A 55361-nucleotide genomic window follows, 5' to 3' on the forward strand; every position below is an offset into this window, starting at 1 on the left:
GTTGATCGAAAAAGGGCCGGCTTGAAACAAGAAATTATCCGGGGTTGTCGGAACCTTTCCAAAAACAGCGGCTGTCCATACGCATCCGAATGCCAAAATCAAAAACGGAATCGTAAACAAAAACCATTTTTTCAATGGGATTCTGGCTGCTAATAGGACACTCGCCACGATGATGATATAAAAACACGCAGGGGTGTAGGGATTGTAAATAAACGACAGCATGACAACACAGCAAAAAACCGCCGCTGCTTTCACTGTCGGATTAATGAGATGTAACGGCTGCATCATCACGCACCTCCTCTTGATATGCCATCCATTCATATAGAAGGGGAAGGGTAAGCTTTGCGTTTTTGACAAGCCTTGTTTCCTGAGAAAATAACTGCGCTGGAGATCCGTCAAAGGCCAGGCCCGTATCGTGAAGCACAAGCACGCTGTCGGCATACGAAGAGACTAGCTCCATATCGTGTGTAATCATAAGGACAGCGGTTCCTTCTGCCTTGATACGCTGAATCATATCCATGCATTCAGCCGCCGTGCGGGCGTCCTGGCCAAAGGTTGGTTCGTCTAATAATAAAACCTTTACGTCATGCATGAGCATGGTAGCGACGCTCAGGCGCCGTTTTTGTCCTTGGCTGATTGCAAACGGATGATGATCAGCTAAATGTGCAAGACCGAAACGATGCAGCAGGTGCTGCGCTTTTTTCTCGGTTTCAGCATCTGCTTTCTGGCCGAACAGCAGCTCGTCATATACTGTATCGGTGACAAACTGATGCTCCGGGTTTTGAAAAACAAATCCCATTCGTTTTCGCAGTTCATTTTCTTTATACGATTGCAGCGGCTTATCATATAGAAGAATCTTTCCGCTTTTCGGCTTCATCAGACGGGCGAGGACGGATAAGAGCGTCGATTTTCCGGTGCCGTTCGGGCCGACAAGCGCCGTTAAAGAGCCTTCGCGCAATGAAAAGCTGATGTCTTTGAAAATCGTCTGCTGCCCTCTTGCGAATGAAAGGCTGCTGACTTCCAGCACACTTTCCCCAGAAGGAGCTTTCTTCTTTTCAGCATGCCCGGCAGGAAAAGGTTCTTTAAACAGCGTTTCTTTTGATAGAGTAAACGGCATACTGAGTTTTTCCTGCAGGCCGCACACTTTTGGAATCGCGATGCCTAGTTCCTTTAGGGTCTCCGCTTCGTGCTGAAATAGATCTTCTGTCCGGCCGTCCAGCGCTTTTTTTCCTGCTTTGTCCAGCACAATTGTCCTCTCAATCCAAGGCGCCCATTCATCAAGCTGGTGCTCAATGACGAGGAGGCTGAAGCCTTTTTCCCTCTGAAGGTCTTTCATCATGTGAACGAATTCCCGCGCTGAATAAGGATCTAACAGAGAAGTTGGCTCATCCAACATAATAAGCTCAGGCTCCATCGCCAAAATACAGGCGAGAGCGACTTTCTGCTTTTGTCCTCCTGACAGAGTGGATATCGTTTTTTCTTTTAAAGAAGTAATGCGTAATTTTTCTAAAACCGCATCAATTTTTTCTGTCATCTCTTTTTTCGGAATCTGCAGATTTTCCAGCCCGAAAGCGATTTCGTCCTCCACCGTCAGCATGCAAAACTGCTGATCAGGATCTTGAAAAACGACTCCGACATGCTGAGCAATCGTTTCGGAGGTTTCAGGGTCTGTGACCGGCTTCTGACATAAAAAAACATGTCCGGACTGTATGCCGTCGCAAGCCTCCGGGTAAAGACCGTTTAAACATAGGGCGAGCGAGCTTTTTCCGCACCCGCTCGGCCCTAGTAATAAAGCGCATTCTCCTTTTTGAAGCTCAAACGAAATGTTTTGAAAAACCGGTTTCTCGTCTTCTTCATAAGTGAAGCTGAGCTGGTCAACCGTTAGGAGCTCATCAAAGGCTTGCATTGTCTGATACCTGTTTTCGTTTCTTTTTCAGTTCCTTTCCGAGTGCCATTCCGTTTAACACACCCGTATAAGCGAGAGAGTCGCTGACAGCTTTTCCGAGGAGCCCCGCAAGAAGCGCGCCGGAAATCAGACGGATGACAAGCGAAATGAGAAGATAACCAGGTGAATACGCTGCATAGCCAGAAACAAAGAGATCATAGATAAAGCTGGCTACTGAAGATCCCATTCCTGCCAGCAAAAGTACAGGCAGAGAGTATGCTTTCCAGCGTGTCGCGAGAAATACAGCTTCAGCCCCGAGACCTTGAACAATGCCGATGACGATGACCATTGGGCCAGATGGATTTCCCAGCAGGCATTCAACGAGAGCGGCAATGATTTCAGAAACAAGCGCCGCACCCGGTTTTCGAATAATGTACGCGGCGATGACAGAAACGATAAACCAAATGCCGTAAATCGGTTCATAAGCGATTGGACCGAACATACCGGCAAGTACGTTTCCAAAATGCGTGAATAATAAATAAACAACGGCAAAAACGATACTGATAACGGACATGATGACAATTTCTTTTACTTTCCAGCTTTTCATTTTATCCCTGCTTTCTGTTTTTTCTTGATGGACTGTTAGCCGAGACATTCACAGTCATGGTTACGTGGTTTGTTTGCTGTTCAGCCATGCGGAAAACGGCTTCCAGTGTTCTGAATACGTCATGCGCGTCCCCGTCAAGCTCGCTCGCGTAATGGGCTCCCTGTACGAAGGTGCCTTCTGCTTTCGCAATGTCGACAGCTTCGATGATCAAACCCATATAATCCGGCTCATTCATCGGGTAAAGCGCAAATTGGCATGGTGCTTCCGCGTTCAGGCTTCCGACAGCATCTTCATTGACACGCTTGCCGTCTGCGGAAAGATATGTATCTCCTTGGGTATCGCCCGGGCACCCGATGGAAAACGTGCCGTTCATGACGATGTGTTTTTCGCTGTTCGCCGCATAAAGATAAATGGCTTTGGCAGCATCGAATACATGATCAATCGATCCGCGCAAGACTGTGCTGATATGGTCGGTTTTCGTCCAAACCTTAGATGTGTCGGTTTTTTTCAGCGCAGACTTGATCACACTGATAAAATCATCTGTCATCGGGTATAAAGAGAAGCGAAAACCAGCGATTCTGCTTGTACCGCAAATATGATCCATTTCTCCGACCTCCTGTTTTTTTGGTAAAATAAAAAACTGCATATCCTAAGGGAATATGCAGTCATAGATCGATTAAGCGCACAAAAAAATACACCATTCGGTCAACCTGCACTTCCCCACGCTGGTATTATCCAGATCGGGTCATAAGGGATCAAAGCGCGTTTTTGCGCGCTTTATCTCAGCCAAAACAGCACCCCTAGTGCTTTCCGTATACAATTTTTTATTTTGACATCATAATAGATGATAAGAATCATTTTGTAAACAATGAAATCATTTTTTTCATATTTGGACAGGAGAGGATGATCGATTTTGGAAAAAGGGCACATATTAATTGTGGAAGATGAAGAAAAAATCGCCAGGGTGCTTCAGCTTGAATTGGAATATGAAGGATACAGCGTCATCATCAAACAAGATGGCACAGAAGGGCTGAATGCGGCCGCGGAAGGCGGGTATTCTTTGGTGCTTCTTGATGTCATGCTTCCGGGGCTTAGCGGCCTGGAGGTACTCCGCCGCTTGAGAAAAACGGATCAGCAGACACCTGTCATTTTATTAACGGCGCGCGACAGTATTCCTGATAAGGTAACAGGGCTGGACATCGGTGCGAACGACTATGTCACAAAGCCGTTTGAAATTGAGGAATTGCTTGCGAGAATCAGGGCGGCGCTGCGCCAAAATGGACCAAAAACAGAAGATATCGGCACCTTTCTTACATATGACGACTTGCGGGTGAACGAAAAAACCCGTGAAGTGAGACGGGGAAACAAAGAGGTGGAATTAACGCCGCGGGAATTTGATTTGCTCGTCTATATGCTGAAACATCCGCAGCAAGTGCTGACACGGGAGCAGATTTTAAACTCGGTATGGGGATTTGATTACATTGGTGATACAAATGTCGTGGACGTGTACATAAGATACATCAGAAAAAAACTGGACTATCCTTACGAAAAACAGCTGATCCATACTGTTCGCGGGGTCGGCTATGCCATTAAGGGGTAAACGATGAAGCTGAAGACCAAGATTCATCTGTACACATCAATATCGCTGCTGGTTTTATTAATTTTGGTCCATACCGCAGTCTATCTCATTTTTTCATCCGCGCTGACATCAAAGGATGCAGCCCGGCTTGCAGATGAGACGGATAACATTGCTGAAGCGCTGCATGCTGCTGAAACAGAAGGAGTGGCTTTGCAGGACATGCTGCAGGCCTATCTTCCGGCAAACGGCATGGTCCGTGTAGTGAATGGTGATCAAAAAGCCGTCATGACCATTACAAAAGAAAAAGAGTTTAAAGATTTTCCTCTTTCATTTCACAGCGGGGAAACGGCAGATGTAAGGAAACATGACGGCAAACTGTTTGCTGAAGCCGCTGTTCCGGTTATTTGGACCGATGGGCAAGTGGTATCTCTTCAGCTGGTTGAAAGGCTCGAGAACACAGAGGAGAGTCTGTTTCTTTTGAAAATCATCTTAATCGCTGCAAGTGCTGCTGTCTGTATCGCTTCTTTTTTTGCCGGCAGCTTGCTCGCCCGCCGTATCATTAATCCGATCAGACGATTAATGATGACAATGAAAGATATACAGCGGGAGAAAGCATTCAAAACGATTTCCTTGGAAGGACAGTCGCACGACGAGTTATATCAGATGGGGCTGACATTTAATGAGATGGCGATGATGCTGAAAGAGCACTACGATAAACAGCAGCAATTCGTTCAAGACGCTTCACATGAATTGAAAACCCCGCTCACGATTATAGAAAGCTACAGCAGCCTAATGAAGCGGTGGGGGGCAAAAAAGCCGGAAGTGCTTGAGGAATCGATTGAAGCCATTCATTCAGAAGCGGTGCATATGAAAAAACTGACCAACCAGCTGCTGGCGCTTGCCAAAAGCCATAAAGGACTTGAGCTTGACGTGAAAACAATCGATCTGATTGAAGTGTCACGCGCCGTTATGCAAACGCTCCAGCCCGTCTATCACCGTGAGATTTTGCTTGTAACAGATAGGGAGAGCCTGCTTGTAACAGCTGATGAAGAACGCATCAAGCAGCTGCTGACCATTTTGCTCGATAATGCCATAAAGTATAGTGAAAAAGCCATTGTAATGACAGCCGGAACGAGGAATGGACGGCCGTTTCTGTCAGTAAGGGATGAAGGCATCGGAATACCTGAGGAGCATATCCCGCACTTGTTCGAACGGTTCTACCGGGCGGATGAGGCACGAAACAGAAAAACAGGCGGGACGGGTTTAGGCCTTTCCATTGCCAAGCAAATCGCCGATGAGCACGGCATTGAGCTGTCTGTCAAAAGCAAGCCGGACCAAGGAACAGCTGTCACCATGCAATTCAGAGAACAGAATGGGGGAGGCCGATGAACAAAACAATAAAAGCAGTATCTGCTGCGGCAGCAGCGGTTTTAGCCGTCATCATCTGTGCGGTTCTCATCATTCGGCAAACCCACGAGGACGTCCTGTCAAAGGAGGCTGTCGTAAAAAAAATCGAAGCCTCCTATGAAGGCGAGGTCACGAAAGTAACGCAATCAAAGAATAAAAGAACATATGATATGACCCTTGAAAATCCAAAGGGAACTTATTTTATAAAAGCTGACGCAAAATCGGCTGATATTCTTTCGATAAACAGAGTAAAAGCGATGAATCCATCTGCCATGACAGAAAAAGAAGCCGAGCATCTCGCGCTTGAGCGGGTGCCGGGAACCGTCAAAAAACAAACACAACAGAATCGTGTTGCCACATATACCATACAAAAAGAAGACGGAAAAACATACGAAGTGAAGGTAGATATGCAGGCAAAAGCAGTCGTGTCGGCTGATCAGATCAGCAGTGAAGATCAACAAAAAACACCGATTACGAAAAAAGAAGCCAAAACCATTGCAGAGCGAGAAACGGGCGGTACAGCGGATGACGCAGATCTCGAAGAAAATGAGGGCACTCTCATCTTTGAAGTGGATGTTGATCTTCCGGATGATAAGGAAGCGACAGTGAAAATCAATGCCTACACCGGAAAAGTTGCAAACATTGTGTATGAAGACTGACGGTTTCTCATCAAATTCTCATCTTTCTCTCGTTTTCCTTTCATGTTGAGTGTGTAAACTGTACTCATACAAAACAAAGGAGGAATCACATATGCTAAAGAAAAGATGGATGGTTGGCCTATTAGCAGGCTGTTTAGCGGCCGGCGGATTCAGCTACAACGCGTTTGCGAAAGAAAACAATGAAAACACACAGACTGCTTCGTCCAAGACTGGTGCACTCACTGAACAGGAAGCAGAATCGATTGCCAAAACGGTTGTTGACGGCACGGTGGATGATATCGACAGAGACATTTACAACGGCAAAGAAGTCTATGAAGTCGAGATCCAAAAAGACGGTGAAGACTACGACGTTTATGTAGATATCAATACAAAACAAGCGCTCAATGACCCGTTAAAAGAGAAAGCAGAACAAGTTGCCATAACAAAAGAAGAGGCTGAAGAGATTGCCTTAAAGCAAACAGATGGAACCGTAACAGAAAGCAAGCTTGACGAAGACGACGGTGCTTACAACTATGAAATTGAGATCAAAACGAAACAAGGAACTGAGGCGGAATTTGAGATTTCCGCAAAGGATGGACATATCATTAAGCAGGAGATAGACGACTAATCAAAACCCCGCAGCAGCGGGGTTTTTTCATGATAAGAAACCTTCTTTTGGACAATCTAAATAGAAAAGGAGGCGAACGCATGGAAAAGAAAGAGGAGCAATACATCAATCAGGCTGAATATGTCCCTCATCCGACGAAGGAAGGAGAGTACGCCTTATTTCTTCATGAAACGTATCATTTGCTCTCAGAAGATGATGAGACGCAAACAACAGAATAAGGGCTTAGGCCCTTGTTTTGTTCCGTATTTGTGATGAAAGCGCATTTATTACTTTTTTGAGTTGACACAGCTTGTTTTTTTCTGTAATCTCAGTGTGTCAATTCAATTAGGAACTTCGTTAGGTGAGGCTCCTGTATGGAGATACGCTGCTGCCCAAAAATGTCCAAAGACGCCAATGGGTCAACAGAAATCATCGACATAAGGTGATTTTTAACGCAGCTGGATGATTGATCCTATGCCATACAGTGCTAAAGCTCTACGATTGAAGGCGCCCGCACGCTTTTTTGCCGTGCTTCTTTCTCCTTCAATCCCGAAGGCTTTTTTTATGCCTTTAAAACGAATTTTACCAAAGGAGGTGCGGAGTATGGATTCTCCCCATTCGAGTCAATCTGAAGAAGTACCCATATACTATGACAGCAAGGCAACTGATTACACGATGAGGAGACGATCTGCCGCACCTTCAGGCGAGGCCGGCACGTCTCCGTAGAGGAGGTACGAGTCCCGATGGTTCAAAACATGACCTATGACGAACTCATTTTACGCATCATTATTTTATTGCGAGACGGGAAAATCAGGGATTTCAGAAGCGTTATTGATGAGCTTCAGCCCTATGATATGGCATTTATTTTTAAAGAAATGCCGGAAAAACACCGCGCCCGCTATTTATCTTATTTAACTGTAGATGATATCACTGATATGATCGGGGAGCTGGAACGTGAATTTCAGCTTGCCGTCTTAAATAAAGTCGGAAAAACTAGAGCAACACTAGCGATGAACAAAATGGACAACGATGACCTCGCTCAATTGCTTGAAGAAATGGACGAAGAACTGAAGGAACAGCTATTGTCCAGCATGGAAGCATCAGAGTCTAAGGCTGTACAGCTTTTGATGAATTATCCGGCTGACTCAGCGGGGCGCATGATGACAAATCGCTATGTGTGGATTCCTCAGCATTATACGGTAAAAGACGCAGTCGTCAAACTGAAAAGCTTTGCTGAAATAGCTGAATCGATCAACTACTTATATGTCATCAATGAAAGCAAACAGCTGGTGGGCGTACTTTCCTACCGCGATTTGATTCTAGGCGAACCTGAAGAAAAGGTGCAGGATTTAATGTTTACCCGCGTCATCTCAGCAGGCGCTCTCCAAGATCAGGAAGAAGTTGCCCGCCTGATTGAACGTTACGATTTCTTGGCGATTCCGGTAGTTGAGGAAAACAACGTGCTTGTCGGCATTGTAACGGTCGATGATATTATCGATGTCGTCATTCGGGAAGCTGATGAGGATTACGAAAAATTTGCCGCTTCCGGTAAAGACATCACCTTTGACACAAAGGCTTACGTGGCGGCATACCGGCGTCTGCCATGGCTGATTTTACTCTTGTTTATCGGACTGATTTCAGGAAGCATTATCAGTTATTTTGAAGATGCGCTGCAGCAGGTTGTCGCGCTGGCGTTTTTCATGCCGATGGTGTCAGGGATGACAGGAAATACGGGAACACAATCTCTCGCGGTTGTCATCAGAGGTTTGTCTAAAGAAGAAATGAACAAAAAAACGATTGTACGCCTGATCCTCAGGGAGTTCAGAACAAGTATTTATATCGGAGCGGTTTGTTCTGTTCTGATTGCGATTATCGCCATCTTATGGCAGGGGAACGCGCTTCTGGGATTTGTTGTCGCCTCTTCACTGCTCTTTACTTTAATTATCGGCACGATGTCAGGAACAATTATCCCTATTATTTTGCACAAGCTGAAAGTAGACCCGGCGATCGCTTCAGGACCGCTGATTACAACGTTAAACGATATTTTGTCTTTATTAATTTACTTTGGCATTGCCACTGCATTCATACACTCATTATAAAAGTAAAAAGTCCGTCTCAATTGCGAGTCGGACTTTTATCATTTAACGGTTTTTGTACCGAAAGTGAGCATTAAGCTGCCCCTCCAGCATTTTTTTTCGCACTTGCGGATCGTTTTTTACCATCTGCTCTTTTTTGCGCATATCCTTTAAAATCTCTGCCGTCTGTACGCCGTCTTCACGCTTATTGGCGATATCCATCAGCCGCTCCACATCGGCGAAAGAATATTTTCTCGTTCCCCTTGAAGACCGCTGCGGATAAATGAGCTTCCGTTCCTCATAGTACCTGATCTGTCTTACGGACAATCCTGTCAATTCACTGACAATCCCGATTGAAATCACTTTTTTGTCTTTATAAGAATGATCTTCTGTGGTCATTTTTCCACCCCTGGATGTCTTTTGATAATAGTATATAAAAAACAAAGAGAAAAAACCTGACGCTTGTCATATTTTCTAACATGAAATAGAAGATTATTGAAAAAATACGGAAGAAAAATTAACAAGAATAATGCGTAACATCCAAGCGCGTTTTATCCTTTATGTAACGAATAAATGAGGAGGAAGGATAATCATGGAGGAAGAAAAAGCGGTCTCACTGGCAAAAGAAATTATAGAGTTGGATATCAAACGTGATGAAATGCTGGAGACGTTTATGCAGCTTGCCGGAGAACATGCTTTTCAGCTATTAAGATCGGTTCAAAACGGACTGTACCGAAAATCTTCGTAAACATAAATTCTTTACATTAGATTCATACCACGTTCATTTAAATAGAGTATCTTGTGTATAGGATACCTCAAAATGAAGGAGGACGCTATGAGTAATTTATTGAAATCCGCTTTAGAAAAAGAACGAAGCCATTATTCTGAAAAACTCTTTCAAATCGGAGTTTATAATAAAGAAATAATGAACAAAATGACGATTTCCGAACTGCGAAAGGAATACGCATATTTCTTCCGCAACATTGCAAATCACAAAAAATATCCTTATACAAGATAATGTATAAGGATTTTTTTGCTTTCAGAAGGAATTTCTCGAATTATAGCGAATACATATAGTAAGGGACTGAACTCTTATTATATGTAAGGGTTTTCATTATTTTTTTATAAAAATCCTATATACGAGGTAGATATGATGAGATTATCGTTTAACGAAGAAGAAGTTGAGCGTGCGATGAATTTGTACAGAGTTTTTGCAAGGGCTTTCAAAAGTGTGTCTGAACATAGTATCCGTGACAGTAAAGAGCACGGCTTTAATCCGACTGAATTTGCTGTACTGGAGCTCCTGTACACAAGAGGCCCGCAAAAATTACAGCAAATTGGGTCGAGACTTCTGCTTGTGAGCGGAAACGTCACATATGTCATTGACAAATTAGAAAGAAACGGGTTTTTAGTAAGGGAGCAGGACCCGAAAGATAAACGCTCCGTTTACGCGCATTTAACTGACAAGGGAAATGAGTATTTGGATAAAATTTATCCGATTCATGCGCTGCGTATTGCGAGAGCATTTTCAGGCCTTTCGCCTGATGAACAGGACCAGCTGATCGTCCTGCTGAAGAAAGCAGGCATTCACAGCCAGCATTTGCTGTTTCGTTAACATGTTACACTCTCTGTTTCAGGAGAGTGTTTTTTTGTTTTATATGATCCTTTTTAAGATATCTTCAATCTTCCGATCAGATATTTCACCAAGATATTGATTGACTTGTTTTTCGTATTCGTTCACCTGTTCATTCGATTGGAAAAATGCCGCAATCTGTTCTTCTGCCTTTTGCATGTCCCAGTTTCTCATATCTGTGACAAGCTTTCGTTCCTTTAGAAGGTTTAAATTCATCTCCTCCTGGCCCGGCAGCGCATGATAAATAAATACCGGAAGCCGTTTCTGTAAGCATTCGCTGATGGTCACGCCTCCGGGTTTTGTCATAATGCCTGACGCCTGTTCGTATAAACGGTTCATCTCTGCTTTGCTGTGAAGGTAGGGTATCGCCTCAATAAAAGGGTGGCCTAAACTTTTGACATAGCAGTAGAGCTTTTCGTTCCTGCCGCATAATATTTTGTATAAGATGTTTCCGCCTGGCGACAGCTCCTGAACCCATTTTAAAATACCCCCGACCCCCATACTGCCGCCTGTGATAATGATGGTATATGGCGGATGATGCTGACAGGTGTCTGCAGATCCCATTTCAAACATCCGGTGAACGGGAATGCCGGTCAAGTATATGTTTTTCTGATTGATTCCTTCAGACACGAGCTGCTTCTTGACATCCATGATCGGAACAAAATGGTAATCAATGTTTTCCCGCCCCCATAATTGATTCACAAAAAAATCAGTGTATACATTCACAACCGTCAGATTCGGAAATTCCGGCTTTAGCCGGTTCAGCAGATAAGAAGGCAGCGCATGCGTACAGAAGGCGATATCAGGCTGTTTTTCTTTGAGAATGTGCCTCATTTGTTGTGTGAACAGCCATTCGTACATGGTATAGCGTTTGTCATTCTGATATTCTCCGCAGGCAAGGAGCCTGTAAATGCCGCTGTACGTTTTCGGGAAATATTGAATCCATTTTAAATACGTCTCAGAGGATAGTTTTTCTAACCGTCTATACGCATGTGAAAAGATATCAATTTTTTCAGATGCCAGTCCTTGTGACTCCAGTTCAGCCTGCAGGGCATCGGCGACATGATGATGTCCGGTGGAAATGCTTAAAAAAGGAAAAATGAGAATGTTTTTCATGACGGTCCTCCTTAAAAAATATGGCAACTATATTTTGGGGAGAACGATGACAAAATATAAGGGTATTTTTGATCATAAGGAAGGTGAAGAGATGAAAACCTGTTTCCTTTCCATTTGGAGAGTGATTGACCCGTTTTATTTCTTTTTTTCAAGGCTGACCTTGATTGACAAAGATCGAAAAAGTGTCTTTCGAGTCAGGCTGACGAAGTACAAAGGGCATCATGTCGTGCTGAGCGACGGAACGCATATAAGAAAAAATGATGTGCTCGTTAAAATCCATCTGCACAATATTAAGCTGATCAGGGAGCTGCAAGGCATAGAGAGTGCAGTCAGAAAGGGGATCATTATCTATCAAAAAGTATATCAATCGATGCCGATATTATTGGAATACATTAACAATCATAAAAAAAGTGAAAAAATTAAAGGAATCGTGGGAATTACAATGCTTGACAAAGGTGTGGAAAGGCTAGGCTTTGATGTGGTCACCCCTGTCAATCCTTTCTACAAATGCTTTAAAAAGATAACCCATATGCCCATTTTATATTTAACGTCAAAGCAAGTGGGCCTGCGGCATTTACCGAATACATCCTATTTGTTTATTTCAAAAGAAAAGCTTCAGAAAACCTATCAAAAAAAAGACTGATGCCTTGGTCAGCACAGTCTTTTTTGATTATATCTGATGAAATGTCACTTCAGGGCGGCTTCCGACACGGATATTCACACCGGTTTGTCCTAAGCCTTCGCTGATATAAAACGGCTTATCGTGGTGATAATGAAGCCCTTTAATCATGTTCATGCGCACGAGCTTGCCCATTTTTACCAAATGATACGGTTTTGGCCAGTGGATTTGGCCGCCGTGAAAATGGCCTGACAGCAGGTAGTCAAAATGAACATCTTTCATATCTAGAATAATGTTAGGGTCATGTGTTAATACAAGATGATAGCCGTTGTCTAGATTTTGATAAGAGCCGGTAATATTACTGCGATTCGTGCTGTAATCATCAATGCCGATAATATTGACAGGCCCTGCAGCTGTCTCGATTTGAACATGTTCATTTTGCAGCGTGATACAGCCGTTTTCCTCTAAAACACGCTTCAATCTCTGAAAGTCCTTTTCTTTCAATACATAATCATGGTTACCGAACACCGCGTACATTCCATATGCAGGCTTCAGCTTTTGCAATGCGTTTAAATAACCTGCCAGCTTCGGAATATTACGTTTCCGATCTAGAAAATCCCCGGTAAGCGCAATAATGTCCACAGGCTGATTTTTTGTTAAATGATACAGCTCTTCAGGTGAAACAGAAATGTTTTCTAAGTGAAGATCTGATAAATGAAGGATATTTAATTTTTTTCTGGCTGGAAGACCGTCTTTTTGATCAATTGAAATGGTGTTGACCTTCACGTCTTTTGTATTGCGTTTCGCTTTATATATAAATGGCACACATACGAGTATGGCCAATGAAAGTAAGATTGTAAACAAAATATATCCCCTCCCTCCTATCAGTATAGTAAGTGATCGGGCCTTTTGGATAGCGGGAATTAATGGGTAAGAGACAGGTTGAAAAACGGATTGTCATCTGATGAATGTTTTAGAAGGGAAAAGGGATAATAAATTTTGACACATGAGGCAGAACATGCCGGATATGGAGTCAGAATAACAGATGGATGTGTAAGCGATGTTACGATTGATGAGACAACACAAAAAAGAAACATATTATCTCTGGATCGCATTATTTCTTCTTTTGCTGTATGTATCCCCGCTTTTTATTTTAAAGGAGGATGCCCATATTCGTGTCCACGATAATTTAGATTCCAATATCGCTTGGTACAAGGTGCTGGCAGATAGCGGAGAAATCGTCGGCAAGGTTGACGCGGCCATTCCGCAAATCATTAACGGCCTGCCGCGGGATGCCTTTGGCACCGAGTTGAGCGGAATTGTTTGGCTGCATGCTTTCTTTTCTTCCATGACTGCCTATGCAATAAGCCAGACAATTACAAGGGTTGTCGCTTTTTTTGGAATGTATGTGCTGCTGAAGAAGCATGTGATCCCAGAGCCAAAGGCGGCTTTCATCCGAATTGGCGTATCGCTGGCATTTGCCTTAACACCTTTCTGGCCTTCGGGAATGCTGAGTACGCTTGGATATCCTTTGGCATTGTGGGCTTTTTTGAATATCCGAAAAGGGGATATCTCATGGAGAGAGTGGCTGACGCTCGGTTTGCTTCCTTTATATTCAAGCTTTGTCTTAGGCTTCTTCTTTTTCTTGGCAGGAATGGTGTGCTTTTGGCTGTATGATGCTATCACAAAAAGAAGATGGAATTTGATGTTCTTAGGCAGTATTGCTTTTATGACCAGTATTTATCTTTTCGTAGAGTACCGGCTCGTTTATTCGATGCTGTTCTCGCACGCACCGATGCATCGGATTGAATTTATTTCATCCAGGCATGACGTTTGGCATTCTCTCCGCCTATCCGTAAAAAACTTTGTCTATGGCCATAATCATGTGATGACCGTTCACACCGTTGTCATCCTCCCGATCCTGCTGCTTTTATTTGCAGCTTTGCTGTTCAAGCGAAACCGGACAAAGCCGGAAAATGTGTATCTGTTTTTATGTGTACTTAATTACGGACTGTCTTTATGGTATGCGTTTTGGTTCAACAAAATATGGGCGGTGCCAAAGCAGAAATTTGCCTTTTTAGCTGAATTTAATTTTGCCCGTTTTCATTTCCTGCGGCCGCTTGTCATATATGTGAGCTTTGCGCTTGCTTTATATCTCATTTGGCGAATGGGAAGAGGGTGGAAATGGCTTGTATATGCCGCTGTGGCTGCACAGCTGATGGTATTGGCGCCTTTTAATGAAGAATATACGTATGGCGTTCACTACAATGCGCCGACATTCCGGGAGTTTTATGCATCTGAGCAATTCAAAGAGATTAAGGAGTACATCGGGCGTCCGCAAGATTCATACAGGGTGGCGAGTATCGGACTGCATCCGTCTATCGCCCAATATAACGGGTTTTACACGTTAGATACGTATAACAACCTGTACCCGCTCTCATATAAATATGAATTTAGGAAAATCATCGAAAAAGAGCTGGAAAAAAACGCTCGGCTGAAACAATATTTTGATGAATGGGGCAGCCGCTGCTACCTTTTCGTCAACGAGCTCGGTAAACGGTATGATTTTAAAAAGAACTCGAAGAAAACGATCAACAATCTGGAATTAAATACAGATGTATTTAAAAAAATGGGCGGACGTTACATTTTTTCTTCAGTTCCGATCATGAATGCTGACCAAAACCATCTCGCGCTCGTCAAGACGTTTGACCATAAAGATTCCGCCTGGCGCATTTATTTATATGAAACAAGATAAGGAGGATATCGATTGAAACAGCCACAGCCAGTGTTAACCATCGTCGTTCCGTGTTTCAATGAAGAGGAAGTGTTTCAAGAGACAAGCCGTCAGCTGACAGAGGTTGTAGACGGCTTAATTGAAGAAAAATTAATTGCTGAAGACAGTAAAATTCTGTTTGTCGATGACGGCAGCAAAGACAGAACCTGGGCCTTGATTGCCATGGAAAGCATAAGAAACAAGAAGATTACCGGCTTAAAATTAGCCTGCAATGTCGGACACCAAAAAGCGCTTTTAGCCGGACTCCATAAAGCGAAGAACAGATCAGACTGCGTCATCTCGATTGATGCTGATCTTCAGGACGACATCTCTGTGATCCGGGATTTTATACTGAAATATCATGAGGGCTGCGAGATCGTTTACGGTGTTCGCCGCAGCAGAAAAACCGATACCTTTTTCAAGCGCACGACCGCTTTAGGGTTTTATCGCCTCATGAATAAGCTTGGGATTAAATTAATTTATAATCATGCGGATTTTCGTTTAATGAATAAAAGATCGCTTGAAGAGCTCGCGCGCTATCCAGAAGCGAATCTGTTTTTAAGAGGCATTGTTCCCATGATCGGCTTTAAATCAGCCGAAGTTTTGTATGACCGTAAGGAACGCTTTGCCGGTAAAACGAAATATCCGCTCAAAAAAATGCTATCATTCGCTTTTAACGGGATTACATCATTCAGTGTTGCGCCAATTCGATTCTTTACGCTTTTAGGTTTTGTTTTACTTTTCGTCAGTGCTGTGGCGGGAATCGGCGCGTTCGTTCAAAAGCTGCTCGGCCATACAAATGCAGGATGGGCGTCGCTCATCATTTCCATTTGGTTTTTGGGCGGGCTGCAATTAATGGGAATCGGGATCATCGGAGAGTATATCGGTACGATTTTTTCTGAAGTGAAAAGACGGCCGAAATATGCAATTGATATCGATTTATATAATGAGCCGCTGAGCCCGCTCCAGCGCCAGGAAAAAGAACGGTTGGAAAAAAAGTACAGTTGAACGGAAAGAGCTGACTTAATTAGTCAGCTCTTTTTCTGCAACTGATGTAAAATGGCGCTAAGAGGCTCGTCTTGCGGGTAACGGTAAAAATCAAAAAATGGGCAGCCCTGCTTTTTAATACGATCAACGACAGTATCAATCGTAAACAGGGCGGGTGTTAAGGATGTTTGTACCTCATGCCAATAGAGCGGTGCCGCGACAGTGCCAAGGTCGTTCCCTCTTGTCGAATAAGGACAGATAATCGTTTTACCTTCTGCATGCTGCAAATAATCAAGATACAATTTGCCGTGCCTGTTTTTAATCAAGCGTTCTGTCGTAAAGAGCTCGGGAAATGCATTGGTGCAGTACTCTGCGATCAGCTGTGTAAATTGGCGTGTTTCTTCATACGTAAATGCCTCAGGAGACAAGGGAATATAAAGCTGGATGCCTTTGTTGCCGGACAGCTTCGGATACGATGTGATGCCAAAGGAGTCAAACAGCCGCTTCAGTTCATTTGCGGCCTGCACGGCCATGAGAAAGTCATCTCGTGAAGGCGGATCCAAATCAATGACAATCTCAGCCGGACGTCTGCTTTTAATGGTTTGAAAAGGAACATGAAACTCCAAAGCAAGCTGGTTGGCAAGCCATAATAAAGTGGACATGTCCTCGCAGATGATGTGCTCATGGCTTCCATCATTGAAAGATTGAACAAAATCTGGCGCATAGTCTGGCTTATTTTTTTGAAAAAACGATTCGCTCCTTGATCCATGCGGATAGCGGATGACGGTGACAGCACGGTTTTTCAGAAATGGGAACAGGTAGTCACTGACTTCAATCATGTACTGAATAAAATCTTCCTTTGTTTTTTTATTCTTTTCAAATACGATTTTATCCAGGCTTGTGAACTGAAGCTTTGGATGGACCGGTTTTGAGTGGCGTATGACTTGCGCATACGTGCATTCAGTCCAGTCCATATGGAATTCAAAGCTGACAAACGATACCTCTCTTAATGTACCTTGGAGAATCGTTAAGTATTGAACGGTTGCACAAATCGACGGTTCAAGCGTAAATTCACCTGATGCTGTTTTATGTCCGTGCTGTTCCATAATCTCGCGTATGGCGCTTTTTTCCTCATCTCGCATTCCGTGTGAGACAGAGGCAATAGGTGTCATGACGCCGTTTTTTAACACAGACACCGTCAGAAAGCCATTGTTGGGGTTGAAACCTGTTATACAAACATAAGCTTGTTTAAAATTTTTATATTTGAGCCAATCGGACGACCGCTTTTTTTCAAGCCATTTGCTGTTTGTTTTCTTTGCTACAATTCCTTCTCCGTCATATTTCGTAACCATCTCCCAAATAGGATCAAAATGATCATAGCAGGGGATATACTGAATGGTTTCCTTAGCATAAGGATCTGGAGACGCAGGAAGCTTTGCCGCAGACATGAGATCGTACAGCGATTTTTTTCGATCCAGATATGCAAGAGATGATACATCTTCTCCGCTTCGCTCTAACAGATCAAAGGCGAGAAAGCAGCACGGCCGCGCGTTTGCCGATTCCTGAATCTTGTCTCGTCTTTTCAAACGCCCCCGCACTTGAAGGTGTTCAAAATCTGCACGACAAGGGTTCACCAAACATACAATTTCGCCATCGAGTGTCAGCGGAAGATCTTTTTCCATGTGCTGAAAGGCTGTCTTGGCGAATTGAGTGATTTCAGGGAAGGTGCTGTTAAGCTCCAAGCCATTTCTGCTAGTTAAAGTCACACCTGCTGAATGGATGCGGAGAATGCAGCGGTATCCATCATATTTTACTTCGTAGCGCCATTCTGCTCCTTTTGGCGGTGACGAAGTAAGGACGGGCTGCATCGTAAACGCCATGTGTTATGACGTGCCGGAGGCTTTTTTTCTAGTCGTTTTTTGTTTTTTATCTCCGGCTCCTTTCGGTTCAGCGGCCTGTTCTGGTGCGGCTGCCGGGGTTTCCCGGTTCGGCTTTCTCGTGCGGTCGATGCTGGCTTGCAGGGCGCTGACCAGGTCGATGACATCTTCACGAGGAGGCGCTTTATCAGGAGTGACGGCTGTTTCTTTATTTTCGAGCTTGTCATTGACTCTTTGCAGCAGGGCGTGCCGGTACGTATCTTCATATTTCTCAGGCTCAAACTCAGTCGTCAGCTCATCTATTAATGTGATAGCGGTTTGCAGTTCCTTATCGTTTACATTCGATTGATCCGGTACACCTGGGACATGAGCAGCGCTTCTGACCTCATCTGGATAATGGATAGACTCCATAATAATACAATTTTCATAAACGCGGAGAATGGCAAGCTGCTGCTTCGACCTGATTGTCATATTGGCGATACCAATCTTTCCGGTAGAGCGCAGCGCCTCACGCAGCAGGGTATAGGCTTTCGTGCCGTTATCCCCGGGGCCGACAAAGTAGGAGCGATTAAAATAAATCGGGTCAATTTCCTGAAGCTGAACAAAATCAACAATCTCAACGGCTTTCTCCTCATGCTCCTGCTTTAAGCTTTTTAGATCATCGTCCGTCAGCACCACATATTTTCCTTTTACATATTCGTATCCCTTTACAATTTCATCAGGACCAAGTGTTTTTTCGCAATTCGTGCAAATTTTTTCGTATTTGATTGGCGCGTGATCCTCTTTATGAAGGCTTCGCAGCTTAATGTCTTTATCCTCTGTGGCCGCATATAGCTTGATGGGAATGTTTACTAATCCGAAACTGATCGATCCCTTCCACATTGTATGCATATCGATAAACCCCTTTTTTTCTTTAGTGTGAAGAGGAGGAGTACGATTCATGTGTAGCAACTTATGGGTAAAAAAACAGCCGGCACTGTTATTGCGGCGGCTGTTCGAGAATTAATTGTTCGAGTTGTTCCGGCGGTATCGGCTTGCTGAAATAGAAGCCCTGTAAATGGTCACAGCCTTTTTCGTAAAGAAGCTGTTTTTGAGCTGAATTTTCCACGCCTTCAGCAATCACCTGCAAAGACAGCTGATGGCCCATGGCAATAATAGCCCCGGTAATTTGCTCTGATTTCGGATGGGTTTGAATATCATCGATAAACGATTTGTCGATTTTCAGCCTGTGAATCGGAAAATCCTTCAAATAGCTAAGAGAACTGTGCCCCGTTCCGAAATCGTCAATACTGATTCTGATTCCTAATTCCGTTAAAGACGACAAAACCTTTTTGGAGTGATCGAGATTGTCCATTGTCATGCTTTCTGTCACTTCAACTTCAAGAAGCTGCGGAGGAAGCTGGTATTTCATTAGCGTGTCCTTGATCAGGGGAATCAGATCTTCGGATTGAAACTGTCTGGCGGAAATATTAATAGCGACAGAAAGATCAAAGCCTTTGTCATACCAAGCCCTTGCCTGCTTGCAGGCTTCATCTATTATCCACTTTCCGATATCAATAATGAGACCCGTCTCTTCAGCAACACCGATGAATTCTCCGGGCGGACACAGCTGCCCATCGGGGGTGACAAGGCGTATTAGTGCTTCGGCACCCGTCATTTTTTGGTTTTTTGTACTGAATTGAGGCTGATAATGCAAGACAAATCGATTGTTTTCTATGGCTTCTCTCAGCACCATCTCTTGGTTAAGCTTGACGGTTTCTTTGTTGCCGATTGAAAAAGAATAGTATCTGTATTTGCTTTTGTTTCGTTCTTTAGCGGCATACATCGCCATATCTGCTTTTTTCATCAATTCAAGGCCGTCCGTCCCGTCTTTCGGTGATATCGCAATCCCGATACTGACAGATGTGACAAGCGTGTGATCCTGGATTTTAAATGGCTTTTTGAATTTTTGGATAATTTTTCTTGCTAAAACATCTGCTTCGCCTGTTCTGGTATTGGCGTCCGTCAATATGATAATAAATTCATCTCCGCCAAGGCGGGCGATAAATCCATTATCAGGGACAACAGAAGACAGACGTCTAGCTGCCAGCTGAAGCAGCTGATCGCCGACATTATGTCCTAGTGCATCGTTAATCACTTTAAAGCGGTTTAAGTCCAGAAAGAATACAATGGTGTTATAATTCAAGGTATACTCGCGATTCAGCACCTCTGTTAAGTGCGAGATGGCGTGCCGTCTGTTGGGTAAATCTGTTAGCGAATCGTAATGAGCCATTCTATGGATTTCTTTTTCTGCTCTATACTGCTTTGTCATGTCCTTGCAGATGACATAAATGCTGTCCAGCTCTTGATTGACCTCAACGGGGATGAGCGTAATATTTAAGTGGAACTGGCCTTTTTCAGTGGTAAGGTCGCTATCGCTGTTAATGGCTTGTTTCTCTTTTTTGACTTGCTTAAAAAGGCGCTTAATCTTCTGCGATGTATAGTTTCTCCAATCGTGCATGCTAAATCCAAATTTGCTGACCATGTCCTCACCAGCATGATTGGATGATATAATCTCTCCTTCTAATGACAAAATAAAAATGGCATCAATATTGTGAATGATTAAAGACTGAAACCTCTGTTCGTTATCCTTTATGCGTTCGCTCTGTTTAATAAACTTTCGGTCGGCATGGGAACTGAATAATAATAGCGTTTGTATACAGAAAATGAGTAACGTAACAAAAATCGACCAATGAAACGTATGGACCTCCATATGGCTTCCGGGCGGTGCCATGTCCATGTGGAAAGTCGCCGCAAGCATTCCCGTATAGTGCATGCCTGAAATCCCTATACCCATTACAATCGAACTGATGACTTTATAGAACATAAGATGATCAGAATGTTTTTTTACAGCCAAATCAAAGAATATTTTTAACGAGACGAAAGATGCTACAATTGCAATAATTATTGAAACTGTAAAAAGAATCGGTTCGTACATAATCATTACCCGGGAAATGGAAGACATTCCGATATAGTGCATAGATGCAATAGATGCGCCAAGCACTACTGATCCGGTAAGCAGTCTGTAATATGTAAGAATATGCCGGCTGACAAAATATAATGATACAAATGATCCGGAAACAGCTGCGCCAATGGATGCCATTAAAGGCATGAATTCATATTGCATCGGCATCTCCATATGGACGGCCATCATCCCGACAAAATGCATTGCCCAAATACCGAATCCCATAATAAGTGAGCCGCTGATCAGCCAAACTTTGCTTTTTAAACCCGTATTGATGGTGACTTTCCTTGACAGTTCAAGGGAAGTGTACGATGCGGCACAGGCAATTAGAATAGATAAACATATGAGTGTTGTATTATACGTTACGTGTATTTCCAAATGGAGATTCCCCCCGTGTGTTCCAGTCTAGTTGACTCTCCTTAATATCGGCTGCTTAACCGCAGAGTTTCAGCCTTTAAGACTATAGAAATTGCAAGAAATACATCTGAGATTTATTTTTAGTTCAGCTGACCGTGAAAAATGTGTTAAAATCATGTTGACGTTTTCCGAAAAAACAAAATGTATTTTACATAAATTTGGACAAAGGGGAAGTGATGGATATCGAAGAGCTGATTATGTCTTGGATAGAAGCATTTAAAAGCTTATCTTATTTTGGAATATTTCTAGCGCTCTGTATTGAGTTTATCCCTGCTGAAATCGTCCTGCCGCTTGCGGGTTATTGGGTATCTAAAGGTGATATGACGCTTGCCGGCGCCGTTTTGGCGGGGTCACTTGGGGGAGTGGCCGGCCCGCTCACGCTGTATTGGATAGGGCGATACGGAGGAAGGCCGTTTCTTGAGCGTTTTGGGAAGTACCTCTTTATTAAACCTGAGGCTCTCGATAAGTCGGACGAATTTTTCAAAAAGCATGGGGGCTTTGTAGCCTTCAGCGGCCGTTTCTTGCCAGGCATCCGCACATTGATCTCCATACCGTGCGGAATTGCAAAAATGAACGTTTGGGTGTTTTCGCTTTATACGTTCATCGCCATGGTCCCGATAACATTTGTATATGTTTATCTCGGTGTGAAACTCGGTGAAAATTGGAAGGAAGTCGGCTCTATTCTCGATCAATATATGCTTCCGATCGGGATAGCGATTTTGGCGCTGTTTGTGTTTTACTTGCTGTTGAAAAAGAGGAAAAAACGCACGCACTCCGAACATTTATCTGTATTTTTAAAAAATAAACGTTGACAAATAATCGCGCTGCGCATATCATTGACGTATAATATCATATTTCTTGAAATCCCAAAGGGGAGTAGCGTCCGGAATGCTTTCCGGAAACAAAGTCGTCATTTCATGGATTGTCATATCCATCGGCTTTGTTGGCATGCCTGAATTCATGTCTAGCAAGACCTTTGCCTTATGTCGGCAAAGGTCTTTTTTGTATGGTCCGGCCGGCATAAGATCGGATGAAGAGAAAGAAAACAACTTTTTTGGGAGGGTATCATTTATGGATGCAGCATTATTATTAGAGTATGGTTGGGTTCTTCTCGTCTTGATCGGGCTGGAAGGTATTTTAGCCGCCGATAACGCGTTGGTTATGGCGGTAATGGTAAAACATTTGCCGGAGGAAAAAAGAAAAAAGGCTTTATTTTACGGATTGGCAGGGGCTTTTGTTCTGCGGTTTGGCTCTTTATTCGCGATTTCTTTTTTGGTCAACGTATGGCAGGTTCAAGCGATTGGCGCGATCTACTTACTGTATATCTCAGCAAGCCACCTATTGAAAAGGTATGTATTTAAGAAAGAAGACACGCATAAAGAGACGAAACAAAGCGGTTTTTGGCCGACTGTTTTAAAAGTTGAACTGGCTGATATCGCGTTTGCGGTTGATTCCATCTTAGCGGCAGTAGCGCTAGCGGTTACGCTTCCTGGAACATCGCTTCCGAAGATCGGCGGACTTGACGGAGGACAATTCATCGTCATTTTGGCCGGAGGTATCATCGGCCTGGTGATTATGCGGTTTGCGGCTTCAATGTTTGTTAAATTATTAAAGGAACGTCCAAGCCTAGAAACAGCAGCCTTTGTGATTGTCGGCTGGGTCGGAGTGAAGCTTGCTTTATATACACTTGCTCATCAAGATATAGCGGTTGTTTCCGAGCACTTTATCCATTCTGGAACATGGAAGTTGATATTCTGGGGTGTATTAGCGGCAATCGCGGTTTGCGGCTGGTTCATGTCAGGTGCAAAAAAACAGCCGGAGGGCGCACAAATCGAACAAAAAAACAGCAGCCGGGAAAGGGCGTAATCTTAAAGACTCTGCTTGAAAAGCAGAGTCTTTTCATGTTTAAAACGTTTTCATGGGCGAAATAAAATAACATTTTTATAACAGCTTTGTTACAAAAAACACGGATAAAACCCCCTTAATTCTCTAGAAAGGCACGAAATCATGTATAGTACGTCAGAATGGTTTGTCATAATTGAGACATTGGAAATTAATATTTCTTTTTCTCCTTTGCGAATCCCTATCAAATTAGCTATCATTAATGAGTAGTTATAGGGAGGAACTGAGGTGAAACCAGTGCTTAGCCTTTTGTTTAAATTGGGTAAAAAGAAGCAAACGCTTGAAAAAACTGTTGAAAGTATACAAAAAGGCAATAAAGATCTGCAAAATGAATTAATACAGCAATATAAGCCATTTATCGCAAAGACGGTTTCATCCGTTTGTAAACGATATATAGATGAAAAAGACGATGAGTTCAGCATCGGACTGATCGCGTTTAATGAAGCTATTGAAAAATACTCACCTGAAAAAGGCAATTCTCTGCTCGCATTTGCTGAGCTTATTATAAAAAGAAAAGTCATTGATTACATCAGAAAAGAAGCTAGAAGCGCACAAAATATAAACATCGATTTACAGGAAGGAGACGATCAGGAGTCATCACAAAGCCTGATTGAAGCCGAGCTTTCCATTGATGAATACCGCCGTCAGATTGAACAGGAGCAGAGGCGGGAGGAAATTCTCTATTTTCAGAAGCAGCTTAAAGATTATGGTTTATCGTTTAAGGAGCTGCTTGAAAACTCTCCAAAGCATGCGGACGCAAGGCAAAACGCCATAAAGGTGGCGATTACCCTTGTTGAACATGAAGAATTGGCCGCTATCCTGTATACAAAGAAACAGCTTCCGGTGAAACAGCTCGAACAGCTTGTCTCTGTAAGCCGAAAAACGATTGAGAGAAACAGAAAATATATTATTGCGATGTGTATTATCATTACGGGTGATTATATTTATTTAAAAGATTATCTTAAAGGGGTGCTGCACTCATGAGAAGAGGGATTATAGTAGAGAAAAATAGAAAATTCGTCACGTTGCTGACCCCTGACGGACAATTTTTAAAAGCCAAAAATGATCGCCACAGCTATGAAATCGGAGAAGAAATCATGCTTCCGAGTGAATCACGCATGGGCAGAAGGGCCAGCTTTTTTGATTTTTTAAAACTGCGCCCTTTCAAAATGGGGATTTTTACGATGACTGCTATTATGCTTTTTATTTTTATAGTTCTCCCCGTTTTTTCTAATAATAAGGCCTATGCGTATATGACAATTGATATCAATCCAAGCTTCGAAATGGCATTAAACAGCGATTACGAAGTGATTGAACTGACGCCTCTGAACGATGAGGGGAAGAAGGTCGTAAATGATATAGATGATTGGGAGAAGACTGATTTTAAAAAGGTGATTGACGATATTATAACCGACTGCAGTGAGCACGGATATGTAAAGGAATCGAAAGAAATATTGATTTCCACTGTTTATGAAAATACGGAAGATAATACATATAAAACCGCTGTGAAAAAGCAGCTTAATGATGTGACGGAAAAATATAAAACGACATACCGCATGGAATCTCTCGAGTCAGATATGCAAACGAGGGAAAAAGCGAAGAAGGAAGGCGTTTCAACAGGCAGCTACATCAAATCAAATGAAAAGAATAATCATAAAGATTCAAAAGAAGACTCCAGCAAACCATCCGGGGAAGAGGATCAAAAGAGTGCCGGAAATGAGGATGAAACCATCGATCAAACAGACGGCGAGGACAGCAAGCAAGGAGATAATGAACAGCTGGATGATACGGATTCCGGTGAACAGAATGAAGACACAACGGATGACCAGACAGATGATAGTGACAAAGATAAAGATGTAAAGGAATCAGATGAAAACACAAATGCTGAAAAAGATGGGGATCATGAGCAAACCCCAATACAAGATCCTCAAGATAAAGGAAATGAGGAAAATAGCGCTGAAAAGGGCCAAAGCCAGTATCACAGGGACTGGAATAACGGTGACAAAGGAAAGAATCGTTCTTCGTCCGGCGGGAATAACGCTTCTGACCGCCGTAATCCAAACGGCTACAGCAGTAATAATAATTCAGCTCAAACTGAAGATTCGCCGAGTGACCCCGGCGAATAAAGACCTGAATTTATTTAGTTGTGCCATTTAATTGTGATTGTGCTTGCTGTACCAGACGCTTTGTCATTTCCCCGCCTACAGAGCCGTTAGCACGTGCGACTGTATCAGAACCAAGGTTCACACCGAATTCTTGAGCCACTTCGAGTTTAAATTGGTCTAGTGCCTGCTCCACCCCTGGAACAACGAGTTTATTTCTGCTCGCCATCTTTTTCATCTCCTTTTTCTATAAAGAAATTCTTAACGCGTATTTAGTTTGAAATGTACGGGGTTTATTTATGCTGGCAATTGTTGTGGAGAATAAGAAAACCCCGGCCTTTAGCCGGGGACTATAGAATGTCAGCTGTCATTTTATGTGCGGTTGCCTGAATATGGAACGTCAAAATGGAGAGTACTGTAATTGCGATGATCTGTCTGATTTTAAGCCATTGGCTGTCATTCAGTTCTTCAAAACGGTGGCGAAGACGATTTGTCTCCTGTTCGACGATCTCCTGAAGATTGGATTCTTTCATAGAAGGCGTGTCTTGGTGATAAATGGCATCAAGCACATATGCACAGCTTTCATAATAATCAATCGGGCTGATGACATCATCGGATCTGTCTGAGATGGTGTTAAAGGCCACTTTTAAAATAGCCCGTATGTGTTCAAAGTCATAAATGGATTTTAAATCACGTACAATTAAAAGAATGACTGCCTGTTCAACTGAATATTTTTTGCCCAGTTCAGGATGTCCGATCAGATCTTTGATATCACGCTTTACCCAGTTTTGGATCGCGGTTGACTTTAACGAAGTCAGCTCGCATAAGTTGCCAAGTTCTACGATTTCGTTTGTAGAGAGACCGTATTCTTTTTTCTGTTTTTTTCGTTCGTATCTTGTAAGAAATTCAGGAATTTCAAGATGATTGGCTGCATTGTCTGCTGACATGTTCGCTGATTGGACGAGAATGTCGAGCGGGCTTATTTCTCCTTGTCCTTTTAGGGAATAGAGCAGCCGCACCATATCGGTTCGAGTGAGTTTAAAAATGTTCATTGTTCACCTCTTCAAAACAATTTGACGCGGATATAAGTTTATGTATGAATTCAAAATTAAAGCGTCATCAATACATTAACATCATACGTCTAATTACTTGCATTTTCAAACGGTTGTTTTATAATTAAATATACAGGTTCTTTTGATCTTAAAATAACGGAGGTTATTATGGCGAAAAGAATTTTTCTGTTTATTTTAACGAATATTTTGGTGCTTACGACAATCGGGATCGTTTTGTCTGTTTTAAGCTCTGTTACTGGAGTTGGAACGTACTTTACAGCTGATGGCGGTATCGATCCAATAGCGCTCCTTGTGTTCAGTTTAGTCGTTGGTTTTGTCGGTTCCTTTACATCTCTTGCGATGTCCAGATGGATGGCAAAGACGATGATGGGTGTCAGAGTGCTGAACCCGAACAAGCACACGCTCAGTTATGAGGAACAGCAATTGGTTGATCGCGTACACCGATTAAGCCGCTCTGCCGGTTTAACCAAAATGCCGGAGGTCGGAATTTATCGTTCACCTGAAGTGAACGCGTTTGCGACTGGACCGTCAAAACGCCGTTCCCTTGTGGCAGTGTCGTCAGGGCTGCTGGAGCAAATGGATGATGCCGCTGTTGAAGGTGTGCTTGCACACGAGGTCGCGCATATCGCTAATGGTGATATGGTGACAATGACGCTTTTACAAGGTATCGTCAATACCTTTGTCGTCTTTTTATCGCGTATCGCAGCATGGATTGCGAGCCGTTTTGTCAAAGAAGATCTTGCGCCGATCGTTCATTTTATTGCAATGATTGTCTTTCAGATTATCTTTTCCATTCTCGGCAGCCTGGTTGTGTTTGCGTACTCACGCCATCGTGAATTCCATGCTGACAGGGGAGGAGCGGATCTTGCCGGCAAGGATAAGATGATTCATGCGCTCCGGACGCTTAAGAGCTATTCTTCCCGCATTATGGAAGACGATCAGACAGCTGTCCAAACATTAAAGATTAATGGCAAGAAGCGATCTTCGCTTTTCTCTACTCACCCTGATTTAGATGAGCGAATCAGACGGTTAGAAGCGAAATAACAACATTCCTCTGAGACAATTCTCAGAGGTTTTTTTTATTCCTTTGACTAAAACGATAAAAAATGAAGCAAGTTAAGAAAATGTTTCGTAAAAGCCTTTAAAAATGGACCTAATATCTTTAGAATAATTACCGTATCTAAAAAGAGAGGCAGAAGGATTTTACATGAAATTTAAGCTTGGAAAACTGATACAGGCACTATCTCCAGCCCAGCTGATTGCATTATATTATTTTCTTGCAGTTACTGTGGCCGTTATATTGCTGAGTCTGCCGGCGGCCCATAAACCGGGGGCGGACTGGACGTTTATTGATGCGCTGTTTACGGCTGTCAGTTCAGTCAGCGTGACGGGGCTGACGGTAGTTGATACAGCTGACACATTCAGCACAATAGGTATTTTTATATTGGCATTTGTTCTGCAATTTGGCGGAATCGGGATTATGACGCTCGGAACGTTTATTTGGCTGATCATGGGAAAACGAATCGGGCTGAAAGAACGTAAATTGATTATGGTTGACCAAAACCAATCCCAGTTTTCAGGGATTGTCAATCTCATGAAGCAGGTTCTATTTCTGATCTTATGGATTGAATTTTTTGGCGGGCTCATACTCGGCACCTATTTCTTAACCTACTATGATTCCTATCAGGAAGCTTATTTACACGGATTTTTTGCCAGTATCAGCGCAACCACAAATGGCGGATTTGATATTACCGGCAGTTCCATGATTCCATTCCGCCACGATTATTTTGTGCAGTTTATTACAATGCTTTTAATTGTATTTGGAGCAATTGGATTTCCCGTGCTTGTCGAAGTAAAGGATTTCTTGTTTTCAAAGCAACGGAGATACCCGTTTACACTTTTTACGAAAATCACGACCATTACGTTCGGCTCACTCGTCTTGTTTGGAGCCATCGGCATTTATATCCTGGAAGCAAACCACGCGTTTGCGGGAAAGTCATGGCATGACATTTTGTTTCTGTCCCTGTTTCAATCAACGGCAACCCGAAGCGGGGGGCTGGCAACCATTGATATCAGCCAATTATCAGATGCTACAATATTTTTTGTTTGCGCGCTGATGTTTATCGGAGCGTCGCCAAGCTCAGTCGGGGGAGGCATACGGACAACGACTTTCGCTCTGAACCTTCTTGCGCTGTTTCATTTTGCCCGCGGCAATAAAGCGGTAAAGGTATTCAAGCGGGAGCTCCACCCTGCTGATCTCATGAAGTCGCTTGTTGTCACGATGATGGCAATCCTGCTCGTTTTTGGCGCGACACTTATCCTGACCATCACAGAAAAGCATTCTCTGCCGGAGCTGTTGTTTGAAGTGTGTTCGGCATTCGGCACAACCGGACTGTCGCTTGGCATTACTGCTGATTTGAGCAACGTTGGAAAATGCGTCATTATGATTGTGATGTTTATCGGGCGAATCGGCATCCTGACCTTCCTGTACCTGATCGGAAGAAAGGAAATCGAAGCGAATTATCATTATCCGAAGGAAAGAGTGATTATCGGATAGAAAAAACACCGCATTTTGCGGTGTTTTTTGATTGCCAAAAAAAAGATGTGTGACGCCGTTTCAGTTGGAGAACCTAACATCAACAGGTGCAGCTTAAGGATCTTGCATCTTTAATGAAATAAAATGTCTGAAAACTGGCGAGGAGGATTCGTATGAAGCGCAAAGCCGAAGTGAATGAAGCCATTAAAAATAACAATACACCTACAGAGAGCATGGACCCAAATTCATATAAGACACAGTATCATGACGACCCGAATTTTAGGGGTGCAAACCGCAATTCCAAACAGGGTCAGCAAGGAGGCATGTGATTTTGAAGAAAAACCGTCATAGCAAAGATATGCAAAATCATAAAAAGCCTATGAATAAGAAGGTGCTGGAGGAAGAATTCTCAAGTGAATTTGGGGATTACAATGCCGGAAAAATCATCGAAACGCTAGAAGTCACAAAGCCTAAAAAGAAAAAAGAGAAAAAACAAAAATAAAAAAAGACCTCTTAGGCGATGTTCCGCTTAAGAGGTGCTTTTCTATTTTAAATAAGCATTTTTGCTGCTTCCCCTGACGAATTGCAATAAGCTGGTCATTCTCAGCTCAATAAAGGGCTGAGCAACTGTCTTAACAAAATTGCTGGAGAGAACGGACGTAAGGGCAGCGGTTAAAAGTAATAGAATGACTAAGTTCTGATAGTCAGTAAGCTGATCCTCAAGACCGACCTGCCGCAGCGTTTTAATAATAAACCCATGGAGCAGATAGACGTAAAATGTCCGCGTGCCCCATTTTGTAAAGAAATAGCGTTTTTGCGGAACGAGCGCTAAAAAGCTGAAAGTAGATGCGAAGGCGAGTACATACCAGCCGATCCTGATCAGGCCGCTAGCCAGGGTAACGTCTCCAAATGAAGAATACGGTTTAGAGCCGAACAGAAAAGAATAGTCAAAATCAATGCCCCAGCAGATGACGAATACGGCGGCAAGCACCCCGGTCGCAATTTGTTTGCCTCGTTTTGATCTCAGTAAATCAAAATGATGTTTATTTAAATAAAACCCGACAAGGAACATCGGTAAGAATACAAATGTCCGCGACAAGCTCAGCGTGCTGCTGACAAAGTCAAGATAGCCGATCAGCACGGCAATTCCGCAGCTGACAAACAGCGCCCACAGCTTAGAAAGCTTTGAAAAAGGATAAAGCAGCAGATTCCAAAAGAATAAGCTGACGAGAAACCATAACGACCATTGCGGATCAATCGGGTTCACATTTGCCATGCTTTCGTCTTGCATAATGTAATAAAAGACGGAATAAATGATTTGGAAAATCAAATACGGAATAATCAGCTTGACCGCCAGCTTTTTCACATATCCCGCGCGTTTAAAACCTTTCGCGAAATATCCGGATACGAGAATAAAGGCAGGCATGTGGAATGTGTAAATGAACTTGTAGAGGTAGAGCATAAAGTTGTTATCATTAATAAAAGATCGAAGAATATGACCGAATACAACAAGGAATATCAATAAGAATTTTGCATTATCAAAATAACTGTCCCGCGATTTACTCATAGCATCACCTTCTCTTTAATCAGTCACTAAGAGATTATTCCCTGTTGGTATATATTTTAAAATAAAAGATGAAAAAGGAATCTAAAAAACCGCTGATTGTTAGGACGATGTAAAGTGACGGTAAGGATCGTAGAAAATGTCTTCGTTATGTAACCGCGCTGAAATTTTCTGAAATTTATAGGGCAAATGAAGGAAGTTCCCGCATTTTGTAGAAATATTGAGGGATAGGTTTTGAAGAAGGAGTGTACACGTATGGAAACTCTTGGTGTCCAGACAAATTCAGAGCTGCAGGAAGAACTGAAGCGTCTCAAAGAAGAAAATGTCCAGCTGAAAAAGGAATTGAATCAGCATCAAGTGATTGTCAACAATACGCTCGATGCTATTTTTATATGTGATAATGAAATGCGGATCGTTCAGGCGAATGAAGCGACGGAGAGGATGCTTCAAGTTGATTCGGAAGATTTGAAAAAGCGTTCCGTTTTGGATTTTTTGTTTTCAATCCCAAAGGATGAGCTGAATCTTGCCGTAAAGAAGTTTTTTAAGAAAGGTTTCCTGTGGAAGGAGGTTCCGATCAGGCTTGATGGCGGGGCGACAAAATACATAGAGTTTCTGGCCAAAAGAGGGATAGGCGAGGATTTCTTTTTTGTTGTCATGAGAGACATATCTTCAAAGAAGATTCTGGAGCGGGAATTCTCTATGAATGAACAGCTTTTTAAGGACTTGTTTGACAGAGCTGTTGACGGAATCGTCCTTTTTGATAAAGATGGCGGTTTTATTGATGCCAATTTGTCCTTCTGTAAAAGCTTTGAAATCAATCAAAATGAGCTGTCTCATTTATCGTTGTATGAGTTCATAGACAGCGGCTCACGAAAAGACTTTGATAATATATGGAAGGCGCTCAACCGCAAGGGAAAAGCGAAGGGTGAGCTGCCCGTCAAGCTTCGTTCAGGAGTCCAAAAGCTATTTGAATTCACGATTACTTCAAACATCATCAGCGGTTTTTACATGTCCATTATGAGGGATATCACAGAGAAGCGGTCTATGGAGCTGCAGCTCTTTAAAAGTGAGGAGCGCTTCAGAGAAATATTTGAAAATGCGATGGACGCCATTATCATCTGGTCGAATGACGGAAGAATTGTGAAGGCGAATCAGTCAGCCTGTAAAATCTTTGAGCTGCCGATGAATTTGCTGTTGAAGAGAAGGCTGTGTGATTTTCTCGTTGACTCGCAGCAGAAATACAGCATAACAAAGAGGAAATACGCAAAATACGGAGAGATCAGAGAAGAGCTGCTGTTTCAAATGGGGAACGGGCAGTTCAAAGAACTCGAATTTACTTCAAAGCGGACAATACTTGAAAACCAGCACTTGACGATTTTAAGAAATGTCAGCGACAGAAAGCGGATGGAAAAGGAGCTTCGGGAAAGCGAGCTGAAATTCAGAAAAGTGTTCAACGGCTCAATGGACGGCAATGTATTGTTCGACAATCAATACCGAATCATCGACGCCAACCCGTTAGCAAGCAACATTTTAGGCCTGTCACATGAAGAGATTAAACAGCACAGCCTATTAGATATTATTTCTTCATATGAAATAGAAAACCTTGCTTCGCCGGCGAGGCAGATTAATTTTGATGAAATGGACAACGAAATTCCGTTTTTGTTGAGCAGCAATGACAACAGAAAACTGGAATTCTCATTTAAACGAAATATTATTCAAAATATGAACCTGGCTATCTTTAAAGACGTAACAGAGCGAAAAGAACTGGAGGAACGCCTGCGCAAGTCAGATACCCTTCATGTTGTCGGCGAACTCGCTGCAGGCATCGCTCATGAAATCAGAAATCCGATGACAGCTCTTAAAGGCTTCATTCAGCTTCTGAAAGGAAGTGTGGAGGGAGACTACGCCCTTTACTTCAACGTGATCACCTCAGAACTAAAGCGCATCGAATCCATCATCACCGAATTCTTGATTTTAGCCAAGCCCCAGGCCATTATGTATGAAGAAAAACATGTTACCCAAATTATGAGAGACACCATAGACCTTCTCAACGCTCAAGCCAATCTCAGCAACGTGCAAATGCATCTTGATCTAATTGGCGACATCCCACCGATCTACTGTGAACCGAATCAGCTGAAACAAGTATTTATCAATATATTAAAAAATGCCATCGAAGTGATGCCTGACGGCGGAAACATTTTTGTGACGATAAGGACATTGGATCAAGATCATGTTCTCATCTCCTTAAAAGACGAGGGAATCGGAATGACAGAAGATAAATTAAAGCGCCTTGGTGAACCGTTTTATACGACAAAGGAACGGGGAACTGGACTTGGGCTTATGGTAAGCTATAAAATTATTGAAGAGCATCAAGGCGAAATCATGGTAGAAAGTGAAGAAGGGAAGGGCACTGTTTTCCATCTTACGCTTCCCGTCAGACAGAATGCTGAAGAAAGAAGGATTGATGAATGAACTACTATACGACAGCGGAAACGCCGCTCGGGGAACTTATAATTGCTGAGGAGGATGGACATATCACCCGTCTATTTCTCAGTCAGGAAGATTGGATGGATTGGAAAGAAAGCGTTCAGAATACAGAGCACATGGAAACACCTTATCTGGCAGAGGCCAAAAAACAGCTTCATGAATATTTCGCCGGCGAAAGAAAGAGATTCTCACTGCCGCTCAGCCAAAAGGGCACTCCTTTTCAGCAAAAAGTGTGGGAAGCGCTGGCGATGATACCATACGGAGAATCCCGAAGCTATGCTGACATCGCCGCTGCGGTCGGCAGTCCGAAAGCGGTGCGCGCAGTCGGACAGGCTAATAAACGAAACGACCTGCCGATTTTTGTCCCATGCCACAGAGTGATCGGCAAAAACAGTGCGTTAACAGGGTACGCTGGGAGCAAAACTGATATCAAAGCATTTTTGCTGAACATCGAGCAAATCTCCTACAAAGAAAAATAAAACATATGGCACGTTCCCTTTTTTCACGGCCGACATATCATTTTATTAAGTTAAAAAAGTTGGTCTGATGAAAAAGGAGGACAAAGCAATTGAAGCCGAGCCGCTCTGAGAAAATTGCCGTTTTTGCCAAACTGTTTGTGAAACTGCATATCTTATCAAGCGCTCAAAAAGATGAAATCATCAATATCAATAAAAACAAACAAAAAAACCGCTGACTCGGCCCAAAATGAGCAAAGTGCAGCGGTTTTTTAGTGAACCTTTTCGCCTCTGAACAGCTGTTCAATTTCTTCTTCATACGAACCGGTCATAATCCCTTTTTCTGTGATGATTCCTGAAATGAGATCATGGGGCGTAATGTCAAAAGCGGGATTAAAGACAGGCACGTCGGTTGGTGCAGTCCGGACTCCGGAAATCTGCCTTACTTCCTCGGGATCCCGTTCCTCTATCGGGATATCAGCGCCGCTTTTCACTTTCGTATCAAATGTAGATAATGGTGCGGCGACAAAAAACGGAATATCAAAGGCGTTTGCTAAAATCGCGAGACCGTATGTTCCGATTTTATTTGCCGTATCACCGTTCTTTGCAATTCGATCAGCTCCGACGATGACAGCGGAAATTTGTTTTTCCTTCATCGTATGGGCGGCCATGCTGTCTGTGATTAGAGTGACATCAATGCCTCCCTGCATCAGCTCCCACGCAGTGAGGCGTGAACCTTGAAGGACAGGTCTTGTTTCACAAGCATAAATATGCAATCCCAAATCCTTTTGTTTGGCTAAGTAAAATGGAGCGAGTGCCGTTCCATAACGGCTTGTCGCGATAGAACCGGCATTGCAGATCGTCATAATCCGGTCGCCTTTTTTGAAAAGCTGCAGGGCGTTTTGGCCGATCATTCGGCACGTTTCCTCATCTTCGACCTGAATCTGAATCGCTTCATGGACAAGGTTTGTTTTTGCTTCATTTACGGAAATGGCGTTTTCGATCGAATGACTCAGTCTCTCAAGCGCCCATGATAAATTAATGGCGGTAGGCCGTGAGCTGTTTAAATACTGTTTGATGTCATCCAGTCTGCGGCGGAATTCCGTGACATCATCTGTTTCGATGTCTTTTGCAGCAAGCGCAAGGCCGAAGGCAGCTGTAATGCCGATGGCCGGAGCGCCTCTTACTTTGAGTGTGACAATGGCGTCAAATACATCCTCTTTCGTTGTCAGCTCCAGATATTCCGTCACATCAGGAAGCTTTTGCTGATTTAAAATGGTAATGGCTGTTTCTTTCCATTCAACAGAACGCGGAACAGCAAATGAATGGGTCATGAATGGATCATTCCTTTACAAGTAACTTAAATAATTCAATAACATCCGTTATCGTTTTGAATTCCGAACGTTTTTCGATAAAAGCTGTGCCGGTTTCGAGCGCCAGCCGTTTTCTGCCGATTCGTTTATCAAACGGCACGATCGTATCCAGATCAGCCACATGCGCAAGTCCGATCGCGCGGCGTATCAGCTCGCAGCCCGCAAACCCGATCGCCTCTTCAAAAATATGACTGAGCGTATCAGTAAGGTAACCGTCGATTTTGGCGTAAACATCCAGACTGTCCTTCTCCCAGGCTACACTAAACGTCTCTTTAAACGTTTCCCAGACCTGCTTAACATGTTCATATAACGGCTCTCTGTCAGCCCCGTCACGACCGAGTGCGTTCAAGAATAAGTTGGCAATAAATTGGCCTACATCAAAGCCGATCGGTCCGTAAAAAGCAAATTCAGGATCAATCACCTTTGTTTCATGTTCGCTGGCGAAAATGCTTCCTGTATGCAAATCACCATGAATCAATGTTTCTGCAGATGTTAAAAACGACTTTTTCAGCTTAGCGGCTTCGATTTTGACGTTGTCATTATTCCAAAGCTTCTCGACAAAAGGCCGAAGCTCTTCTTCAAAGTCATTTGTGTCATGGTCAAAGAAAGGATCTGTAAAGACAAGTCTTTCCGTTATGTCGCACAGCTCCGGATTTGTAAATTGTTTAACAAGCTGTTTTTTCACCTTGGGTTCAAGCGCGTAGTCTGATGAGTAGAAAAGTGTTTTTCCTAAAAATTCACCGATGTGCTGTGACAGGTGCGGATAATGTTCCCCCTCAATGAGTCCTTTTCTTGCGATTTTCAGGTGAGAAAGATCCTCCATGACGGTAACCGCCATTTCTGTATCAGAATAAAACACTCTTGGAACCAGATGGGGGACATGCTCGCCCTGGCGTATGAGAGCACTGCTTTCAATTCTTGCGCGATCGATTGTCAGCGGCCAGCTTTCTCCGACCACTTTTGCATAAGGAACTGCCTGTTTAATGATCAATGCTCTGTCATGTTCTTGATCATAAATATGAAAAACGTAATTTAAATTGCCGTCGCCGATCTCCTGGCATGTCAGCGTGCTTTTGCTTGGAAATAAGCCAAGCTTCACCGCAAGTGCCACAGCGGAGCTTTCATTTAACGTTTCGTATAAAGGTGTTTTTGTGACTGCCATTGTCATAACCTCCAATTATGTAATCTCTTTGATATGTTTGCAGCTGAATGGCCGTAAAAAAGCCTCCTTCTCAGAGAGAAGGAGGCTTAACATCTATGTCCGCCTCTCTTATCTCTCAGATCAGATCTGAAGGAATTAGCACCGTGCCTTAAGAGACGAGCGTCTCGGCGCGAAAAAGATGCGCCCCATTTCACAATGGAATTACGGTCGGTTGCTGTTGGGGTCAAAAGGCCAAATCCCTCGCCCAACTCTCGATAAGAGAATATATTCACTTGTTAAACAATTCTAATTTATCAGTTGATGAACATAGTAACAGGTGTTTTGTTAAGTTGTCAATATATTTTTTAATATAAATCTTTTCTGATATCATCGAAAACAGGAATGCTCTCCCGCACTTCAACGCTTTCCTGAAGGTCGATTTCCGCTCGTACTATGCCTTCTTCCAGGCCGCCTTCAGCAAGTATACGCCCCCATGGATCAATAATCAGGCTATGCCCGGCAAATTCATTATCTGGATTTGAACCGGTACAATTGCAGGCAGCGACAAAGCATTGATTCTCAATGGCCCGCGCAATAAGCAGGCTTTTCCAATGATCAAGGCGGGGAAGGGGCCATTCCGCAGAAATAAACAGCACGTTGGCTCCTTTCGTCGTATGTTTTCTGATCCACTCCGGAAAACGGATATCGTAACAGATCAGTCCTGAGCTTTTGACGCCATCTAGCTCAAAGTAGCCGTCTTCGGAACCGGCTGATAAATACACATGCTCATCCATCAGCTGAAAAAGATGGACTTTTCTGTACTCTTTAATGATTTGTCCTTCCTTATCCGCGATGTACATTGTATTATAAACATCAGAATCCTTTCTGACAGCGACCGATCCGGCGACAATATGAACGCCATGTTTCTTTGCCGTTTTCTTCAGCCAGTTCTGAGCAGAACGCCCGTCTTCATCAGCGAGCTCATCAAGGTTGGACAGGTCATATCCGGTCGTCCATAATTCAGGAAGAACAAGAACATCAGCATGTTTACTTTCTTTTTCGATTAAAAATTCAGCCTTTTTTATATTTTCCGAAGGTTTACCGTATGAAATATCAAATTGAAGACAAGATATCGTCCATTTCATCTTTTTAACACCCCAAATTTTTCTTTACTTTTTTCATTTAACCATATATGATGATGGACTATTATTTCAAGAATTTTTTAGAAGGTGAGAATAGATGAAATTTGAACAGTCTCATGTATTGAAGGAATTGCCTAAACAATTCTTCGCTTCTCTGGTGCAGAAAGTGAACCGAAAGCTCGCAGAAGGACACGACGTCATTAACCTCGGACAGGGAAATCCGGATCAGCCGACTCCGGAACATATCGTTGAGGAAATGAAACGAGCCGTTACTGATCCGGAAAATCATAAATATTCGTCTTTTCGCGGCTCATACAGTCTGAAGTCGGCAGCGGCAGCATTTTATAAAAGAGAATACGGCATTGATCTTGATCCTGAAACTGAAGTCGCTGTATTATTCGGCGGGAAAGCCGGTCTGGTCGAGCTCCCGCAATGCTTGCTGAATCCTGGTGATACGATTTTAGTTCCGGACCCGGGCTATCCTGATTATTGGTCAGGTGTCACACTCGCGAAAGCGAAGATGGAAATGATGCCGCTCGTAAAGGACAGGGCGTTTCTTCCTGATTACAGCAGCATCGCCGCTGAAGTGAGGGATCAGGCGAAATTGATGTATTTAAATTATCCGAATAATCCGACCGGAGCTGTTGCTACCTCTGAATTTTTTGAAGAAACCGTGAGTTTTGCGAAAGAAAACGGGATCTGTGTTGTTCACGATTTTGCTTACGGCGCTGTAGGGTTTGACGGCTGCAAGCCTTTAAGCTTTTTGCAGACTGAGGGTGCGAAGGATATCGGGATTGAAATTTACACGCTGTCAAAAACGTATAATATGGCAGGGTGGCGGGTCGGCTTTGCCGTCGGTAACGCTTCGGTCATTGAAGCGATTAATCTTTATCAAGACCATATGTTTGTCAGTCTTTTCAGAGCGACTCAGGAAGCTGCAGCGGCGGCACTGTTAGCTGATCAGGCATGTGTGGCGGAGCAAAATGCCCGATATGAAAGCAGGCGAAACGCTTGGATCACGGCATGCCGGGAAATCGGCTGGGATGTGACAGCTCCGGCAGGTTCATTTTTTGCATGGCTGCCTGTGCCTGAAGGGTATACTTCCGAGCAGTTCTCAGACCTTTTGCTGGAAAAAGCGAATGTGGCGGTTGCAGCTGGAAACGGCTTTGGTGCATATGGTGAGGGTTACGTCAGAGTCGGACTGCTGACAAGTGAAGAAAGACTCAAGGAAGCCGCTTATCGAATTGGGAAACTGAACCTGTTTACCCAAAAAAGCATTGACAAGATCTGATAACGATGGGATAATTCAAAATAATTTATAAAATCTATATTTTCTTATCAAGAGCAGGCAGAGGGACGAGCCCGATGAAGCCCGGCAACCGACTTGTAAAGCACGGTGCTAATTCTTGCAGCTGGCGGCTGAGAGATAAGATTCGGACGAGAAACGAAACCTCTTTAGACGCGATTGCTGTTTGAAGAGGTTTTTTTATATGGATGAAAATGAAAGGAGCTCTGGCATGAGTGAGTTATTAGCAACATATCTCCTGACAGAACCGGGAGCCGATGCAGAGAAAAAAGCAGAACAAATCGCAACAGGATTGACAGTAGGCTCCTGGACTGATCTGCCCCTGGTAAAACAGGAGCAAATGCAAAAGCACAAGGGACGGGTGATAAAGGTCGAGGAGAGAGAGGGGACTCTTGCATCAGGAAAACAAGCGGTGATCACAATTGCCTATCCTGAAATGAATTTCTCTCAGGATATTCCGGCTTTGCTGACAACAGTGTTTGGCAAGCTGTCGCTGGACGGGAAAATCAAATTAATCGATCTTCACTTCTCTGAAGCATTTAAGCGCACACTGCCGGGACCGAAGTTTGGCGTATATGGTATTCGGAAGCTGTTGGGAGAGTTTGAGAGACCGCTGTTAATGAGCATATTTAAAGGGGTTATCGGAAGGGACCTGAGTGATATTAAAGAACAGCTCAGACAGCAGGCGCTTGGCGGAGTTGACTTGATTAAGGACGATGAAATTTTCTTTGAGACAGGTCTGGCGCCTTTTGAAACAAGAATTACAGAAGGAAAGCAAATATTGAAAGAAACGTATGAGCAAACCGGGCATAAAACGCTGTATGCTGTCAATTTGACTGGACGTACGGCTGATCTGAAAGACAGAGCGAGACGCGCTGCCGAATTAGGAGCGGATGCGCTTTTGTTTAATGTCTTCGCTTACGGTTTGGACGTCATGCAAAGCCTAGCGGAAGATCCCGAAATCGCAATCCCGATTATGGCACATCCAGCGGTCAGCGGGGCGTTTACGTCTTCACCGTTCTACGGCTTTTCTCACGCTCTTTTGCTCGGAAAATTAAACCGGTATTGCGGTGCTGACTTCAGTCTCTTCCCATCTCCATACGGTTCGGTTGCGCTTCCAAAAGAAGATGCGCTGGCGATTCACGAAGAATGTGTGAGAGAGGATGCCTTTCATCAAACATTTGCCGTTCCGTCAGCAGGCATTCATCCCGGTATGGTTCCGCTTTTAATGCGGGATTTCGGTATAGATCATATTATTAACGCCGGGGGAGGCGTACACGGACATCCGAACGGCGCCCAAGGCGGGGGTAAAGCATTCAGAGCCATTATTGATGCGGTCTTAGAAGCTCAGCCGATTGATGAAAAAGCCGAACAATGTAAGGATCTGAAGCTTGCGCTTGATAAATGGGGAAAGGTTGAAGCCGTATGACGACTCGAAAGCCTTTAATTATTTGTGATTTTGACGGAACCATCACGATGAACGACAACATTATAAGTATCATGAAAACTTTCGCTCCGCCGGAGTGGACGGCATTAAAAGACGGCGTACTTTCCAAAACGCTTTCGATCAAGGAAGGTGTCGGGCGGATGTTCGGCCTTCTGCCAAGCAGTTTAAAAGAAGAGATTACAAGATTTGTATTGGAAGATGCAAAAATCAGGGAAGGCTTTCGGGAGTTTGTAGCGTTTGTCAAGGAGCATGAGCTTCCGTTTTATGTCGTAAGCGGAGGAATGGACTTTTTTGTGTATCCATTGCTTGAAGGCATTGTGGAGAAAGATCGTATTTATTGCAACCATGCGTCATTTGACAGTGACTATATTCATATTGACTGGCCTCATTCTTGCAAGGGAACATGCAGCAACCAATGCGGCTGCTGCAAGCCGTCGGTGATACATGAACTTTCTGAGCCAAACCAATATATCATCATGATCGGTGATTCGGTTACAGATGTGGAGGCGGCAAAGCTGTCTGACCTTTGCTTTGCAAGGGATTACTTATTAAACGAATGCCGAGAGCGGAACCTGAATCATCTTCCGTATCAAGATTTTAATGAGATAAGAAAAGATATTGAGAATGTAACGGAGGTACAGGAATGGCTGCAAAACAAAAACGCTGGCGAGAGCTCGCTGAAGTAAAACGGGAATTGGCCGAACGAGATTGGTTTCCGGCGACTAGCGGCAATTTGTCTATTAAGGTTACTGATGAGCCTTTAACATTTCTCGTAACCGCAAGCGGTAAAGATAAACGAAAAGAAACGGACGAAGATTTTCTGTTAGTGGATCAAAACGGAGAGCCTGCCGAGAGCGGACATTCTTTGAAACCGTCAGCAGAAACGCTCTTGCATACACATTTGTACAATAAAACAAATGCCGGATGCTGCCTGCACGTCCATACGGTAAACAATAATGTGATTTCAGAGCTATACGGGGACCAAAAGAAAATCACATTCAGAGGCCAGGAAATTATAAAAGCGCTCGGCCTGTGGGAAGAGAATGCAGAAGTGACCGTTCCGATCATTGAAAATCCGGCTCATATTCCGACACTCGCGGCACTGTTTGCCGAAGAGGTTTCAGAAGATTCAGGAGCTGTTCTGATCCGAAACCACGGTATTACCGCTTGGGGCAGAACGGCATTTGAAGCAAAAAGAGTGCTTGAAGCATATGAATTTTTGTTCAGCTACCATTTGAAATTGAAAACACTCCAGCATCAGCTGGTTAAATAAAAGGAGGAACTGAAATGGCAACAATTCGAATTCATGATGAGGCGAATACAACGATTGAAAATCAAGAGGAAGTTGCAAGCTTTCTGGACCGTCAAGAGGTTATTTATGAGCAATGGGATATTACAAATCTTCCGGAACAGCTTTCAGAGAAATATGATCTGACAGAAGAAGAAAAACAGCAAATCCTCGATACCTTTGAAACTGAAATTAAAGATATCTCAGCCCGCCGCGGCTATAAAGCACAGGATGTTATCTCCTTGTCAGACAGCAATCCGAAACTTGATGAACTGCTTCAGAACTTTAAAAGAGAGCATCACCATACAGACGATGAGGTCCGTTTTATCGTAAGCGGACACGGCATTTTTGTTATTCAAGGCAAAGACGGAACGTTTTTTGATGTCCGTTTAAACCCTGGAGATTTAATCTCAGTGCCTGAGAATATCCGCCATTACTTCACGCTTCAGGAGGACCGCAAAGTTGTTGCTGTGAGAATCTTTGTCACAACTGAAGGCTGGGTTCCGATTTATGAAAAAGACAGCGTGAATCAATAAGCAGGAAAAGCCCCGTTCAATCGAACGGGGCTTTTTATATTTATTGCAAACGCCACTTTTCATATTGTGACATTTCTTTTTTAATCAGTGTCCAAATCAAACCTAGAACAGCTGCATCGTCAATGATCCCAAGACCAAGGATAACGTCTGGAATGATATCGAGCGGCATGGCGATATACAAGATGGCAGCACTTAGAAGCAAAAGTGTTTTAACCTGTGAACGGGGGTAGTCACCGTTTCTCCAATCGCGAAGCATTTGAAAAAAAATAGTGATGTGCTGGATACATTTTTTTCGGTTTTTCCTTTTTAAAACCGCTTTTCCGCCTGCCGCTCCGAGCATGATTGCTTTCTTTTTCTTCATCGGGCATACCTCCTGACTGGCGGTGTGTTTAAGATATTCTTCACCTGGGTATTGTTCTTCTAATCCTATCAATATATCTATTATACCTGAAAAATTAACTTATTTAATGAAAATATGTTTACAAATAAAGTATAATCTGTAATAATGCACAATAACCCAATCAAACTTGTTTCCTATTTCTTAGCGGCGAGGGGTGAAGTGAATGGGCGGTTCTTCTGAACAAGAAAGATTGTTGGTGTCTATTGATGAAAAAAGAAAGTTAATGATAGATGCCGCTAGAAAGCAGGGATTTACAGGGCATGACACGATCAGACACAGTCAGGAGCTGGATTGTTTAATAAATGAATATCACCAGCTCATGCAAGAAAACGAACATTCCCAAGGGATTCAAGGCCTTGTAAAGAAATTAGGCTTGTGGCCCCGCAGAGATGTTATGCCTGCATATGATGCAAATAAATAGCGGCGCTATCAGATGCATATATAAAGAGAGAGCTTTTCAGAAGCGCTCTTTTTTTCTGGAAAAATTCATATGAAAGAGGGAACTGATGAAAGAACTGGCGATTATCATTACTGAAATGGTCAATCAATTTCATGATGCTTTTATTTCATTATGCGGAATGTTTGGCATTCATTTAACCGACAAAGAGATGCATTTTTGGGTGATCGGCATTTTTGGCATTTTCTTTTTCGGCGTCACTCACGCTGTGTTTACATGGCTATCTAAGTGGAGCATGACAGCCTTGTCCTTTATCTATACCGTTACAGTCATCATTGTCATCGTATTTGCTATTGAAATTCAGCAAAAAGTAACGGGGAGAGGGAATATGGAGTTTTTAGATGCCACTGAGGGTTTAAAGGGTTTTTTGGTATTCTTTATGTTTTTTTTGGTTCTGAAACTGCTGTTGCGTTTCATCAAAATACTCTTTTCTGGCAGAACAGCAAGCAAGTCGAATGGCAATTCACGTTCACGAAGATAAAAACCCCTCCTGACACGGTCAGGGGGGTTATGAAGCGGATACGGGGAGGGTGATCGTTACCTCCGTGCCCCTTCGCACTTCACTTTCGATATGAATAGAGCCTCCGTACATCAACACGATCCGTTTACAAACAACAAGGCCGAGACCGGTTCCTTTTTCTTTAGAAGTGACAAAGGGGAGGAAGATATGATCGAGCATTTCCTGAGAAATCCCTTCACCGTTATCCACGACTTTGATAATGGCCTTTTTATCCAAAGCTCCCAAGGAGATCGTCAGTTTGCCTCCTTCAGGCATTGACTCGAGGCCATTTTTTGCTACATTTAAAATCACTTGTTTAATATGATCTTTTGTACATTTTACGAGTAAGGGCTGCTCGGTTAAATACTGTAATTCAACTTCAACATTGTATAGGTTGCCCTCAGAATAGATGATCGGCATAATTTCACCGATAATATCCTGAAGCGAGTTCAGCTCCCATTTTTCAGCTGTCGGCTTGCCAAGAACGAGGAACTCACTCACAATTTGATTAATGCGCTTTATCTCCTGTTCAATAATGGAGAAGTAAAGCTGATCTTCTTCACCTTTATATTTCTTTTGCAACAGCTGAATAAAGCCGCTTATGCCGGTGAGCGGGTTACGGATTTCATGAGCCGTGCTGGCAGCAAGCGTCCCGATCAGCTCTAATTTTTGCGCCTCATTTTCTGACCGCTCCAGCTGGGTCTGCCGCTTCAGCAAATAATACAGCACGAGAATAAAAAGGATATTCAGCAGAACAATAATACATGAAAGTGGAAGCACAAGGCTTTTCGTCAGTTCTTCTATTGTGACGGGGTTCGGATATACTTTCATATTCCAGCTGATATCATCCAGATATCCGCTGACTGGTTTCTGATCTTTTGCATGAGAGGCCTGTCCGCTTGTAAAAATCATTTTCCCGCCTTGGTTTATCACTTCAATATAAACATCAGGGCTCAGCAAGTTAATGAGGTTTTTCAAATAATCAATTTGAATAGCTGCGACAAGATAATCTGTCACATTTTCCTTTGAGTCCAAAACAGGAACACAAATGGTAAAAATCGGCTGGCCTGTAATTCTGCTCGAATAACTATCTGAAATGACTGTCTTTTTTGTTTCCTTCGCTTTTGTAAAAAAAGATCTGTCGGCCAGGTTTACTTTCGTTTTTAATTCCGTTGTGCTTACGGTAACGTCTCCTTTGGCGTTCAGAAAATAGAGACCGGAAAATCTCGGCTCTGAATCAAAGGTTTTTTCCAAAATCGACTGCATTTTCTTTATATCAACCGGTCTGTCAATGGCGATGGACAAGGAGGTCATTCTCGCCTTTGTTTCTCCGATTAAATAATTGATTTTGTTGCGGTGAAGGTTCAGCAGGACACTAGCTTCTTGCTTATGTTCTGCAGCTATTGTATCTTTTTCTTTTTCATATACGAAAAAGCTGATGACGATTGCCGGAATCACGACCAGTATAATATAAAGTTTGACTCTCCCGCAGGCGCCTTTTAGTATTTTCAATTTGCATCGCTCCAACATACACCTGATTAGAGGTATTATATCATTGTTTCTTCTTCTTTAATAAGAAAAAATAACCAAAAAAATTAGAAAAAGATGTTGAGCAGCTTACATGATAAAAAAGAAGAGAAATATTGGAAAGATTTTTATTGACATTTTGGTCTTTGTTTATTAATGTTTCTCTGTAACGGTTTCTAAAAGGATGATTGAGACATGACAGAAAAATCACTGAAGTTATTTATCGTGCTGTCGCGCGCGTATCGGTCTATTAACGATCATATGAATAAACATATTCATAAGCATGGACTGAATCCGACTGAATTTGCTGTGCTTGAGCTGTTGTACCATAAAGGCGATCAGCCGCTGCAGCAGATAGGGGATAAAATTCTCTTGGCTAGCGGGAGCATCACATATGTTGTAGATAAGCTGGAGCAAAAAGAACTCCTCATTCGGAAAGCGTCTCCTACAGACAGACGAGTGACATTTGCACAAATCACTGAAAAAGGCATCGGTCTTTTGAACGATATTTTCCCTGATCACGCTGCTGAAATTGATGAAATGATCAGCGTATTAAGCGAAGAAGAGGTAGAGATGTGCACAGAAATGTTAAAAAGAGTAGGATTAAACGCAAAACAATTTCATAATAAGTAAAAAAAGGAAGCCTGATATGTCACAAGGCTTCCTTTTTTACTATTTTTCATTTGTTTCCGCTGCGCCTCTCGGCAAGATGAGAACTTCAACGCGCCGGTTTTTGCTGCGGCCTTCCGCTGTTTTGTTGGAAGCCACCGGTTTATATTCACCGTAGCCCTTGGCACTGAACACTTTTGCGTCTAGCTTAGGGTTTTCAATCAGAAGCCCCATAAAGTTTACCGCTCTCATGACACTTAAATGCCAGTTTGATTGGAATTCAGAATTTTTAATTGGCATATTATCAGTATGTCCGCTGATAATGATATTTCTCGGCGGATTAATCACAAGAAGATTAGAAATCTCTTTTGCAAGCGGTACATCTACTTTACGTATGGTCGCTTTTCCAGAATCAAAGAAAATGCTGTCTTTAATCGTAATCAGCAGGCCTTCACTAGTCATCTTTGTTTCCAGCTGATGTTCCAGCTTTTTATCTTTGATGAACTTTTCCACCTGGCTTTTTACATTTTCAAGCTCTTCTTGATCAGCTGCTTTTTCTCTTTCTTTCTTGTTTTTCTCTTTCTCTTCTTTTTCCTTTTTCACTTCATCGATTCCGTCTGACTCGTTTTCAGGAGGGGTGACACTGGAGTAGTCCAGTACGCCGGTGCCGCCTGTAAAGACTTCATTAAATGATTTTGAAAGCATTTGAAACTTAGCTGCGTCAATTGAGCTGCTTGCGTACAGCACAATAAATAATGCCAGGAGAAGAGTAAGGATATCGGCGTAAGGAACCAGCCATGATTCATCAACGTGCTCGTCCTCATGCTTCTTCTTCTTTTTTCTCGCCATTTTGCGCCTCTCCTTGTTCTGCAAATTTCAAGCGGTCCTTCGCAGGAAGGTACATTAAAAGCTTTTGTTCGATGACTTTCGGTGCTTGTCCTTCTAATACGGACAGGACGCCTTCAATCATAACCTCACGCAGTTTTACTTCTTGTTTTGATTTTCGCTTTAATTTATTTGCGAAAGGATGCCATAACACATATCCCGTAAAGATACCGAGAAGGGTGGCGACAAAGGCTGCACTGATGGCGTGTCCAAGCTCATCTGTATTGTCCATATGAGAGAGGGCGGCAATCAGTCCGATAACAGCGCCGAGTACTCCAAGGGTCGGCGCGTAAGTTCCCGCCTGTGTAAAAATAGCGGCTCCGGCTTGGTGCCTGTCCTCCATCGCTTCAACTTCCTCTGTCATGATATCTCTGATAAATTCCGCGCTTTGCCCGTCAACAGCCATGCTGAGCCCGTTTTTCAAGAAAGCGTCATCTACATCTTCAATACTTGCTTCTAAAGCAAGCAGGCCTTCGCGGCGCGCAAGCTGGGCCCATTCAGAGAACATAGGAATGAGCTCCTCTATTGTCAGCTGTTTGTTTTCCTTAAATAACACCCGGAACAGCGCAGGCACTTTTTTAATTTCTTTAGTTGGGAACGCAATAACGACTGCTGAGATTGTCCCGGCGATAATAATTAAGATGGCAGCAGGGTTTGCAAGCGCGCTGAAACTGACGCCTTTCAGAACCATCCCGACGCTCAATGCCACAAAAGCAAGAATAATACCGATTAACGAAGTTTTATCCATAGTTTTCACCAAATCCTTTTTTACTAGCTTGTCTATGGTTAATATCGGTTTCGGTGCCCGGAACTTTAGGGACATTGTGAATTTGTTCATGAAATATTCAAGGAAGAGGCATAGAAGGGAGAAATAAACAAAACCGGGCCTTTCAAAATTGAAAAGCCCTCTTAACGGTATTGAAATTGACAGCTTGATTGCAAGCTGTTCCTCAGGCGGTCTTCATATAATAATAGAAACAAATATTCACTGTATATAAACAAGCTCCATCCCTCCTTAAGAAAAGGGTAAAGGATGAAGGGGAGTAGCGCTTCAGGGGAAGGGACGGTATTTTCTCAGCCAAGAGTATGAATGCATAAAAAAACGGCTTCCTAAATAGGAAACCGCTGATCGTTATTTCGCTTGTACTTTGATTTTATTATCCTCTGCAGTGACGTGAAAACTTGTGATCTCGCTATTGTCAAGCAGCAGATCGGTCATTTCATCCTCCACCCATTCTTGGATGGTTCTTCTGAGCGGACGTGCACCGAATGAAGGGTGGTAGCCCAGCTCAGCGATTTTTTCTTTCGCTTCGTCTGTCACACTCAAGCTGATGCCGCGTTCTGCCAATGTTTCTTCAAGTTCTCCAAGCAGCAGGGTGACGATTTTGACCAGATGTTCTTTTTCCAGTGAGCGAAATTCAATAATGCCGTCAAAACGGTTGAGGAACTCAGGTTTAAAGAACTTGCTCAGTGAATCAATCAATGTTTGTTCTTCGATTACACTGTCATCTGATTGGAAACCGACTTTCGTTTGTTTTTCGCCGGTACCCGCGTTGCTTGTCATGATAATCACAGTGTCTTTAAAGCTTACGGTTCTGCCTTGGCTGTCTGTCAGACGGCCGTCCTCCATGATTTGCAGGAACATATGCTGAACGTCAGGGTGTGCTTTTTCAATCTCATCCAGCAACACGATGCTGTAAGGATTGCGGCGCACTTTTTCTGTTAATTGTCCAGCTTCCTCATGGCCGACATACCCAGGCGGTGAACCGATGATTTTAGATACGGCGTGTTTCTCCATGTATTCGCTCATATCGAGGCGGATAATAGAGTCTTTTGTGCCGAATAATTCATCTGCCAGCGTTTTAGAAAGCTCTGTTTTCCCTACGCCGGTAGGACCGACAAAGAGGAAGGAGCCGACTGGTCTGTTTTTGGATTTTAATCCGGCGCGGCTTCGTCTTACCGCTTTTGCCACTTTTTGAACAGCGGCTTCTTGTCCGATCACACGTTCATGAAGTTTTGCTTCAAGCTCTTTCATTTTTGTTTGTTCGTCTGCCTGCAGTTTGCCTACAGGGATGCCTGTTTTTTGTTCAACGATATCCTGAATGTGCTCAGCTTCCACAGTGACAGCGGAATGAGCGGAAGAGCTGTTCAGTTTTTTCTCCAATGCGATTTCTTCATCACGGAGTTTTGCCGCCAGTTCGTAATTTTCTTCTTCCAGGGCTTTTGTTTTTTCAGCTTCAATCGCAGTTAATCGTTCAGCCGCATCCTCATCATTCAGCTCATCAATTAACAGGTTGGCTTTTGAACCAGCTTCATCCAATAAGTCAATCGCTTTATCCGGCAGGTGTCTGTCCTGAATGTAGCGGGATGATAAAGTCACACATGCTTTGATTGCTTCATCGCTGAATGCCACGCCATGGTAGGCTTCATATTTGTCTTTAATCCCTTGCAGAATGAGGATGGCCTGTTCAATAGAAGGCTCCTGCACCATGACAGGCTGAAAACGTCTTTCCAGCGCGGCATCTTTTTCGATTTGACGGTACTCTTTCAGTGTTGTCGCACCGATGACTTGCAGTTCGCCTCTGGCAAGGGCAGGCTTGAGAATATTGCCTGCGTCCATTGAACCTTCTGCAGAGCCTGCGCCAACGAGAAGATGAATTTCATCAATGAACAGAATGACATTTTTTCGTTCTTTCAGCTCAGTGATCAGCTGTTTCATTCTCTCTTCAAATTGGCCTCTGATCCCTGTGTTTGCAACCAGGGATGCAACATCAAGCAAGTAAAGCTCTTTGTTTTTCAGTTTGTTTGGAACATCACCTTCAGCGATTTTTAAAGCGAGTCCTTCGGCGATTGCTGTTTTCCCTACGCCCGGCTCACCAATGAGAACCGGATTGTTTTTGTTGCGGCGGTTCAGAATTTCGATCACGCGCGCTACTTCTTCATCACGGCCGATGACGGGATCAATGAGACCGGCTTTTGCACCGTTTGTAATATTTTGAGCCAGCTCATCAAGCAATCCTTTTTTCTCGCTTTGTTTTGCTGCGTTTTGTTCTTTTGGCTGGAATGCTTGTTCAAACGGAAAACCGAAAGATTGAGGACCCATGCTCATTGAAGGTTTGCGGGTCAGCTCGTTATAGCAAGTTTCACATAGAACCATATGTTTATGAACAGAATTTATTTGCATGTTAAGGCGAATCGTCGCCTCGTTTTTATGACAATGTTGACAACGCATTTGCCAAAACCTCCTTAAAAGTTTGATCTTCTTTGACCAATGGATGTGAATAAAAAGGCCGCTTGAATTTGACCTTCTTTGACTATTAGTATACGGCAAACTTATCGGCTTTCAAAACAATGTGCTCAGAGCAGTCTGACCATTTGACTAACTTTGACCAATTGATTTTTAAAAAAGGCCGGTTCGTTTGACCAACTTTGACTAATAGTATACTCTGACTATCTTTGACTTTCAAGTCATTTGCGTAAAAAATTTTTGATTTGTTTACACAGTAAAACATGTTTTCTTCGTCTTTTCAAGGAACTTGTCTCATAGGTTATAAAAAGGCATATATGGACAAAACTGCGGTTCGTTCGGAGGGGAGAAATGGAACAATCAAAAGGATCAGCAAGTCAGCTTGCTTTCGTGTATATCGGCACAGTAGTTGGAGCTGGATTTGCGACTGGCAGGGAAATTGTTGAGTTTTTTCTGAAGTTCGGCTGGTTCGGTTTATTCGGCATTATCGTCAGCGGCGGGATGTTTACGTTACTGGGAGCCAAGCTGATGATCATTTCAAAGCGAATCAATGCCAAGTCATATCAAGAAATGAACATATTCTTGTTTGGGGCGACGGCTGGCCGGATTATCAATGTGTTTATGCTGTTTGTTCTCCTCGGCGTCACATCTGTTATGCTCTCTGGGGCAGGAGCGCTTTTTGAGGAGCAGCTGGGGATGTCCGCTCAGATTGGGATGCTGATTACTATCGGGTTAAGCTTAATTGTGATGACTAGAGGAGTAAAAGGCATTTTCGGTGTCAACGTGTTTGTTGTTCCTCTTTTGATCATCTTTTCTATGGTTGTGGTGGCCGACTCTTTTATTTTCAGCGAGTCGCGGAACACAGCTCAGTGGGTCTGGCCGCATCGCTGGGACTGGCTCTTATCAGCGTTCTCTTACGGCGCTTTGAATTTATCGCTTGCCCAAGCGGTTTTGGTTCCGCTTGCGAATGAAATGTCATCGGAAAAAGTGATAAAAAAAGGCGCTTTAATCGGAGGCACGATACTGACACTTGTGCTGTCCGCGAGTTTTCTGTCTTTGTCGATGCTCCCGGATGTATTTTTGTATGATATACCGATGGCCCAAGTGGTTTATCTCTTTGCACGATCTGTCCATTTGATTTATTTGCTCATTATTTTCGGCGAAGTGTTCACATCGGTTATCGGCAATCTATATGGATTGGAAAAACAAGTGCAGAGCTTTCTTCCAATCAAAAGCAAATATATCTTTGCAGCCATTATGACCACGGCTTATATCACGAGCCAAATCGGGTACGGCAAGCTCATTTCAACGATTTATCCATTGTTTGGCTATGTGAGTCTGGCCTTCATAGGCGCCCTGATTTGCAAAAAGGCTCCCCGGCGGCGCAGTTTATAATTACATATATAAATAAAGCGAGCCGTCATTGCAGAACGGCGTTTGGTCGGGAAGCTAGGGGCTGACTTTTTTATTGTCAAGAAAAACAACATTATGGTAAGATAGCAGAAGTGAAAAATTGAAGAAAATCCGTGCGATATGCGGGAGAGGTTCTAGCTACACCCTCTATAAAAAACTAAGGACGAGCTGTATCCTTGGATACGGCCTTTTTTATGTTTTTCTAGAGCACCTTCCGAAAAAAAGGTGTTTTTTTGTGTGAATCAGCTGTAGCGATGTCTCTCGCCGACGTTTTTATTGCGGAGAAGGAGAGGAATCATGAAAAAAGAAAAAGCAATTGTCGTATTCAGCGGCGGTCAAGACAGCACCACATGCTTACTGTGGGCTCTAAAGGAATTCGAAGAAGTCGAAACGGTGACTTTTCATTATAATCAGCGTCATTCGCAGGAAATTGAAGTGGCAAAATCTATTGCAGAAAAGCTTGGTGTGAAAAACCATTTGCTTGATATGTCACTTTTAAATCAGCTTGCACCGAATGCCCTGACAAGAAATGATATTGAAATAGAAGCAAAAGATGGTGAACTGCCATCCACATTCGTTCCGGGCCGCAATTTGGTATTCTTATCTTTTGCGTCTATCCTGGCATACCAAATTGGCGCACGCCACATTATTACAGGAGTTTGCGAGACAGACTTCAGCGGTTATCCTGACTGCCGTGATGAATTCGTGAAATCTTGCAATGTAACGGTAAATTTGGCGATGGAGAAACCGTTTGTGATTCATACGCCTCTCATGTGGCTTAATAAGGCGGAAACATGGAAGCTTGCAGATGAGCTTGGCGCGCTTGATTTTGTAAAAAACAACACGCTGACCTGCTATAACGGCATCATCGCGGAAGGCTGCGGCGAATGTCCGGCATGCCACCTTCGTTCAAAAGGTTATGAAGAATATATGGCGATGAAAGGAGAGCGTGCATAAATTGTTATCTCAAATTTATCCGCAGGCCCAGCATCCTTACTCATTTGAACTGAATAAGGACATGCACATCTCAGCTGCTCATTTTATCCCTCGGGAAAGTGCGGGAGCGTGCAGCAGGGTTCACGGGCATACGTATACCGTAAATATAACCGTTGCCGGCGACGAACTTGACGATTCCGGTTTCCTTGTCAATTTCAGCGTGCTCAAAAAACTGGTGCACGGAAACTATGATCATACGCTTTTAAATGATCATGAAGAATTTTCTCAGGACGACCGGTATTCGCTGCCGACAACTGAAGTCGTGGCGAAAACGATTTATGACAAGGTGCAGGCTTACTTAGACACATTGGAGAATAAGCCAAGCTGTGTACAGGTGTTTGTCCGTGAAACACCGACAAGTTATTGTGTCTACCGTCCGAAAAAGGGTGGTTTGAATGGCTAAAGGAATTCCTGTATTAGAAATTTTCGGCCCGACGATTCAAGGGGAGGGCATGGTGATCGGACAGAAAACGATGTTCGTCCGGACAGCCGGCTGTGATTATTCCTGCAGCTGGTGTGACTCCGCCTTCACTTGGGACGGGTCTGCTAAAAAAGATATTCGCTGGATGACGGCTGAGGAGATTTTTGCAGAGCTTAAGGAAATTGGGGGAGACGCGTTTTCCCACGTGACGATCTCAGGCGGCAACCCGGCCCTGTTAAAGCAGCTGGATGCTTTTATTGAACTGCTAAAGGAAAATGACATCCGTGCAGCGCTTGAAACCCAGGGGACCGTTTATCAAGACTGGTTTACACTGATCGATGATCTGACGATTTCTCCAAAACCGCCAAGCTCAAAAATGGTGACGAACTTCCAAAAGCTTGATCACATTTTGACTTCACTTAAAGAGAATAATAGACAGCATGCTGTCAGCTTGAAGGTAGTCATTTTTAATGATGAGGATTTGGAGTTTGCCAAAACGGTGCACAAGCGTTACCCGGGAATCCCGTTTTATTTACAAGTCGGTAATGATGACGTGCATACGACAGATGATCAGACATTGATTGCACATTTGCTTGGAAAATATGAATCCCTTGTTGATAAGGTAGCTGTCGATGCGGAGCTGAATCTGGTCAGAGTGCTTCCGCAGCTGCACACCCTGTTATGGGGCAACAAACGCGGAGTATAATAGAAAGGAAGATAAATATGACGACAAGAAAAGAATCAGAATTAGAAGGTGTCACACTGCTTGGCAACCAAGGAACAAATTATTTGTTCGAATATGCGCCGGACGTGCTTGAATCCTTCCCGAACAAACATGTAAACCGTGATTACTTTGTAAAATTCAACTGTCCTGAATTCACATCTTTATGCCCGAAAACAGGACAGCCTGACTTTGCGACAATCTACATCAGCTACATTCCTGATGAAAAAATGGTTGAAAGCAAATCATTAAAGCTGTACCTGTTCAGCTTCAGAAACCATGGAGACTTCCACGAAGACTGCATGAACATCATCATGAACGACTTGATCGAATTAATGGACCCGCGCTACATTGAAGTATGGGGCAAATTCACGCCAAGAGGCGGAATTTCCATTGATCCGTACACAAACTACGGAAAGCCGGGCACGAAGTACGAGAAGATGGCCGAATACCGTATGATGAATCATGACTTGTATCCGGAGACGATTGATAATCGTTAATCACAATGAAAGCGTGCCTAGTGTGACTTTTATGCATTAAAAAATTGATATTGCAGAGGTAATGTAAGACGTACAAATGTGTACGTCTTTTTCTTTTATGCACAAAAACAATTTATTAACGTAAATATTTTGACAGAAAGGCTAGCAAAATCAAATGCAAATATGTTGCAGATCGCTTTTTTTGTGGGGCATCTGCACAAGCTATCATGTCATCTCGCACCTAAACGTTTTTTATAGACTAGTACCGCGACAAGTTATATTACAAATACATACCAATAAAGTAGACATTAAATAGTGAAAGAGAGGACGAAAATGTGTGAAAATTCTTTTTCTTGAGAGTCATCCCATGTGGCTCTATGGTTTACCGAATGGGTTTAGGGAAGCAGGCCATACCGTAATGATTTCGGGTCCTGTGAGCCGGGAAAATATTACTGAAATGATAGACGAATTTAAACCGGATCTAATAGTATCTATGGGATGGACACCAGAGCATTCAAGAGAAAAGCAAGCCTGGATTCGCAACGCAACTAAAAAGGTAAATATCCCTCTCGTTTATTGGGCAACTGAAGACCCACTGCACACTCAAAACTTTACCATCCCGTTAATTAAAAAGATGAAACCGGATTTTGTTTTCACCGTTACACCTTCTCTGTGTAAAATTTATGAAAGCATGGGGATTAAAGCAGCTCACTTAGACTTTGCATATCACGAAAGTATACATCATCAGATTAAACCATTGGAGAAATACAGTTGTGATATAGCAGTGGTGGCTAATGCTTACCCTAATTATCTTGAAGAACATCCGGAAGTGTTTCGTTCGTCCTCTTTAAAAACGCTTATTCGCCCTCTTATACGAAAAGGGATTCGCATAGATTTTTGGGGAAAAAATTGGGAAAAAATGAGTAAACATATAGGAAAAGAAATTCCCCGCAATTGGATTCATGGATACCTCGATTATACTGAAGCATATAAAGTTTACAGTTCAGCAAAAATCATTATCGGTTTGCAAAACTGTGAAAGCCAACTTACGCAGCGCACCTATGAAATTCTTGGTTCCGGCGGGGTTTTATTGACATCGGATACACCGGCAGTTCGAGGTAAATTCAAACCTGGCCGCGATCTCATCGTCTCTTCCTCCCCAAAAGAAACATTTGAAAAGGTGAAATACTATTTGAATCATGATAGCGAGAGAAAAAAGATTCAGATAAACGGTAAAAAGGCAGTGAAGAATGACTCCTATCGGCATAGAGCTGAGAGAATGATTGAGGTGCTAAAAAGAAGAGGAATCATAAGGAACGTAGGGGAAACCATACATTACGTAGATGTTCTCAAAGAAAAATACGAGATTCATCATGTTACTCCCGGTGAAACATTATTGAAAATTGCCATGAAGTATAAAGTTTCTCTGCAGCAAATCATGGAGCTTAATCATTTCAAATCAGATCAAATATATGCTGGACAAATTATTAAAATAAGACAGAAACGGTCTAGAGATGTGAAAAATAAATTTTTCTAAAGGAGAGTAATAAGAATGAAGGGGAAAATACCTAAAACAAGAAACCAAGCGAATAAAGTAAAAAGAACGCCTCGTTATATGGAATTTCCCGTGACATACGAAGTGTATCATGTGGAATCTGGTGATACACTATGGACGATTTCCAAATCCTTTAATATTCCGGTACAACAACTTATGAATCTTAATAAGCTTTCTTCAGATATCATTTATCCTGGACAAATGATAAAGATAAGAGAGAGGTAATCTATGAAGTTTCGGAAACGAAACAAATTGAAATGATCAATCTTCATTTTTTTATTTGTTGGGAACTTGATATTTTTGGGGATGAAGGGGTTATGAGATGTTTCAAATGAGCTATTTCTATTCTGGATTAGGTTGCGATTTTATTCAACACGTTGATCAAACGAACGGAGTATTAAATGTCGTGTCTCCTGACTTTTTCTATATCAGGAAAGATGGATCATTGCTTCTCCGTTCAGCTAATCCCGATGTAATTAAAGCTCTTCATAGAAGAAAATTAAAAGTAGTTCCTTTTCTAAGCAATCATTGGGATCAGGATTTGGGACGATCTGCATTAAAGAACCGAGTGCTTTT

At 43.0% G+C, this 55361-nt stretch carries 60 protein-coding genes, 1 pseudogene and 5 riboswitches (2 of these 66 cut by a window edge); of the genes and pseudogenes, 40 read left to right on the forward strand and 21 right to left on the reverse strand.

The features are described 5' to 3' along the window. The 4 genes in view from thiX to M1M80_RS07390 are tightly spaced (at most 1 nt apart) and all read right to left on the reverse strand, a layout consistent with a single transcriptional unit that may run on beyond the window. Positions 1 to 288, reverse strand: the 5' portion of a protein-coding gene (gene thiX, locus M1M80_RS07375) for an HMP/thiamine ABC transporter permease ThiX (protein ID WP_060398476.1). Its footprint begins 477 nt before the window's first position; the window shows 288 of its 765 coding nt (coding positions 1-288); it begins with the start codon at positions 286 to 288; its stop codon lies off the left edge, out of view. Further along, positions 263 to 1906 (reverse strand): ABC transporter ATP-binding protein, encoded by a 1644-nt coding sequence (locus tag M1M80_RS07380; RefSeq protein ID WP_060398477.1) that lies wholly within the window; start codon positions 1904 to 1906, stop codon positions 263 to 265. Before M1M80_RS07380 ends, thiX begins: the two co-directional genes overlap by 26 nt. Beyond that, positions 1893 to 2492: an ECF transporter S component gene (locus tag M1M80_RS07385; RefSeq protein WP_003239038.1), complete on the reverse strand. Its 600-nt coding sequence runs from the start codon at positions 2490 to 2492 to the stop codon at positions 1893 to 1895. Before M1M80_RS07385 ends, M1M80_RS07380 begins: the two co-directional genes overlap by 14 nt. Before the next feature lies 1 nt (position 2493). Then, complete coding sequence (locus M1M80_RS07390; protein ID WP_060398478.1) at positions 2494 to 3096, reverse strand: YkoF family thiamine-binding protein; 603 nt, start codon at positions 3094 to 3096, stop codon at positions 2494 to 2496. Between the two features lie 96 nt (positions 3097 to 3192). Next, a riboswitch (TPP riboswitch) is annotated at positions 3193 to 3304 on the reverse strand. 101 nt (positions 3305 to 3405) lie between these two features. Between M1M80_RS07390 and ykoG the strand changes: the two genes are divergently transcribed. The 7 genes from ykoG to mgtE all read left to right on the forward strand — a co-directional run bounded on the left by ykoG (position 3406) and on the right by mgtE (position 8822). Continuing rightward, positions 3406 to 4092 (forward strand): two-component system response regulator YkoG, encoded by a 687-nt coding sequence (ykoG, locus tag M1M80_RS07395; protein ID WP_060398479.1) that lies wholly within the window; start codon positions 3406 to 3408, stop codon positions 4090 to 4092. A 3-nt stretch (positions 4093 to 4095) separates the two neighbouring features. Continuing rightward, positions 4096 to 5460 carry a two-component system sensor histidine kinase YkoH gene (gene ykoH / locus M1M80_RS07400; RefSeq protein ID WP_060398480.1) on the forward strand — a complete coding sequence of 455 codons (1365 nt, stop codon included), beginning with the start codon at positions 4096 to 4098 and terminating at the stop codon, positions 5458 to 5460. Then, complete coding sequence (locus M1M80_RS07405; protein ID WP_060398481.1) at positions 5457 to 6137, forward strand: PepSY domain-containing protein; 681 nt, start codon at positions 5457 to 5459, stop codon at positions 6135 to 6137. Before ykoH ends, M1M80_RS07405 begins: the two co-directional genes overlap by 4 nt. A 91-nt stretch (positions 6138 to 6228) precedes the next feature. Next, complete coding sequence (locus M1M80_RS07410) at positions 6229 to 6744, forward strand: PepSY domain-containing protein (protein WP_060398482.1); 516 nt, start codon at positions 6229 to 6231, stop codon at positions 6742 to 6744. A gap of 80 nt (positions 6745 to 6824) precedes the next feature. Then, positions 6825 to 6962, forward strand: coding sequence for a transcriptional regulator SplA domain-containing protein (locus M1M80_RS07415; protein ID WP_003218541.1), 138 nt, complete (start codon positions 6825 to 6827; stop codon positions 6960 to 6962). A 107-nt stretch (positions 6963 to 7069) separates the two neighbouring features. Then, positions 7070 to 7236: riboswitch (M-box (ykoK) riboswitch) on the forward strand. 90 nt (positions 7237 to 7326) lie between these two features. Continuing rightward, positions 7327 to 7449 carry a hypothetical protein gene (locus tag M1M80_RS21535; protein ID WP_003239030.1) on the forward strand — a complete coding sequence of 41 codons (123 nt, stop codon included), beginning with the start codon at positions 7327 to 7329 and terminating at the stop codon, positions 7447 to 7449. Between the two features lie 17 nt (positions 7450 to 7466). Then, entirely contained in the window at positions 7467 to 8822 is a 1356-nt protein-coding gene (gene mgtE, locus M1M80_RS07420; protein WP_003239029.1) for a magnesium transporter, read from the forward strand. A gap of 42 nt (positions 8823 to 8864) precedes the next feature. On the opposite strand, the gene M1M80_RS07425 is transcribed toward mgtE, so the two are convergent. Further along, positions 8865 to 9197 carry a MerR family transcriptional regulator gene (locus tag M1M80_RS07425; RefSeq protein ID WP_003239028.1) on the reverse strand — a complete coding sequence of 111 codons (333 nt, stop codon included), beginning with the start codon at positions 9195 to 9197 and terminating at the stop codon, positions 8865 to 8867. 193 nt (positions 9198 to 9390) lie between these two features. Between M1M80_RS07425 and M1M80_RS07430 the strand changes: the two genes are divergently transcribed. The 3 genes from M1M80_RS07430 to M1M80_RS07440 all read left to right on the forward strand — a co-directional run bounded on the left by M1M80_RS07430 (position 9391) and on the right by M1M80_RS07440 (position 10413). Then, positions 9391 to 9546: a hypothetical protein gene (locus M1M80_RS07430; protein WP_003218545.1), complete on the forward strand. Its 156-nt coding sequence runs from the start codon at positions 9391 to 9393 to the stop codon at positions 9544 to 9546. A gap of 87 nt (positions 9547 to 9633) precedes the next feature. Then, a complete protein-coding gene (locus M1M80_RS07435; RefSeq protein WP_019258212.1) occupies positions 9634 to 9816 on the forward strand; it encodes a hypothetical protein in 183 nt (60 codons plus the stop codon). 132 nt (positions 9817 to 9948) lie between these two features. After that, positions 9949 to 10413: a MarR family winged helix-turn-helix transcriptional regulator gene (locus tag M1M80_RS07440; RefSeq protein ID WP_003232536.1), complete on the forward strand. Its 465-nt coding sequence runs from the start codon at positions 9949 to 9951 to the stop codon at positions 10411 to 10413. Between the two features lie 4 nt (positions 10414 to 10417). On the opposite strand, the pseudogene M1M80_RS07445 reads toward M1M80_RS07440, so the two are convergent. Then, positions 10418 to 11547 (reverse strand): annotated as a pseudogene (locus tag M1M80_RS07445) (MGDG synthase family glycosyltransferase). 91 nt (positions 11548 to 11638) lie between these two features. Here M1M80_RS07445 and M1M80_RS07450 point away from each other — a divergent pair. Next, on the forward strand, positions 11639 to 12190 hold the full coding sequence (locus M1M80_RS07450; RefSeq protein WP_060400017.1) for a YkoP family protein: 552 nt from the start codon (positions 11639 to 11641) through the stop codon (positions 12188 to 12190). Positions 12191 to 12217: 27 nt separating this feature from the next. Here the strand turns inward: M1M80_RS07450 and M1M80_RS07455 are convergent, their stop codons facing one another. Then, positions 12218 to 13030 (reverse strand): metallophosphoesterase, encoded by an 813-nt coding sequence (locus tag M1M80_RS07455; RefSeq protein WP_003239021.1) that lies wholly within the window; start codon positions 13028 to 13030, stop codon positions 12218 to 12220. A 196-nt stretch (positions 13031 to 13226) separates the two neighbouring features. Between M1M80_RS07455 and M1M80_RS07460 the strand changes: the two genes are divergently transcribed. Together M1M80_RS07460 and M1M80_RS07465 are read left to right on the forward strand one after the other, a co-directional pair. Beyond that, positions 13227 to 14921 (forward strand): DUF6044 family protein, encoded by a 1695-nt coding sequence (locus M1M80_RS07460; protein ID WP_003239020.1) that lies wholly within the window; start codon positions 13227 to 13229, stop codon positions 14919 to 14921. 12 nt (positions 14922 to 14933) lie between these two features. Further along, entirely contained in the window at positions 14934 to 15947 is a 1014-nt protein-coding gene (locus M1M80_RS07465) for a glycosyltransferase family 2 protein (protein WP_060398484.1), read from the forward strand. A 23-nt stretch (positions 15948 to 15970) separates the two neighbouring features. On the opposite strand, the gene M1M80_RS07470 is transcribed toward M1M80_RS07465, so the two are convergent. From M1M80_RS07470 to M1M80_RS07480, 3 genes are all read right to left on the reverse strand, one after another. After that, positions 15971 to 17806, reverse strand: coding sequence for a DNA ligase D (locus M1M80_RS07470; RefSeq protein ID WP_060398485.1), 1836 nt, complete (start codon positions 17804 to 17806; stop codon positions 15971 to 15973). 3 nt (positions 17807 to 17809) lie between these two features. Next, positions 17810 to 18694 (reverse strand): non-homologous end joining protein Ku, encoded by an 885-nt coding sequence (gene ku / locus M1M80_RS07475; RefSeq protein ID WP_003239017.1) that lies wholly within the window; start codon positions 18692 to 18694, stop codon positions 17810 to 17812. An 88-nt stretch (positions 18695 to 18782) separates the two neighbouring features. Next, entirely contained in the window at positions 18783 to 21185 is a 2403-nt protein-coding gene (locus M1M80_RS07480; protein WP_060398486.1) for an EAL domain-containing protein, read from the reverse strand. A 215-nt stretch (positions 21186 to 21400) separates the two neighbouring features. Between M1M80_RS07480 and M1M80_RS07485 the strand changes: the two genes are divergently transcribed. From M1M80_RS07485 to M1M80_RS07500, 4 genes are all read left to right on the forward strand, one after another. Continuing rightward, positions 21401 to 22036 carry a DedA family protein gene (locus M1M80_RS07485; RefSeq protein WP_019258221.1) on the forward strand — a complete coding sequence of 212 codons (636 nt, stop codon included), beginning with the start codon at positions 21401 to 21403 and terminating at the stop codon, positions 22034 to 22036. A 259-nt stretch (positions 22037 to 22295) separates the two neighbouring features. Then, positions 22296 to 23090, forward strand: a complete 795-nt coding sequence (locus M1M80_RS07490) for a TerC family protein (protein WP_003239012.1) — start codon at positions 22296 to 22298, stop codon at positions 23088 to 23090. A gap of 264 nt (positions 23091 to 23354) precedes the next feature. Continuing rightward, positions 23355 to 24110: an RNA polymerase sigma factor SigI gene (sigI, locus tag M1M80_RS07495; RefSeq protein WP_003239011.1), complete on the forward strand. Its 756-nt coding sequence runs from the start codon at positions 23355 to 23357 to the stop codon at positions 24108 to 24110. Continuing rightward, positions 24107 to 25252, forward strand: coding sequence for an anti-sigma factor domain-containing protein (locus M1M80_RS07500; protein ID WP_003239010.1), 1146 nt, complete (start codon positions 24107 to 24109; stop codon positions 25250 to 25252). Before sigI ends, M1M80_RS07500 begins: the two co-directional genes overlap by 4 nt. Before the next feature lie 10 nt (positions 25253 to 25262). Here the strand turns inward: M1M80_RS07500 and sspD are convergent, their stop codons facing one another. Further along, positions 25263 to 25457 carry an acid-soluble spore protein SspD gene (gene sspD / locus M1M80_RS07505; protein ID WP_003218568.1) on the reverse strand — a complete coding sequence of 65 codons (195 nt, stop codon included), beginning with the start codon at positions 25455 to 25457 and terminating at the stop codon, positions 25263 to 25265. 121 nt (positions 25458 to 25578) lie between these two features. Next, positions 25579 to 26280: a transcriptional regulator HtpK gene (gene htpK, locus M1M80_RS07510; protein ID WP_003239009.1), complete on the reverse strand. Its 702-nt coding sequence runs from the start codon at positions 26278 to 26280 to the stop codon at positions 25579 to 25581. Positions 26281 to 26448: 168 nt separating this feature from the next. On the opposite strand from htpK, the gene htpX reads away from it, so the two are divergent. From htpX to M1M80_RS07530, 4 genes are all read left to right on the forward strand, one after another. Next, complete coding sequence (gene htpX, locus M1M80_RS07515) at positions 26449 to 27345, forward strand: protease HtpX (protein ID WP_060398487.1); 897 nt, start codon at positions 26449 to 26451, stop codon at positions 27343 to 27345. A gap of 163 nt (positions 27346 to 27508) precedes the next feature. After that, a complete protein-coding gene (gene ktrD / locus M1M80_RS07520; RefSeq protein WP_060398488.1) occupies positions 27509 to 28858 on the forward strand; it encodes a Ktr system potassium transporter KtrD in 1350 nt (449 codons plus the stop codon). A 152-nt stretch (positions 28859 to 29010) separates the two neighbouring features. After that, entirely contained in the window at positions 29011 to 29166 is a 156-nt protein-coding gene (locus M1M80_RS07525) for a hypothetical protein (protein WP_003232510.1), read from the forward strand. A 2-nt stretch (positions 29167 to 29168) separates the two neighbouring features. Then, positions 29169 to 29339 (forward strand): hypothetical protein, encoded by a 171-nt coding sequence (locus M1M80_RS07530; RefSeq protein ID WP_003239006.1) that lies wholly within the window; start codon positions 29169 to 29171, stop codon positions 29337 to 29339. A 42-nt stretch (positions 29340 to 29381) separates the two neighbouring features. Here M1M80_RS07530 and M1M80_RS07535 read toward each other — a convergent pair whose 3' ends face one another. Continuing rightward, positions 29382 to 30404 (reverse strand): acyltransferase family protein, encoded by a 1023-nt coding sequence (locus M1M80_RS07535; RefSeq protein WP_060398489.1) that lies wholly within the window; start codon positions 30402 to 30404, stop codon positions 29382 to 29384. 252 nt (positions 30405 to 30656) lie between these two features. Between M1M80_RS07535 and kinE the strand changes: the two genes are divergently transcribed. The 3 genes from kinE to M1M80_RS07550 all read left to right on the forward strand — a co-directional run bounded on the left by kinE (position 30657) and on the right by M1M80_RS07550 (position 33582). Next, entirely contained in the window at positions 30657 to 32873 is a 2217-nt protein-coding gene (kinE, locus tag M1M80_RS07540; protein WP_060398490.1) for a sporulation two-component system sensor histidine kinase KinE, read from the forward strand. Further along, positions 32870 to 33367, forward strand: coding sequence for a methylated-DNA--[protein]-cysteine S-methyltransferase (locus tag M1M80_RS07545; RefSeq protein ID WP_060398491.1), 498 nt, complete (start codon positions 32870 to 32872; stop codon positions 33365 to 33367). Before kinE ends, M1M80_RS07545 begins: the two co-directional genes overlap by 4 nt. 89 nt (positions 33368 to 33456) lie before the next feature. Continuing rightward, complete coding sequence (locus M1M80_RS07550) at positions 33457 to 33582, forward strand: hypothetical protein (RefSeq protein ID WP_003218585.1); 126 nt, start codon at positions 33457 to 33459, stop codon at positions 33580 to 33582. 33 nt (positions 33583 to 33615) lie between these two features. Here M1M80_RS07550 and mtnA read toward each other — a convergent pair whose 3' ends face one another. From mtnA to M1M80_RS07565, 3 genes are all read right to left on the reverse strand, one after another. Further along, entirely contained in the window at positions 33616 to 34677 is a 1062-nt protein-coding gene (mtnA, locus tag M1M80_RS07555) for an S-methyl-5-thioribose-1-phosphate isomerase (protein WP_003238999.1), read from the reverse strand. 7 nt (positions 34678 to 34684) lie between these two features. Beyond that, positions 34685 to 35878 (reverse strand): S-methyl-5-thioribose kinase, encoded by a 1194-nt coding sequence (mtnK, locus tag M1M80_RS07560; RefSeq protein WP_019258229.1) that lies wholly within the window; start codon positions 35876 to 35878, stop codon positions 34685 to 34687. A 105-nt stretch (positions 35879 to 35983) separates the two neighbouring features. Further along, positions 35984 to 36139: riboswitch (SAM riboswitch) on the reverse strand. A gap of 83 nt (positions 36140 to 36222) precedes the next feature. After that, positions 36223 to 37002, reverse strand: a complete 780-nt coding sequence (locus tag M1M80_RS07565) for a carbon-nitrogen family hydrolase (RefSeq protein ID WP_060398492.1) — start codon at positions 37000 to 37002, stop codon at positions 36223 to 36225. A 94-nt stretch (positions 37003 to 37096) separates the two neighbouring features. Between M1M80_RS07565 and mtnE the strand changes: the two genes are divergently transcribed. The 5 genes from mtnE (at position 37097) to mtnD (ending at position 41576) form a co-directional block, all read left to right on the forward strand. Continuing rightward, positions 37097 to 38290 (forward strand): methionine-glutamine aminotransferase, encoded by a 1194-nt coding sequence (gene mtnE, locus M1M80_RS07570; protein ID WP_060398493.1) that lies wholly within the window; start codon positions 37097 to 37099, stop codon positions 38288 to 38290. Positions 38291 to 38331: 41 nt separating this feature from the next. Then, positions 38332 to 38432, forward strand: a riboswitch (SAM riboswitch). A gap of 84 nt (positions 38433 to 38516) precedes the next feature. Continuing rightward, a complete protein-coding gene (gene mtnW / locus M1M80_RS07575; RefSeq protein WP_060400018.1) occupies positions 38517 to 39734 on the forward strand; it encodes a 2,3-diketo-5-methylthiopentyl-1-phosphate enolase in 1218 nt (405 codons plus the stop codon). Further along, entirely contained in the window at positions 39731 to 40438 is a 708-nt protein-coding gene (gene mtnX, locus M1M80_RS07580) for a 2-hydroxy-3-keto-5-methylthiopentenyl-1-phosphate phosphatase (protein ID WP_060398494.1), read from the forward strand. Before mtnW ends, mtnX begins: the two co-directional genes overlap by 4 nt. Beyond that, positions 40396 to 41025 carry a methylthioribulose 1-phosphate dehydratase gene (locus M1M80_RS07585; RefSeq protein WP_060398495.1) on the forward strand — a complete coding sequence of 210 codons (630 nt, stop codon included), beginning with the start codon at positions 40396 to 40398 and terminating at the stop codon, positions 41023 to 41025. The genes mtnX and M1M80_RS07585 overlap by 43 nt, the downstream gene beginning before the upstream one ends. A gap of 14 nt (positions 41026 to 41039) precedes the next feature. Then, entirely contained in the window at positions 41040 to 41576 is a 537-nt protein-coding gene (gene mtnD / locus M1M80_RS07590) for an acireductone dioxygenase (RefSeq protein ID WP_060398496.1), read from the forward strand. Between the two features lie 40 nt (positions 41577 to 41616). On the opposite strand, the gene M1M80_RS07595 is transcribed toward mtnD, so the two are convergent. Continuing rightward, positions 41617 to 41937, reverse strand: a complete 321-nt coding sequence (locus M1M80_RS07595) for a YkvA family protein (RefSeq protein WP_060398497.1) — start codon at positions 41935 to 41937, stop codon at positions 41617 to 41619. A 202-nt stretch (positions 41938 to 42139) separates the two neighbouring features. Between M1M80_RS07595 and spo0E the strand changes: the two genes are divergently transcribed. Both spo0E and M1M80_RS07605 read left to right on the forward strand, forming a co-directional pair. Beyond that, the gene (spo0E, locus tag M1M80_RS07600) at positions 42140 to 42397 is read left to right on the forward strand and encodes an aspartyl-phosphate phosphatase Spo0E (RefSeq protein WP_003218598.1); all 258 of its coding nucleotides are present in this window, start codon (positions 42140 to 42142) and stop codon (positions 42395 to 42397) included. Between the two features lie 85 nt (positions 42398 to 42482). Further along, positions 42483 to 42914 carry a hypothetical protein gene (locus tag M1M80_RS07605; protein ID WP_019258237.1) on the forward strand — a complete coding sequence of 144 codons (432 nt, stop codon included), beginning with the start codon at positions 42483 to 42485 and terminating at the stop codon, positions 42912 to 42914. 27 nt (positions 42915 to 42941) lie between these two features. Here M1M80_RS07605 and kinD read toward each other — a convergent pair whose 3' ends face one another. Beyond that, positions 42942 to 44462: a sporulation kinase KinD gene (gene kinD / locus M1M80_RS07610; RefSeq protein ID WP_080010785.1), complete on the reverse strand. Its 1521-nt coding sequence runs from the start codon at positions 44460 to 44462 to the stop codon at positions 42942 to 42944. Between the two features lie 192 nt (positions 44463 to 44654). Here kinD and mhqR point away from each other — a divergent pair, with 192 nt between their 5' ends. Further along, the gene (gene mhqR / locus M1M80_RS07615) at positions 44655 to 45092 is read left to right on the forward strand and encodes a MarR family transcriptional regulator MhqR (RefSeq protein WP_003232475.1); all 438 of its coding nucleotides are present in this window, start codon (positions 44655 to 44657) and stop codon (positions 45090 to 45092) included. A 39-nt stretch (positions 45093 to 45131) separates the two neighbouring features. Here mhqR and motB read toward each other — a convergent pair whose 3' ends face one another. From motB to clpE, 3 genes are all read right to left on the reverse strand, one after another. After that, positions 45132 to 45917: a flagellar motor protein MotB gene (motB, locus tag M1M80_RS07620; RefSeq protein ID WP_060398498.1), complete on the reverse strand. Its 786-nt coding sequence runs from the start codon at positions 45915 to 45917 to the stop codon at positions 45132 to 45134. Continuing rightward, positions 45889 to 46701 carry a flagellar motor stator protein MotA gene (gene motA, locus M1M80_RS07625; protein WP_003238984.1) on the reverse strand — a complete coding sequence of 271 codons (813 nt, stop codon included), beginning with the start codon at positions 46699 to 46701 and terminating at the stop codon, positions 45889 to 45891. The genes motB and motA overlap by 29 nt, the downstream gene beginning before the upstream one ends. A 384-nt stretch (positions 46702 to 47085) precedes the next feature. After that, a complete protein-coding gene (clpE, locus tag M1M80_RS07630; protein WP_060398499.1) occupies positions 47086 to 49185 on the reverse strand; it encodes an ATP-dependent protease ATP-binding subunit ClpE in 2100 nt (699 codons plus the stop codon). A 366-nt stretch (positions 49186 to 49551) separates the two neighbouring features. Here clpE and M1M80_RS07635 point away from each other — a divergent pair, with 366 nt between their 5' ends. The 8 genes from M1M80_RS07635 to M1M80_RS07670 form a co-directional block, all read left to right on the forward strand. After that, positions 49552 to 50595 carry a YkvI family membrane protein gene (locus M1M80_RS07635; RefSeq protein ID WP_060398500.1) on the forward strand — a complete coding sequence of 348 codons (1044 nt, stop codon included), beginning with the start codon at positions 49552 to 49554 and terminating at the stop codon, positions 50593 to 50595. Between the two features lie 140 nt (positions 50596 to 50735). Beyond that, positions 50736 to 50780, forward strand: a riboswitch (PreQ1 riboswitch). A 130-nt stretch (positions 50781 to 50910) separates the two neighbouring features. Beyond that, the gene (queC, locus tag M1M80_RS07640) at positions 50911 to 51570 is read left to right on the forward strand and encodes a 7-cyano-7-deazaguanine synthase QueC (RefSeq protein WP_060398501.1); all 660 of its coding nucleotides are present in this window, start codon (positions 50911 to 50913) and stop codon (positions 51568 to 51570) included. Continuing rightward, positions 51563 to 52012 carry a 6-carboxytetrahydropterin synthase QueD gene (gene queD / locus M1M80_RS07645; protein WP_080010786.1) on the forward strand — a complete coding sequence of 150 codons (450 nt, stop codon included), beginning with the start codon at positions 51563 to 51565 and terminating at the stop codon, positions 52010 to 52012. The genes queC and queD overlap by 8 nt, the downstream gene beginning before the upstream one ends. Then, positions 52005 to 52736: a 7-carboxy-7-deazaguanine synthase QueE gene (gene queE / locus M1M80_RS07650; protein WP_060398502.1), complete on the forward strand. Its 732-nt coding sequence runs from the start codon at positions 52005 to 52007 to the stop codon at positions 52734 to 52736. The genes queD and queE overlap by 8 nt, the downstream gene beginning before the upstream one ends. A 17-nt stretch (positions 52737 to 52753) precedes the next feature. After that, on the forward strand, positions 52754 to 53251 hold the full coding sequence (queF, locus tag M1M80_RS07655) for a preQ(1) synthase (RefSeq protein ID WP_003218613.1): 498 nt from the start codon (positions 52754 to 52756) through the stop codon (positions 53249 to 53251). A 316-nt stretch (positions 53252 to 53567) separates the two neighbouring features. Beyond that, positions 53568 to 54767, forward strand: coding sequence for a DUF3880 domain-containing protein (locus tag M1M80_RS07660; RefSeq protein WP_060398503.1), 1200 nt, complete (start codon positions 53568 to 53570; stop codon positions 54765 to 54767). A gap of 15 nt (positions 54768 to 54782) precedes the next feature. Beyond that, positions 54783 to 55010, forward strand: a complete 228-nt coding sequence (locus M1M80_RS07665; RefSeq protein ID WP_003238974.1) for a LysM peptidoglycan-binding domain-containing protein — start codon at positions 54783 to 54785, stop codon at positions 55008 to 55010. Between the two features lie 97 nt (positions 55011 to 55107). Further along, on the forward strand, positions 55108 to 55361 hold the start of the coding sequence (locus M1M80_RS07670) for a glycosyl hydrolase family 18 protein (RefSeq protein WP_060398504.1). It continues 682 nt past the right edge of the window; 254 of the gene's 936 nt are visible here — the first part of the coding sequence; it begins with the start codon at positions 55108 to 55110; its stop codon lies beyond the right edge, outside the window.

Origin of the sequence: Bacillus inaquosorum, assembly GCF_023238325.1 — a bacterium.
Lineage (GTDB): Bacteria > Bacillota > Bacilli > Bacillales > Bacillaceae > Bacillus > Bacillus inaquosorum.

Excerpts from the sequence above, each read along its gene's own strand:
- M1M80_RS07380 (WP_060398477.1), bottom strand. The coding sequence starts at position 1,906 with ATGCAAGCCTTTGATGAGCTCCTAACGGTTGACCAGCTCAGCTTCACT.
- M1M80_RS07385 (WP_003239038.1), bottom strand. The coding sequence starts at position 2,492 with ATGAAAAGCTGGAAAGTAAAAGAAATTGTCATCATGTCCGTTATCAGT.
- M1M80_RS07390 (WP_060398478.1), bottom strand. The coding sequence starts at position 3,096 with ATGGATCATATTTGCGGTACAAGCAGAATCGCTGGTTTTCGCTTCTCT.
- ykoH (WP_060398480.1), top strand. The coding sequence starts at position 4,096 with ATGAAGCTGAAGACCAAGATTCATCTGTACACATCAATATCGCTGCTG.
- M1M80_RS07405 (WP_060398481.1), top strand. The coding sequence starts at position 5,457 with ATGAACAAAACAATAAAAGCAGTATCTGCTGCGGCAGCAGCGGTTTTA.
- M1M80_RS07410 (WP_060398482.1), top strand. The coding sequence starts at position 6,229 with ATGCTAAAGAAAAGATGGATGGTTGGCCTATTAGCAGGCTGTTTAGCG.
- M1M80_RS07415 (WP_003218541.1), top strand. The coding sequence starts at position 6,825 with ATGGAAAAGAAAGAGGAGCAATACATCAATCAGGCTGAATATGTCCCT.
- M1M80_RS21535 (WP_003239030.1), top strand. The coding sequence starts at position 7,327 with ATGGATTCTCCCCATTCGAGTCAATCTGAAGAAGTACCCATATACTAT.
- mgtE (WP_003239029.1), top strand. The coding sequence starts at position 7,467 with ATGGTTCAAAACATGACCTATGACGAACTCATTTTACGCATCATTATT.
- M1M80_RS07425 (WP_003239028.1), bottom strand. The coding sequence starts at position 9,197 with ATGACCACAGAAGATCATTCTTATAAAGACAAAAAAGTGATTTCAATC.
- M1M80_RS07430 (WP_003218545.1), top strand. The coding sequence starts at position 9,391 with ATGGAGGAAGAAAAAGCGGTCTCACTGGCAAAAGAAATTATAGAGTTG.
- M1M80_RS07435 (WP_019258212.1), top strand. The coding sequence starts at position 9,634 with ATGAGTAATTTATTGAAATCCGCTTTAGAAAAAGAACGAAGCCATTAT.
- M1M80_RS07440 (WP_003232536.1), top strand. The coding sequence starts at position 9,949 with ATGATGAGATTATCGTTTAACGAAGAAGAAGTTGAGCGTGCGATGAAT.
- M1M80_RS07450 (WP_060400017.1), top strand. The coding sequence starts at position 11,639 with ATGAAAACCTGTTTCCTTTCCATTTGGAGAGTGATTGACCCGTTTTAT.
- M1M80_RS07460 (WP_003239020.1), top strand. The coding sequence starts at position 13,227 with ATGTTACGATTGATGAGACAACACAAAAAAGAAACATATTATCTCTGG.
- M1M80_RS07470 (WP_060398485.1), bottom strand. The coding sequence starts at position 17,806 with ATGGCGTTTACGATGCAGCCCGTCCTTACTTCGTCACCGCCAAAAGGA.
- ku (WP_003239017.1), bottom strand. The coding sequence starts at position 18,694 with ATGCATACAATGTGGAAGGGATCGATCAGTTTCGGATTAGTAAACATT.
- M1M80_RS07485 (WP_019258221.1), top strand. The coding sequence starts at position 21,401 with ATGGATATCGAAGAGCTGATTATGTCTTGGATAGAAGCATTTAAAAGC.
- M1M80_RS07490 (WP_003239012.1), top strand. The coding sequence starts at position 22,296 with ATGGATGCAGCATTATTATTAGAGTATGGTTGGGTTCTTCTCGTCTTG.
- M1M80_RS07500 (WP_003239010.1), top strand. The coding sequence starts at position 24,107 with ATGAGAAGAGGGATTATAGTAGAGAAAAATAGAAAATTCGTCACGTTG.
- sspD (WP_003218568.1), bottom strand. The coding sequence starts at position 25,457 with ATGGCGAGCAGAAATAAACTCGTTGTTCCAGGGGTGGAGCAGGCACTA.
- htpK (WP_003239009.1), bottom strand. The coding sequence starts at position 26,280 with ATGAACATTTTTAAACTCACTCGAACCGATATGGTGCGGCTGCTCTAT.
- htpX (WP_060398487.1), top strand. The coding sequence starts at position 26,449 with ATGGCGAAAAGAATTTTTCTGTTTATTTTAACGAATATTTTGGTGCTT.
- ktrD (WP_060398488.1), top strand. The coding sequence starts at position 27,509 with ATGAAATTTAAGCTTGGAAAACTGATACAGGCACTATCTCCAGCCCAG.
- M1M80_RS07525 (WP_003232510.1), top strand. The coding sequence starts at position 29,011 with ATGAAGCGCAAAGCCGAAGTGAATGAAGCCATTAAAAATAACAATACA.
- M1M80_RS07535 (WP_060398489.1), bottom strand. The coding sequence starts at position 30,404 with ATGAGTAAATCGCGGGACAGTTATTTTGATAATGCAAAATTCTTATTG.
- kinE (WP_060398490.1), top strand. The coding sequence starts at position 30,657 with ATGGAAACTCTTGGTGTCCAGACAAATTCAGAGCTGCAGGAAGAACTG.
- M1M80_RS07545 (WP_060398491.1), top strand. The coding sequence starts at position 32,870 with ATGAACTACTATACGACAGCGGAAACGCCGCTCGGGGAACTTATAATT.
- mtnA (WP_003238999.1), bottom strand. The coding sequence starts at position 34,677 with ATGACCCATTCATTTGCTGTTCCGCGTTCTGTTGAATGGAAAGAAACA.
- mtnK (WP_019258229.1), bottom strand. The coding sequence starts at position 35,878 with ATGGCAGTCACAAAAACACCTTTATACGAAACGTTAAATGAAAGCTCC.
- M1M80_RS07565 (WP_060398492.1), bottom strand. The coding sequence starts at position 37,002 with ATGAAATGGACGATATCTTGTCTTCAATTTGATATTTCATACGGTAAA.
- mtnE (WP_060398493.1), top strand. The coding sequence starts at position 37,097 with ATGAAATTTGAACAGTCTCATGTATTGAAGGAATTGCCTAAACAATTC.
- mtnW (WP_060400018.1), top strand. The coding sequence starts at position 38,517 with ATGAGTGAGTTATTAGCAACATATCTCCTGACAGAACCGGGAGCCGAT.
- mtnX (WP_060398494.1), top strand. The coding sequence starts at position 39,731 with ATGACGACTCGAAAGCCTTTAATTATTTGTGATTTTGACGGAACCATC.
- M1M80_RS07585 (WP_060398495.1), top strand. The coding sequence starts at position 40,396 with ATGGCTGCAAAACAAAAACGCTGGCGAGAGCTCGCTGAAGTAAAACGG.
- mtnD (WP_060398496.1), top strand. The coding sequence starts at position 41,040 with ATGGCAACAATTCGAATTCATGATGAGGCGAATACAACGATTGAAAAT.
- M1M80_RS07595 (WP_060398497.1), bottom strand. The coding sequence starts at position 41,937 with ATGAAGAAAAAGAAAGCAATCATGCTCGGAGCGGCAGGCGGAAAAGCG.
- spo0E (WP_003218598.1), top strand. The coding sequence starts at position 42,140 with ATGGGCGGTTCTTCTGAACAAGAAAGATTGTTGGTGTCTATTGATGAA.
- M1M80_RS07605 (WP_019258237.1), top strand. The coding sequence starts at position 42,483 with ATGAAAGAACTGGCGATTATCATTACTGAAATGGTCAATCAATTTCAT.
- kinD (WP_080010785.1), bottom strand. The coding sequence starts at position 44,462 with ATGTTGGAGCGATGCAAATTGAAAATACTAAAAGGCGCCTGCGGGAGA.
- mhqR (WP_003232475.1), top strand. The coding sequence starts at position 44,655 with ATGACAGAAAAATCACTGAAGTTATTTATCGTGCTGTCGCGCGCGTAT.
- motB (WP_060398498.1), bottom strand. The coding sequence starts at position 45,917 with ATGGCGAGAAAAAAGAAGAAGAAGCATGAGGACGAGCACGTTGATGAA.
- motA (WP_003238984.1), bottom strand. The coding sequence starts at position 46,701 with ATGGATAAAACTTCGTTAATCGGTATTATTCTTGCTTTTGTGGCATTG.
- clpE (WP_060398499.1), bottom strand. The coding sequence starts at position 49,185 with ATGCGTTGTCAACATTGTCATAAAAACGAGGCGACGATTCGCCTTAAC.
- M1M80_RS07635 (WP_060398500.1), top strand. The coding sequence starts at position 49,552 with ATGGAACAATCAAAAGGATCAGCAAGTCAGCTTGCTTTCGTGTATATC.
- queC (WP_060398501.1), top strand. The coding sequence starts at position 50,911 with ATGAAAAAAGAAAAAGCAATTGTCGTATTCAGCGGCGGTCAAGACAGC.
- queE (WP_060398502.1), top strand. The coding sequence starts at position 52,005 with ATGGCTAAAGGAATTCCTGTATTAGAAATTTTCGGCCCGACGATTCAA.
- queF (WP_003218613.1), top strand. The coding sequence starts at position 52,754 with ATGACGACAAGAAAAGAATCAGAATTAGAAGGTGTCACACTGCTTGGC.
- M1M80_RS07665 (WP_003238974.1), top strand. The coding sequence starts at position 54,783 with ATGAAGGGGAAAATACCTAAAACAAGAAACCAAGCGAATAAAGTAAAA.